The sequence below is a fragment of the Microcystis ichthyoblabe FBCC-A1114 genome, from assembly GCF_050500245.1.
GTDB lineage: Bacteria > Cyanobacteriota > Cyanobacteriia > Cyanobacteriales > Microcystaceae > Microcystis > Microcystis ichthyoblabe_A.
On record NZ_CP191408.1, the window covers coordinates 973322 to 1028454 of the forward strand.

Here is a 55133-nt window from a genome sequence, read left to right on the forward strand (position 1 = left end):
GGACAATTATCGGCCGTGGTGACAGTTTTAGGGGAGATGAATTTATTAGAACAGGTAAAAGTTGTTAGTTTAGCTAAACAGAGAGAGGAGATTTTTTTACCAGGAGAATCCTCTCCTTTAGAGACGGATAAGGAACAACCCGGAGTGCAATTATTGCGTCGAGTCAGGGATGAAGCGCACCGCTTTGCTGTTAGCTTTCACCGACAACAAAGGATGCAAAAAAGTCGCCGTTCCCGTTTGGATGAAATACCGGGGTTAGGTTTTAAGCGACAAAAAGATTTATTAGCTCATTTTCATTCTCTGGATTATATTCGCGAAGCTTCCCTAGAACAATTGCAACAGGTGACAGGAATTGGGGAACAATTAGCTAAGGAAATTTATAATTATTTTCATCCTAGGTAGGGATAAGCTGTTGAAGAATATCTAAGGGGGGTTATGATGAGAATATCTTCAATAAAACTCTATGTTCTACAAGCGATCGCACTACAACTGAAAACCTAGACTAACGCGGAGTAACTTCACTCAACGCTTCTTGCAGCACTTCATCACTTACACCATGACGCTTCAAACTAGCAACGAGAGCAGAAATTGTATCTCCCTCTAGACGCTCCAAATCCGCACGCAGCCCTTGTCCAATGTAAGCACGCATCAAAGGTTGATAACCTGAGAAACCAAGCAACGGTGCAACCCGCTTTAAATCTTCAATCACATCTTCGGGAATACGAATCGTGATTGTAGTCATAGGGCGATTTTTCTCCAGTCGTTTTTTTAATGCCTCAACTTTCATAATACTCACGTTCCTTGCGTGTGGCTTTGCGAGCCGAAATGATCCGAATGATGTCGTTTTCACGCTCAATATAGACGACGTACAGGAGATTCCACCGTCTATCTAACCCAATGATCGCATCTCGTGCCTCATCATTGCGACTTGCATCAACAACAACCAGCAGTGGATCGAAGAAGACTTCTGCTGCTTGCTGAAACGTAATACCGTCATGGTTGATCGGGTTAATCCTAGATTTCTCGTCATTCCAAACAAAAGTAATGCCACTGAGGACAAAATAGACATCCATACTTGTAGTATAGGCAGGATGTATTTACATTGTCAATACTTTATTAACACACCCTACGAGAGCAGCAATTATTATAGGTTGGGTTGACGCAAGGAAAAACACCCTACGAGGCTCTAGGCTTATTAACAGATAAAAATCAATTCAGGGTGATTTTATGCTAATCTGCAACTTACCGACTTATAATAAAAATGTTCTTGCCAAAGAAGTTGTAGCTAACTGCTTAACTGAATCTGCTAGGATGCTATTACAGAATAGAAGACTACATCTATTAATTGCTGAGGCAGAACTAAGTTTAACCGCTCCTTTTTTAACTACTTATATCGCTTTCAGGCAAAAAATTAGGCGTTTTCGGTTTACCATGGTCAAAGTGTGCTTTCTAGGCTAATGACTTTGACTAAAAACCCCGTGATCAGAAACCGTCGTTTTTCCCTACGCAATCTCTTTGAGACTTGCATGGCCCTATTGGTGTTATGCAATTATATTCTGGTTATTTTCGATTTAACCTATATTCCCCTGCGAGATTTTTGGTTACAGGGACGCTTGCAAATAACTTTATTAAGATTTAATGAACCAATACAACTCGGGCCGATTTCCTTTCAAGAATTACAAATACCTCCCGACAAACCCCTAAAAATTCCCTTTGTTAAAGGAATCGCTAATTATGATGTGGTGAAAGGAATTAAACCCTATCGCAGTACCAGTGAATATTTAGCTACGGTTGATAAACTCAATGAACTAATCAATCAAAAGGTCTTTAACCCAGAGTTTAATCTGCAAGAATATCGCCAAGAGATTGAGAAAATTTTAGCCAATTTACGCCAAAAAAGTGTCGATATGATCGATAATAATCCCTTTGCCTCGGCCGAGAAAACTGGGACTTTAGAAAAGATTAAAAATAAAATGCGCTTGCGGGTTTTTAAAACAGAAAATGTTTCCGCAAAAGCAGCCTTTCAGAAGTTTTGGACTTGGGATTATCTCAGTCAAAATGGCTGGGAAAAAGAGTTGAAATTTTTCAATCAAGAAATTCAACCTTTAATAGAAACTAATTATTTTCGTCCCCTGGGAGAAGATGGGAGACCGATAGATAACTTTGAGGCGATCGATTTTTTCTTTGGCACCATCTTTTTCTGGGAATTTATGATAAGAACTTGGTGGATTGCTCGCACTCATAAAGGCCTACGGTGGCGCGAGGCTATGTTATGGCGATGGTACGATATTTTTCTGTTTGTTCCTATCTGGAGATGGTTGCGATTTATTCCTACCGTTATTCGCCTAGATCAAGTTAAAATTATTAACTTAAGGGTGATTAAAGAACAGGCAGTTAAAGGCTTAGTTGCGCTAATTTCTAAAGATATTACTGAGATAATTGTCCTGAGAATTATTAATAAAATTCAGGAATATATTCGACAGGGACAAGTGGAGAAATTTCTCGAACGATCCCTCAATGGCGGATATAGCAATCTCAATGATACTAATGAAGTTATCGAAATTTTTCGTTTAGTAGTTAATAGCACCGTTGACAAGGTTTTACCGCAAGTTAAACCGGAGGCAGAAGCTTTAATTAAATACAATATCGAGAAAATTCTCAGTCAAACTCCCGCTTATCAAAGCTTATTGCGATTACCCGGCATGAAAGGGTTAAAAACTGACTTGAGCAATCGTCTATCTAGTCAATTGTATCAATCCTTTGTTAATATAGCTGAAAAGATTACCCAGGAAGACGAAGTTTTTGAGCGTTTATTGCAGCAATTAGTCCAGCGTTTCGGGCAATCTCTCGCCGAGGAATTACAATCCCGTCACAGTTTAGAAAGAATCGAGATGTTATTAATTATCTTCCTAGAAGAAGTGAAATTAAACTATGTACAAGAATTCTCGGATGAAGACTTAGAAACTATCCTCGAACAAACTCGCTTACTCCACTCCAAAAGTGCAGAAATTACCCCAGGAGAAACCATGAATCCTCGTCTTCTTCCCTAAAAATTAAGTAGCTGGTTATAATTAAATTAAAAATGGATTTTAGGTTCGATCCCCCCTGCCCCCCTTGATAAGGGGGGTGCCGATAGGCGGGGGGATCTCCCCTTAATAAGGGGGGCATCTGATAATTTTTAACGCCTACCTACTTAGCGATCATTGATTAGGTAATATCCCTTGATCTTTTGATCACTTTTCTAGTAAAATATCTGCTGAAACCCGCATTACTCAATTAACCTAATTATCTACTCCCATGTTAACAAAAATTATTCTCGGTTTACTTTGGTTAGGCTTCGGATTATACGCTTTTTTACTAGCACCACCCGATCAACCAGATACAATAAATTTAATTATCGATCTTTCCACTGGGAAATGGCAAAATATCAACCCGTTAATTATCGCTCTTTTTAACCTGATGGGAGTTTGGCCACTTATCTACACTAGCCTTTTAATTATCGATGGTCGTGACCAAAAAATCATCGCTTGGCCCTTTACTTTTGCCTCCTTTGCCGTGGGTGCTTTCGCTATTTTACCCTATCTAACTCTCCGTCAACCTAACAGCAATTTTACTGGTAAAAAAAATCTGGTCATTAAACTTTTAGACTCACCTTGGTTAGGAGTAATTGCCCTAATTACTGCGGCAATTTTAATCGCTTACGGATTAATTAACGGCAATTGGTCTGATTTTTGGCATCAGTGGCAAACTAGCCGTTTTATTCATGTTATGAGTTTAGATTTCTGTCTTTTAACCCTATTATGTCCAATTTTGCTGCAAGATGATCTAACCCGACGGGGATTAAAAAATCCTTTCCTGTTGCCGGTAATTTCCCTTTTGCCTCTAATCGGTCCGGCAATTTATTTAATTATTCGTCCTCGCTTAGGGGAGAATTAAGGGTAAATTGTCTTGAGCAAACTTAACTATTTCTTGACAAGAGAAGTTCATATTTAACAAAAATTATGCTGAGGTTCCCCTAAAATATGGGGAAAGAGATTAATGTCCAGATTAGAAGGAGTGTTTAACCTTGTTAGAGAGTCAAAAACCACCTCGGATTTACTGCTTTCAAGCTGATTATCTTGCCTCCCAACAATTTAACCCCCAAGAGATTCCCGCTTGGTTATCCTTAGAGGTAAACTGGCAGGGTTATAGAATTCATACCCTACCCTGGGTAGCAGACGTAGCTAGGGTATTAGGATTATTAGCGATCGAAGATACTCCCCAAGGGTGGCAAGATTATTTAGAAAGCTTGGGATTAGCCAAAATTAGGTTAATGGACAGCGAGGAGTTTTTTGAGGATAAATCTTTATCGGGATGTTAGAAATGCCCTATAATTGGCAATTTAGTGATGATTCTACCAGTCAATTTATGCCCTATAAACTACTCTTCGTCTGTTTAGGAAATATCTGTCGTTCTCCCGCTGCCGAGAATATCATGACTTATCTGATTGAACAAGAAGGATTAAGTAATAAAATCCTCTGTGATTCTGCGGGGACTGCTGGTTATCATATCGGTTCTCCTCCCGATTCTCGCATGAATACGGCGGCCAAAAAACGCGGTATTCCTCTACAAGGGACAGCCAGACAATTTACCCGCCAGGATTTCGAGAATTTTGATCTAATCCTAGCCATGGATAAAGCCAATTATCAAGATATTTTATCCCTAGATCGGACAGGAAAATATCAAGAAAAGGTCAAGTTAATGTGTGACTATGCTCGTTATCACTCAGAAAAAGAAGTTCCCGATCCCTACTACGGTGGTCGGGAAGGTTTTGACCGCGTAATCGAGCTACTTTTAGACTCCTGTGGCAGTCTTTTGCAGGAAGTAAAAAACAAAATTTAAGTTTTTTCTTTCAGCTAATCGATTAATCTATGTTCAAGGGAAAAACGAACCAGTTCGGCGCGATTGTTAGTAATTGTTTTTCTGAGTAAACTACTAACATATTTCTCGATCGTGCGAGAACTAAGATGCAGTTTTTGCCCAATTTCACTATTAGAAAGTCCCCGGGCTAAATGTTCTAACACTTCCCGCTCGCGATTAGTTAACTTAAAATCGTCCTGTAAAGAAGAAGTTAAAACATCCCTAGTTTTGGGGCTTTCTTCCGGTTTTAGTTTCTGATATTGACGTTCACTTTGCACCATTTGCGCTCGCTCTAAAAGATTGCGAATAACCGCTTTTAATTCCTCCATCTCAAAAGGTTTAGGAAGATAGATATCACAACCCACTTGATAACCGCGAATTCTTTCCTCCGTTGACCCTCTTTCGGTTAAAAAAATTACTGGTAATAACCTAAATTCTGGCTGTTGCCGCACCTTAGTCACCAAAGAATAACCGTCTAAACGCGGCATTTTGATATCCGATACCAAAAGATGGGGATGATAGGTATCCAATAAATTCAAAGCTTCCAAACCATTACTCGCCGCTACCACACTATAACCTGCTAATTCTAAATAGTCTTTGACTGCTAGGCGGATACCGGGGTCATCATCGGCAATTAGAATCAAAAGAGGCATAGAAATCAACAGGACAAGGTTTTTTCGTTATTAATAGCCTAGCACCCTCCGCTCGTCACAATTGTCCATCAAGCTACAGAGGCCGTTGTAACTGATATTATACTAGCAGTTAGCTATCAGCCTTTTCAGTAATCAGATGTGAGTTTTCAGCTTTTTTCTCCCCAACTCCGGCACTCCCCCACTCCCCCAACCCCTTTTTTACTTTTTACTTAAGATGACAGATTATTTAGTTTCCTTGACAATTTGGGCGGGTATTTACGCGATTTTTGCCCTCGGTTTAAATCTACAATGGGGATTTACTGGCTTAATTAACTTTGGTCACGTTGCTTTTGCCACTTTAGGGGCTTATGCCACGGTTTTATTGACTTTACAGGGTGTACCGATGATTTTTGCTGCCATTGTCGGGGCGCTCCTAGGGGCATTGTTGGGATTGGCGATCGGTTTTTCCACCCTGAGATTAAGAGCCGATTATCTAGCGATTGTCACCATCGGGGTGTCTGAGTTAATTCGTTTGCTGGTGCTTAACGAGGATTGGTTAACGAAAGGCAGTTTCGGACTACAACGTTATCCCCTACCTTTGGATATAAATCCCAGTTTTCCCGTCAAATTATTAATTATTGCCCTGTTTACCCTGCTTGCTATCTTTGCTCTCTGGCAATTGGGGCGCAATCTGCAACGACAATGGCGCGAAGCCGGGCAAATTAGCGGTAAAAGCTATCAACCGACGCAAAAGAGAGCTTTAATCTTTTGGGGGTTGTTAGGGGTGATAATACTGCTTTTTCTGTATATAAACGGCGTAATTGCCTTGAATGATTATAATTACAAAGCGGGGCTGATGGTGGTAGTTTTAGTCCTCCTCGCTCTCGTTTATACTGGTTTAGAATTACTTTTGCGATCGCCTTGGGGACGCATCCTCAAAGCTATCCGGGAAGATGAAGAAATTCCCCGGGCCTTGGGAAAAAATGTCTTTTGGTATAAGTTACAATCTTTGATGTTAGGCGGTGCGATCGCTGGTTTAGCTGGGGCTTTTTTAGCATGGCAATTAACCACTATTTACCCGACTAATTTTGAGCCGTTATTGACTTTTAACGCTTGGATTATTATCATTCTCGGTGGCTCTGGTAGCAATGCCGGCACCTTACTAGGAGCAGTAATTTTCTGGGCTTACGATTCCCTGACTCGCTTTATTCTACCCCAATTAGATATTTTTAATGATAGCCAATTAGGGGCTTTACGGATTATGATTATCGGTCTGCTGCTCATGGTTTTAATGATCTGGCGACCCCAGGGTATCCTCGGCAAAAAAGAGGAGTTAACTTTGGGAAAATAATTTCAGTTATCAGTTATCAGTTATCAGTTATCAGTTATCAGTTATCAGTTATCAGTTATCAGTTCATCGATTACTCTTCACTGAAAACACTTCCCACTTCATAATTCATAATTCATAATTTATATATGTTACTTTCTGCCAAAGGATTATCGAAAAGTTTTGGAGGCATTCGTGCCGTCAATAATGCTTATTTGGACGTGCCGCAGGGCAGCATCACCGGGTTAATCGGTCCCAATGGAGCCGGCAAAACCACACTTTTTAACCTTTTATCTAATTTTATTCGCCCGGATAAAGGAGAAGTTTTTCTTGATGGTCAGCCGATTCATCAGCTGCCTCCCTATCAAATTGCCCTGAAAGGATGTGTGAGAACTTTTCAAGTCGCCAGGGTATTATCCCGATTAACGGTGTTAGAAAATATGCTCTTAGCTAGTCCGGGACAAACGGGAGAAAATTTTCTCAAAGTCTGGTTTCAGGGGGCAAAAATTCGCCAACAGGAACAGGAAAATCGTGCCAAAGCTTTGGACATATTAGATTCGATCGGTCTAGGGGAAAAAGCGCACGATTATGCGGGGGCTTTATCGGGAGGACAGCGTAAATTATTAGAGATTGGCCGAGCGCTAATGACCGAGCCAAAATTAATTTTATTAGATGAACCGGCCGCCGGAGTTAATCCCACTTTAATCGGTCAAATCAGCGACCATATTATCGAATGGAATCGTCAGGGAATTACCTTTTTAATTATCGAGCATAATATGGATGTGATTATGTCCCTTTGTCACCACGTTTGGGTATTAGCAGAAGGGACAAATTTAGCCGATGGCATTCCCAGCGAAATCCAAAAAAACGAGCGGGTTTTAAAGGCTTATTTAGGAGACTAAAGCTAATTTTTGCACCTGTTCAACAAAGTTAGCCAGAATTTTTAAGCCATTAGTGGAGGATTTTTCCGGGTGAAACTGCACCGCCACCAAACGCTCACGAGCGATCGCTGCCGTCACCGTTTGACTGCCGTGGGTGACGGTGGCGGCAGTTAGATGACTATCAAGGGGATCGACATAATAGGAATGGACAAAATAGACGTGAGGGTGCGGGGGTAATCCCTGCCAAAGAGCATGATCCGGCTGGGTGAAGTCTAATTGATTCCAACCCATGTGGGGAATGGTAATGCCCGGTTCCGAGCGAAAACGCCGCACTGTCCCCGGAATAACCCCTAAACCCGCCTCTTGTCCTTCCTCTGATGAGTCAAAGAGAATTTGTAACCCGAGACAGATACCGAGAAAGGGTTTACCGTTAGCGATCGCTGCTTTGATCGGTTTTTCGAGATGACGGCTGCGAATTTGCCGGACAGCAGGATCAAAAGAACCGACTCCGGGTAAGACAATAGCGTCAGCTTTTTCGAGATCGAGGGGAGAATCGGTAATTTTCGGCACTGCACCCACGGTTTCCAGTCCTTTACAGGCAGAGTGCAGATTTCCCATGTCATAATCGATGACAGCTATTAAGGTCATTGCTATATACTGATCAGGCGATGACCTTATTTTAGAGCAATCACGCCGCTAAATTAGGTCTTGACTCAAAAAGCAATTAAGGTCATTGTTATATACTGATCATCCGAAAGTTTCTAAAGCCATAGCCTCTCCGTTTTCTTAGTTGAAGTTGCCAACGAAAGCCAAACACCAGAGCCTATTTACTAGGAGAGCGGGAAGCAGAGAGAAAAAATCCCTAACCGAGCAGTATTGACGGACCCGCCATCACCCCGGCAATTTGTCGGTCTAACTGTTCTAAATTTTCCGCCGGTTCAAGGCAGCATAACCCTTGACAAATTAACCCAAATGTGCTAGGGGGCAAACTGTCATCGACTCGATACACCGCAGTGGGCAAATAGCGACCTAACAGCGGCTCGATCGAGCTTTCCGGGGCGCGCAGACAGAAACCGTGACGATAGTGATCGAGGGCAACAAATAAACTGGGGCAAGCGGTGGGGGACTGTTCTAGGATGGTACTAAAAGATTGCAAGGCCTTTTCGGCCCGATCGAGATATTCTAGATTTTCCGTCAATCGCGACAGACGAACTAAATTAGCGATCGCAATTCCGTTGGCTGAAGGGGTGGCATTATCCGTATAACCTCGTTCCCGCACGATCAGATCGAGACTATGATCAGAAGCAGTATTAAAATATCCCCCCTCATCCTCGGACCAAAACCAGCGATCAAATTCCCCCTGTAGATCGATAGCCGCCTCTAACCAGCGAGTTTCTTGGGGTTTAGCGGTTTGCAGGTCCAGCAAAGCCTTAATAAAATAGGCAAAATCCTCCGATTGGGCTAAAACCGAGGCCTGACCCTGATAATTCAAGCGCTGAAAACGTCCATCTAACCACTGATGCTTGAGAATAAACTCGGCCGCTTGAGTAGCCATTTGCCAGTACAAAGGTTCGCTAAAGACGGCAAAGGCCCGGGCTAAACCGGAAATCATCAAACTATTCCAAGCGACGATCATTTTCGTATCCGTTACCGCCGGAATCCGTCCCGGCCAAGAGACGGTTTTCGCCTCTTGATTGTCTCTGGCCGGGGGAAAAAGAGCTAATTGGCCTTGAGAACTGCCATAACGCCGAATAAATAACTTATCGAGGATATTTTCTATCTCCTTCCCTAATTCTCCCCCTTGCCGACGTTGCAGCACATTACGACCCTCAAAATTCCCCTCGGCAGTGACGGTAAAATTAGCCTGCAGCAGCCCCAGTTCCTCAGTCGAGAGATAATCCCTTAACGACCGATCCGACCAGACATAAAAGGCCCCTTCCTCCGGTTCCCCATCCGTGGCCTTCTCAAAACTATCGGCATCTTGGGCCGCATAAAAATAACCTTCTGGGGCGGTCATTTCCCGTTTTAGCCAGTTAACCGTGCCTTTAATCCCTCTCTCAAAGGCCGCTTCTCGATCACCCGCACTCCACAAATTGGCTAAATATTCGACAATTTGCCCGTTATCGTAGAGCATTTTTTCAAAATGGGGAACTGTCCACGTCGAATCCACCGTATAACGATGGAATCCTCCCCCCACATGGTCATAGATTCCCCCTAGGGCCAGATCTTCCCCCCGTTGATAGGCTGCTTGCTGGAGGGAGTCCTCAAAATCGTCCCCAAAGCGACTGCCCTGCAAAGCCAGATGAGAATATGGAATCATCGGAAAACTGGGCCGACCGTAGTTATTGGGATTAACCCGAATCACCGCTGTATTTGTCTCGATTCCTGTGGCTAAAAGGGAAGGAGCGGCTAAATTGGTCTCTGCTCGCGGTAAAATAGCCAATTGACGCAGTGCGCCCAGCATTTCGGCCGTGAATTTGCTTAATTTCTCCTTTTCTTCGTCATAATAGCGACGTACCGATTGCAACACTTGCAGAAAACCGGGCCGGTTAAAGCGCGGTTGCACGGGAAAATAGGTGCCACCATAGAAGGGAATTAAACTATCCGGTGTTAGGAAGACATTCAAAGGCCAACCCCCTTGACCGACCATCATCTGCAATGCTTGCATATAGATACTATCGATGTCCGGTCTTTCCTCGCGATCAACTTTGATCGGCAAAAAATACTGATTGAGATAATCGGCAATGGCTCGATCGGAAAACGCTTCTCCTTCCATAACCGTACACCAATGACAGCTAGAATAACCGATCGAGAGAAAGATCGGTTTATCTTCCCTCCTGGCAATTTCTAGGGCGCTGTCACACCAATACCACCAATCGATCGGGTTTTCGGCGTGTTTTCGCAGGTAAAGACTTTCGGATGCAGCCAGATGATTAGCCATGGGAAAAGGGGATTTTTTGCTCTTGCTGCTTATTAGTTTAAGCTAATTAGAGACTAACCGGAATCAAGCTGGCTCTCCCAGGTTTGGTGGGTAAAATGTATTCTAAGATACATTCCTCCTAGCGAGGGGGTGGAACGAACCACAAAGACACAAAGGACACAAAGATCGATCATATAGTAAGTTAAACTTATCACACAGAACCTAGAAGAGCCTCAAGCTTCCTCTCATGCTGAAAACTTCGATCGCCCTAGGATTTTTTCTCACTCAATCTTTGCCCCTTAATCCGCAAGTGCAGGGGGTGGCTAATCATTTAATTGGGGTTATGGATACCAGGGAACAAGCGCAGACTAACCCCCGCATTGCTAAGGTGCAAATGACCACCTGTGCCGTGGATTTTTCCCCGAAACAGGATAGTATTTATCTTTATCAGGAACAGGCAATTATCGATCGCTTAAATCAACCCTATCGTCAAAGAATTTTAGTCATTCAACCTAGCGCTGATAATTCCACTGTGGAATCGAAAGCTTATAAGTTAAATAATGCCCCTAACTTTATTAATTTTTGTAACAAAGACTTGACAGAAAGAAAATTAAATGTATCAGATTTGGCCGAGTCGGTGTGTACTGTGTTTTTAAAACCGATAGCGGGGGGGTATCGGGGAGAAACTCCCCCCCAGGGTTGTCCCACTAATGCCAGAGGTGCGGTAAAAATAACTAATACAATTATTCTAAATTCCCAGGGCATGGATACCAGCGATCGAGGTTATGATAGCCTTGGCCGGCAGGTATGGGGAGCGCAGGATAATGTCTATCAATTTCGCTGGCAAAAACCCTAAAATCGGCTTTCTTGTTTCATTAATGCCACATCGGCAGCAAAATAGGTCAAAATCAAATCGGCCCCCGCTCGTTTCATACTGATTAAAGTTTCCAAAATCAGGCTTTTTTCGTCAATCCAGCCCTGTTTTGCCGCCGCTTTAATCATTGCGTATTCACCACTGACGTTGTAAGCGGCGACGGGAAGATGACTACTATCGCGCAGACGACGGATAATATCGAGGTAGGCCAGAGCGGGCTTAACCATAATAATATCTGCCCCTTCTGTTATGTCTAAACTGGCTTCCCGTAACGCTTCCCGACTATTAGCCCCATCCATTTGATAGGTTTTCTTATCACCAAATTTTGGGGCTGATTCTAAGGCATCTCGGAAGGGACCATAATAAGCAGAGGCATATTTAGCCGTATAAGCGAGAATTCCCACATCCAAATAGCCAGCCGCATCTAAAGCTCGACGGATCGCCCCAACCCTACCATCCATCATATCGGAAGGGGCGACGAAATTAGCCCCGGCTGCCGCTTGCGAGAGCGACATTTTCACTAAAACTTCTAGGGTTTCATCGTTGAGAATTTTACCGTCCTCCACAATACCATCATGACCATAAATCGAAAAAGGATCGAGGGCCACATCGGTAATAATAATTATTTCAGGGACTTCTTTTTTGATCGCTTTCACTGCCCTTGGCACTAAACCATCGGGATTATAACTTTCTCTACCAAAATTATCTTTTTTATCTTCGGCAATCAGGGGGAAAAGAGCGATGGCATTAATGCCTAAATTATAAGCATTAACTACTTCTTTGAGCAATAAATCGAGGGAATAACGATAACAATCGGGCATAGAAGGAATAGCCACCTTTTGATTTTCTCCCTCCATGATAAAGAGGGGATAAATCAAGTCATTAACGGTTAATTCAGTTTCACGAACAAGACGGCGAATCGCTGGAGTGTAACGAAGACGACGGGGACGAATCAGCATGATAACAGCGAGTTAAAAATAAAAAGTAAACAGTAAATAGCTGGTTTTGCTCTAGTTTTTTACCTAGGAAAAAACTGGGGATAGGACGATCAAATAATCCCGATCCCCCTGACTAATTAGTGAAAATCGGGACTATGACGAATCAAACTCATAAACTCTTGACGAGTCTTAGCAGAATCGGCAAAAATACCGCGCACGGCACTCGTAGAAGTCCAAGAACCGGGTTTTTCAACCCCGCGCATTACCATACACATATGAGTCGCTTCAATCACCACAGCTACCCCTTGAGGTTGCAGTAATCCCTGCAAAGCATCGGCAATTTGTGCGGTTAAACGTTCCTGTACTTGCAGTCGTCTGGCGTACATTTCACAGATGCGGGCAATTTTCGATAAACCGATCACTTTCCCGTTAGGAATATAGGCAACATGAGCGCGGCCGATAATTGGTAAAATATGGTGTTCACAGGAGCTAAAAATATCGATGTCTCGGATTAAAACCATCTCGTTAGCATCCTCGTGAAAAACTGCCCCATTCAGCAATTCATCCAGGGATTGCTGATAACCAGAAGTGAGAAATTTTAGGGCTTTTACTACTCGTTTAGGAGTGTCTCGTAAACCTTCGCGATCGGGATCTTCTCCTAATCCTAACAGCAGTGTTCTTACCGCTTGCATCATCTCGGCTTCTGATACCGGCGATTTAGGTTCGGTAATCACTTCGGGAAAGTGATTGTAGTCATCATTGTCAAAAATTGCTTTGGACTTAGCTAAGGTCATAGATATTTTTATGGACTCCAATAGTTAATTGATCGGCCGAGTTTTCTGATTTTACCAATGTTAATAAATACCCTTTGCTAGAGTATTTATTTTTCTGGGCATCTAGACGATAACTAATGAAAGCTATCGGGTTATTCCCTCGTCTTTGGGTTTATCTCCGGGGCGGAAATCTGGAAAAATTGATTTTCCTAGTCACCGAAAAAGTCTTGAGTATCTCCCTCGTTAATTGAGGGCAGAGTTCCACTGCACAATTAGTTTATTTTGTCAAGTAGTTCGTTTGTTTGGTATTTTAGCTTTCCTAGAATGATAATCGTTATCATTTTAACAAAAAATTTAGATTTACGAACAAAAACTTTGTCGTCAGATAAATATAGTCCTGTTAAGCTGTTTAAACTATTTTGAAGAGATAAGCATATTTTGGGATTTTATCGCTTATATTCAGCAATATTACTGATTTTTTGCTATTCTTCCTCCGAGTATAAATCCGCCGGAGAAGCAAGGCGATCGAGAAAGAGTATTCCTTCCAGATAATCCTATTCGTGTTGAAAGATAGTTAGTAAAAGTATAGTCAAATGATGAATCGGCAAAAAATGATGGCCAGTTCCGGTCTAATCCTCTTAAAACTTGTTGGGAAACTTTAGCGGGTAAAGCTTGATACTGTTCTGTCTTTTTCATCAGAGAGGCCATCTGATTATAGGTCAAATAGCCATGACCATAAATGAAGTTTTGTCGGATTAAATAATTGGCTGAGTTGTAGAGATTTTTAGACTGCCAAGATAAATTATCTATCTCAGCCCAAAATCGATGTCCTTTCTTGATAATGTGTCTTTCGGCTACTAACATTATTATCCGTTGTCTTTTAACTCAGCGTCGGGTTTTGAAGGGTTGTCATCCGTTGTGATAATTGTACCAGAAGGCAATTGATAGCCTGTTAAATTCCCTTGTTTCCACCACCTCCAAGCCGTTCGATAACTTATTCCTGTTTTTTTTGCCTAGTCCGATAGTTTTGTCTGCACATATTACCATAAATGACTATATATGACCATATTTGTATTGAAACTTTACAATACTCGGCATTTTTCATCTGATCTTGCTGGTCAACTTTGACATAAATGCCGTTAACGGCCTTACCACTTAAAGAATTATTGCCCACCAGACGAGAGGACATATTGCTCAGAGGAATAAAGACCTGATCGTCGCGATCAATCGAACCTTCGGCACCTTTTGGCTCAAATACGCCAATAATTTCGTAACTATTTTTTCTTTCAATCCAAAGCTTTTTACCGATCGCATTGGTATCATCGCCAAAGAGTTCTGTTAACAGAGTCGAGCCTAAAATCGCCACTGGTGTCGCCTGTGCCATTTCTTCCTCGGTAAAAAATCGACCTTGGCTGAGTTCTGTATTTCTCGCTTTCATCGAAAATTTGGGTCTGAAACCCCGCCGTTTTAGGTTGGCTTTGCTGTTAAATATGAGCATCGTTTACGAAATATATGCTAAAATATGAGACATGGAAAAAGCCTATTCTTACCGATTTTACCCAACACCCGAACAAGAGTCGCTATTGCGGCGCACTTTGGGATGTGTAAGATTGGTTTACAATAAAGCTCTCCACGAACGAACACAAGCTTGGTACGAAAAGCAAGAAAGAGTAGGCTACGCTCAAACTTCTTCAATGCTAACCGATTGGAAAAAACAAGAAGAATTAGACTTTTTAAACGAAGTTAGCTGTGTACCTTTACAACAAGGGTTAAGACACCTACAAACAGCTTTTACTAATTTCTTTGCTGGTCGTACTAAGTATCCCAACTTTAAGAAAAAACATCAGGGAGGAAGTGCCGAATTTACCAAATCTGCTTTTAAATTTAAAGACAAACAAATCTATTTAGCCAAATGCACAGAACCTTTACCTATTCGATGGTCAAGACAAATACCAGAAAGCTGTGACCCAAGTACAGTAACAGTCAGATTACATCCCTCAGGACGCTGGCATATTTCAATAAGATTTGATGACCCAACGATTAAGCCATTACCAGTAACAGATAAAGCCATCGGAATTGACTTAGGAATTAGTAGCCTAGTGATTACCAGCGATGGCGATAAAGTGTCTAATCCTGAGCATTTTAAAAAGCATTATCGGAGACTGCGAAGAGCATCTAAAAGTCTTTCTCGAAAACAGAAAGGGTCAAAAAATCGGGAAAAAGCAAGAATCAAAGTAGCCAAGATTCACGCTCAAATCACCGATAGCAGAAAAGACCATTTACACAAGCTAACCACTCAATTAGTTCGTGAAAACCAAACGATTGTGGTTGAGAATTTAGCCGTCAAGAATATGGTCAAAAACCCCAAGTTATCTCAGGCAATATCTGATGTAAGCTGGGGAGAAATCACTCGACAATTAGCCTATAAATGCCGTTGGTATGGGAGAAATTACATCGAAATAGATAGATGGTTTCCTAGTTCTAAAAGATGTAGTAATTGTGGGTATATTGCTGAGAAAATGCCGTTAAATGTTCGAGAATGGGACTGTCCAGACTGTGGGACTCACCATGACCGAGATATTAACGCTAGTAAAAATATTTTGGCCGCAGGGCTTGCGGTGTCAGTCTGTCGAGCGACCATAAGACCAGAACAGAGTAAATCTGTTAAGGCAGGTGCGGAACCCCGCAAGGGAAAGAAGCAGAAACCTAAATCGTGAGGTTTGGGGATCGCCGTCCGTTTTACGGCGGCGAGGATGTCAAGTAGTTAAGATCGATGCCCACCACATTAGTGGCATGATTGACCTCGCCCGCCACCATCGGTGCCGGACGCTGCAGATAGGCGGAGACCACCTGTACACCGGGAACTTGATTTTGAATAACTTTGGCATCTTCCCAGATTAAGGTACTACTGGAACCGCGGCCGAGACTAATACCGCCAGTTCTGGCTTCTCCTGGTAAAATTTGTAAAACATTAGTACCTAGAGATTGAATTTTTTGTTCGGTGGCTTTTTGTACTCCTTGGCCTACGGAGGTGAGAGCAATCACGGAGGCAATGCCAATAATCACCCCTAACATGGTTAACAAAGTCCGCAGTTTATTGCTCCAGAGGGCTTCGATCGCTATCGAGACAATTTCGCTGATCGCCACGGGATGAGGATGATTAGTCTGAAGTATTTGTTTAGGTAAATAAACAGTCATTGATTTCGATGTAATCTGGCTAAATATAGAGTTATGAGCGGATAAAACAGATATTTGGGACTTATTTGTCTTTTTTTATCTATAAATCACCTTATTTACTGTTTCTAGAAGAGATTAGGCTGTATTGACTGCGGCTTTCCCGTCCGATAGCATTGCCGATAAAAACCCTCACTTAGGGAAATCAATCGCTTCGCCATACTTTCCCAATAGGATTTTAGCGAGATTTTCCTTGACCTGTGCGTCAATTTCCGAAAAGATGGGGAGTAGGGCCTCTTCTGCCCTGTGGAATAGAGAGGGGATATCCATCAAACAATAGACTGTGATATTTGTTACTATTTATTAAGCGTCAAAGTTCCCCCTGTGTCAAATCGAGACAGATAAGACAATGATGCTCTGTCTCCTGTTGTTTCCCTTTGGGTTATTCAATGACTGTTGCGACTTCCGAAAAACTGCCCATTGACTGGGTGACTCTCATCTACATGGCTTTTATCCACTTAGTGGCTCTTTTAGCCTTCTTGCCTGGCAATTTTAGCTGGGGTGCTGTAGGAGTGACATTGATTCTTTATTGGATTACTGGGGGTTTAGGAATTACCCTCGGTTTCCATCGTTTGGTTTCCCATCGGAGTTTTAAGACTCCCAAATGGTTAGAATACTTTCTGGTTTTGTGCGGGACTCTCGCTTGTCAGGGGGGTGCGATCGCATGGATAGGTTTACATCGTCTTCATCATAAATATTCTGATACTGCTCCCGATCCCCACGATTCTAATAAAGGTTTCTGGTGGAGTCACATGGGTTGGATGTTGCACGAAATTCCTGCTGATGAAGAAATTGCTCGTTTTACCCAGGATATCGCCGACGATCCTTTCTATAAATTCTGTCAAAATTATTTTGTTCCTATCCAAATTGTTCTAGGCTTAATTCTCTATGCTATGGGTGGTTGGCCGTTTGTAATTTGGGGAATTTTTGTTCGCTTGGTCTTAGTTTTCCACTCCACTTGGTTTGTCAACAGCGCCACCCACAAATTCGGTTATGTTAGCCATGAATCCCACGATAATTCTAAAAATTGTTGGTGGGTTGCTCTCTTAACTTTCGGTGAAGGTTGGCACAATAATCACCATGCCTATCAGTATTCTGCCCGTCATGGCCTACAATGGTGGGAAGTTGATCTGACTTGGATGACCATTCGTCTGCTGCAAATTCTGGGATTAGCTACTAATATTAAGTTGCCTCCCACCACAGCAGTCACGACAGAAAGTTAGTTTTATCCAGTTGTTAAATTAAATCTAGCCGAACTTATGTTTAAGTTCGGTTATTTTTTCTGCGACTTAACCCAAATCTAACGGCTTTTCCCACGGCACAACTGAGGAATATAGGTACGGCGAATCCTCCCCCAAAAAACGAAATCATTGATAGGATAAACTTGATTATTTCCTCCTCTGTCGAACATTGACTGGGGAAAGCACAACTCATCCCAAGAGCGAAGGATAACCAACCAAAAAAGAAAAAACACAGGGGAAATAAGAGGCAAAAAACCAGACCCCCCGCTAGACAGCCTAATCCATTGGCCTTTCTATTCGATTTCTTCTCTGTCACCATCTCTATCGCTAACTTTTTCTAAGCCGTAGCATAAAAAGGTCAAACTATCAACTTTTTTAACAAATGTTTAATATTTACGCTGATGTGCCGGAAAGACCCCAGAGAACGTATATTTAAAGCTAATCCCCAAATTATATTAAGTTTCTAATGAAAAAAATCTCGATTTTAGGCTCTACTGGCTCGATCGGCACTCAAACTCTCGATATTGTCACCGATCATCCCGATAAGTTTCAAGTGGTGGGATTAGCCACGGGTAATAATATTCAACTACTATCGGAGCAAATTCGGCAATTTCGCCCGCAAATCGTGGCGATTAATAACGAAAGTCAACTAGAAGACCTGAAAAGCCTAATTTCCGACCTTGACTATACCCCGATTATCCTAGCAGGAAAGGAAGGAGTAATCGAAGTGGCCCGTTATGGCGATTCCGAAAGCGTCGTCACGGGAATTGTTGGTTGTGCGGGATTGCTGCCCACGATTGCCGCTATTACTGCCGGTAAAGATATCGCTCTTGCTAATAAAGAAACCCTGATTGCTGGCGGTCCGGTGGTGCTGCCTTTAGTGGAAAAACACGGAGTTAAATTATTACCTGCTGATTCGGAACATTCAGCTATTTTTCAATGTTTACAGGGAGTTCCCACTGGGGGATTAAAAAAGATTATTCTCACCGCTTCTGGGGGTGCTTTTCGGGATCTACCCGTGGAAAAATTGCCACAAGTAACCGTAGCTGATGCCCTGAAACATCCTAACTGGTCTATGGGCAGAAAAATCACCATCGATTCGGCTACTTTAATGAATAAAGGTCTAGAAGTTATCGAAGCTCATTATTTATTTGGCGTCGATTATAATGCGATCGATATTGTTATTCATCCCCAAAGTATTATTCACTCTTTAATTGAGTTACAGGATACCTCGGTTTTAGCCCAATTAGGCTGGCCCGATATGCGTTTACCCCTGTTATATGCCTTGTCTTGGCCCGAAAGAATTTATACCGATTGGGAACCTTTAAATTTAGTTAAAGCCGGCAGTTTAACCTTCAAAGAACCCGATCATCAAAAATATCCCTGTATGGGATTAGCTTATGCGGCCGGCCGCTCAGGTGGGGCAATGCCAGCAGTATTAAATGCAGCTAATGAACAAGCGGTAGCATTATTTTTAGAAGAAAAGATTAGCTTCTTAGATATTCCCCGGGTGATTGAAAAAGTTTGCGATCGCTTTGCGATTCATAACAGTTCTACCCCTAGCCTAGATGACATTTTAGCCGCCGATAGTTGGGCGCGTCAAGAGGTATCTAACTGTCTGATTGCCAATCTGGTCTAGATAGTCTAGATGCTGTAGGGATGTTAACTATAATGTCTCTACAGGTCTAGGATAGAAAAATCACTAATTTCGGCTATTTTTTCTATTTAACTAGATTTATGATGATCATGACAAGAGTTGATAACCTTCAATAAACCTCTTGCCTAATTAATTTTTGAGGGTTCAAAACCAGCAAAAATAAGGATTAAATTGCCTAAAATCTGTAAATAGACCATTTAATTGATTATTGTTGATTCTTAATTCTCCTGGCTACTGAATCCTAAACCTAACAACAATTTTTGATTTTTACAATGAGGTGTAATGACCCTGAAACTTGATCAAAAATAAGATAAAATAAACAAGATAGCGGTTATTACTTTTAATTTTCTATGGTTACAACTTCTCTATCCCTCCCCGAAATCGCCAGAGAAACCCGTCAAGCGAGTCGTCAACTGGCTATTCTGACTAACGAAGAAAGGAATGAAGCTTTAGAGGCTATTGCTGAGGCTTTGACTGCCAATGCTGATAAAATACTAGAAGCGAATATCGCCGATGTTCAAACAGCCAAGGCGATGGAATTATCTCCAGCTTTATGTGCGCGTTTAGAGTTAAGTCCTGGCAAATTAAAAACCGCCATTGCCGGGGTGCGAGATCTGGCTAAATTAGCAGATCCTTTAGCTACTATACAAATTAATCGGCAATTAGATCAAGGTTTAATTCTTCGGAGAATAACCTGTCCTTTAGGGGTTTTAGGGGTTATTTTTGAAGCTCGTCCCGATGCTTTAATTCAAATTACCAGTTTAGCGATAAAATCCGGCAATGGCGTTATTTTAAAAGGGGGGAAAGAGGCGCTCCGTTCTTGTCAAGCTTTAGTAACAATTATTCATCAAGCATTGAGTCAAACTAAAGTTAATTCGGCGGCGGTGCAATTGTTAACAACAAGAGAAGAAATTCAGGAACTATTAAAACTTGATCAATACATCGATTTAATAATTCCTAGAGGTTCTAACGAATTTGTGCGTTATATCCAAAATAATACCCGCATTCCTGTCCTCGGCCATGCCGATGGTATTTGTCATCTCTACATCGACAAAGAAGCCGATTTAAGCAAAGCAATTAGGATTACCGTTGATGGTAAAACCCAATATCCTGCCGCTTGTAATACCATTGAAACTTTATTGGTTCATCAAGACATCGCTAGACAATTTTTACCCGCAGTGGCCCGAGCATTAGAGGAAAAAAAGGTTAAATTATTGGGAGATGAAGCAACTCGTCAGATTATTAACGTACCATCGGCCACAGAAGAAGACTGGCAAACCGAATATAGTGATTTAATTCTGTCAATTAAAATTGTTGATAGTCTAGAATCGGCAATCGAACATATTAATTATTACGGTTCTCGACACACGGAAGCCATTGTCAGCGAAAATTTTAACACGGCCAAAACCTTTAGCGATCGAGTCGATGCCGCTGGAGTTTTTCATAATTGTTCCACGCGATTTGCCGATGGTTTCCGTTACGGTTTTGGGGCCGAAGTGGGTATCAGTACCCAAAAAATGCCCCCCCGTGGTCCGGTGGGATTAGAGGGATTAGTGACCTACAAATATCAATTAGTGGGAGATGGTCATATTGTCGCCGATTATTCTGGGGAAAATGCCCAATCTTTCACTCATAAGGATTTATAGTCGAGAAAAAAGCCGATGTTTACAGGATTAATTCAAGCCTTGGGAAAAATTCGGGTCGTGAATACTGATATACTATATTTGTCTGTATCCTCTGATACAATTCTCCAAGATTTAATGATTGGTGATAGTGTGGCTGTGGATGGAGTTTGTTTGACAGTCGAGGAAATTCTCTCAGAGGGTTTTGTGGCCACCGCTTCCCCAGAAACCCTACAGCGCACTACTTTAGGACGAAGGATTAAAACAGAAACCAACGTTAACCTAGAAACCTCTTTGCGGGTGGGTAGTAAAATCGGCGGTCATTTTGTCACCGGTCATGTGGACGGAATTGGCTGTTTAGTCGAATCGATAATCGTGGCTAATTCGTGGGAAATGACCTTTGCTGCCCCTAGTTCCCTAGAAGAGCAGTGGAATAACTACATAGCTCGTTATATCGTCGGTAAGGGCAGTATAGCTGTTAATGGCATCAGTTTAACCGTGGCCGATTGTGATGCCTCCAGCAGCTGGTTTAAAGTGGCAGTCATCCCCCACACCTACGCTGAAACCAATCTTTCCCATTTAAAATTAGGCGATTGGGTGAATCTAGAAGGGGATATTTTAGGCAAATATGTGGAAAAATTGCTAGGAATGCGCTCTTATCACCCTCCTACCGAGATTAGCCTAGAATTTCTGGCTGAACATGGTTATTAGTTTTCCAGAAAAAGCCTTTTCAACATATAAATTTATTGGCAATTTATCCATTAATTTTAGTTTTAAAATTGCCAACCTTCCCGCTCCATTAAACCCTGAACATTGGTACAATCGATAGAAAAGTGTTGACAGACTGTGGGGATTTTGGGAGCATTAGGCTTCAAGGCTTCTTCGGTAATTACGCAACCGTCTTTTATCTTGGCACAGGCAATAATAAATGGGTCTGCCACTGGTTTTCCTTGTAATCTTGCTTTTTGACTCACTAAATCCTTAAAGTTACTTATAGAAAAAGTTTCAGCAATAAATAAAGTTTCCTGAGCAGTGGGTGGTAAAAATATTTGTTTATTGAAGTCTATCCAATCTAAAACAAATTGTTTATTATTGCCATATTCTACTTCTTTAAGCACTTCGCGTACTGATTTTAGTTTACCTTCTGACACAAGCAAATCGATTTTTTGCCAAACGGTAGGAAAACTTTTGGGAAAATAGTTTCCTAAAACCTTAAAACTACTTGTGTCAAAAATGTAAACCATCAAAACAGTCCTTTGTCTAATAAATATTGTTCAAGTTTTTCCACCGTAGCAACTTTTTTAATGTTTAGATAATCAGCAACACGCTCGATATCGTATTGGCCTTGATAGTATTTATTGAACACAAGTTTTAGGTAATTTTCTCCCAAATATGTCGCCTGATTAGCATAGGGATTACCTCCAGATTTTTTATTTTTGTCCTGACTTTTTCCCACCTGCTCACTGTACCACTCGCTTACTTTAAGAGTATATTCTTTCTGGGAGATTAAGTTATTATCTAATAGTTTTCGTAAAACTACTTCTCGACTAACCTTATAATCACTGGAAATTTTCGAGATAATTTTATCGTTATCGTTAACGTTAACTATTGTTTCTCTGATTATCTCAGAAAAAACATGATTAGGAAGCAGAAACTCCGCAGCAAATTTATTACAAAATATCTCGATATATTTATTTTCTCCTTGCAAACTATTAATATATCTATCGTCAGATTTAGTAATTCCATTAGTCTGCAAAAGAATATGTGCTAATTCATGAAAAATGGTAAATATTTGTCTAGATTTTTCAGTGCTATTATTAAGATAGATGATCGGAAATTCAATATCTATAAAGCAAAATCCCGAAATTTCTCGCTGCTTAAAAGAACGCTTAAAAATAAAAATACCGGCTTCTTCCACGGCACTCCGCCATTTTTTTAAGGCAGTTTCCTGATCATTCCAGGTCAGTTGTTCTTCTAGAGTAACGTTTAAATAATTTCTGATCTGTTCGGCTAATATCCTTAAATCATCACTAGAGCTAACCGAAATATCCTGAAAGATTTTCTTGGTACTAGGATTAATACCATTATTAATTTCCTGTAGCGACAATTGCATCGCTTTTGCTTGTCGTAAAGCATAGATAGTATCGGCGGCCAAATTTTCGATTTCAAAGTCTGGCAAAGTTCTAAATTCTTGTTTTTCCTCCGCTTCTAGGGGAGGTTCTGGGAAAAAGAATAAAGCGAGAGGACGTTTATATATTTCTGCTAACTTTTCCAATTGACTATAAGTAGGAAAGTCCTCTCCTGACTCCCATTTTTCGATAACAGAAACATCTTTTTTAAACTTGACCGCCACAGACCCAAGAGAATATCTTGCCCTTTCTCTTGCCCATTGGATTATCTTGGGATTAACGCCTGTCAGTTTGTCGCCCATTAGTCGATCTTATCATCACGAGATAGAGATTTCTAGCTTAATTTAGATCATACAGTAGTTTTATTGTACTATATAATTACCCAAAATAGAGACAATATACTGAGTTCTGGATAGGTCAGTGAGGGATTGATAACTTTTTCCTATATAAAAAACCGGTGGAAAGCTTGACATTAGCCAAAATCCCCAGACAATGTTAAGTTAAATTAACCAATAGCCTAGGCTTGTATTTAAGGAAAACCCCTTATGGTAGCAACACCAGTTCAACAGAAATACGACATCAAAGATATTAGTTTAGCCCCCATCGGCAAACAGCGCATCGAATGGGCCGGTCGGGAAATGCCCGTTTTGCGTCAATTAGCCGAACGTTACGCCATCGAAAAACCCTTTGCTGGACTGCGTTTAGTCGCTTGCTGCCACGTTACCACCGAGACCGCTAATTTGGCCATCGCACTCAAAGCCGGTGGAGCTGATGCGTTACTGATTGCCAGTAATCCCCTTTCCACCCAAGATGATGTGGCCGCTTGTTTGGTCGCTGATTACGGCATCCCCGTTTATGCAATCAAAGGGGAAGATAACGACACCTATCACCGTCACGTTCAAATCGCCCTCGATCATAAACCCCAGATTATCATCGATGATGGTTGTGATGTAGTGGCCACCCTAGTTAAAGAAAGAAGTCACCAATTACCCGACATTATCGGTACTACCGAAGAAACTACCACCGGTATCGTCCGTTTGCAAGCCATGCTCAAAGCCGGGGTGTTATCCTTCCCCGCAATGAACGTTAACGACGCAGAAACCAAGCATTTCTTTGATAATCGCTACGGTACAGGTCAATCTACCCTTGATGGTATCATTCGCGCCACCAATATCCTTCTTGCCGGTAAAACCGTGGTTGTGGCTGGTTATGGTTGGTGTGGTAAAGGTGTGGCTATGCGGGCCAAAGGTTTAGGTGCTAATCTAATTGTCACCGAAATTAACGCCGTGCGGGCCATTGAAGCGGCGATGGACGGTTTCCGGGTTATGCCCATGGATGAAGCCGCTAAGGAAGGCGATATCTTTATCACTGTCACTGGTAACAAGCACGTTATCCGGGCTGAACATTTTGACCTGATGAAAGATGGGGCGATTGTTTCCAACTCCGGTCACTTTGATATTGAAATCGACCTGCAAGCTTTAGGCGCAAAAGCCGATAATGTTAAGGAAGTTCGCAACTTTACCCAACAATATAGACTAAAAAGCGGTAAATCCGTCGTTGTTATCGGTGAAGGTCGCCTAGTTAACCTGGCAGCCGCCGAAGGTCATCCTAGCGCCGTTATGGATATGAGTTTCGCTAACCAGGCGATCGGTGTAGAATACTTGGTTAAAAATAAAGGTAAATTAGCCCCCGGCATCTACTCAATTCCCTACGAATTAGACCAAGAAATCGCCCGCTTGAAACTGCAAGCCATGGGGATTGAAATCGATACCCTCACCGAAGCCCAATTAGAATATATCAACTCCTGGACTTCCGGAACCTAATATCAGTTATCAGTTATCAGTTATCAGTTATCAGTTATTAGTTATTAGTTATTAGTTATTGGTTGTCAGTTCACTGAAAATACTCTACTTTAAAACTGTTTTCTAAATCCTCAAAAATATGACTGAATGGATTACAAATACAATGACTTCTATGGGCTATTTAGGCATAGCCCTATTGATGTTTTTAGAGAATCTTTTTCCTCCCATTCCCTCGGAATTAATTATGCCTCTAGCGGGTTTTACCGTCCATGAGGGACAAATGCAATTTATTCCGGCAGTGGTAGCGGGGATTGTCGGAACCGTAGTCGGAGCGCTACCTTGGTATTATCTCGGTCGGGTTGTGGATGAGGAAAAAATCGAAAAACTAGCCGATAAATACGGCAAATGGATTACCGTTTCCGCTAAAGATATTCAAAAAGCTAATCAATGGTTTAACCGTCACGGTAGTAAAGCGGTTTTACTCTGTCGTTTGGTCCCCGGAGTACGAACTTTGATTTCCCTACCCGCCGGGATGAATCACATGGCGATGATTCCCTTTTTAGTTTACTCCACCATCGGCACGACTCTCTGGGTCGTTTTTTTAACGGCAGCAGGTTACTTTTTAGGGAAGAATTACCCCCTTGTGGAAGAATATCTGGCTCCCGTGTCAAAAATAGCCCTACTTGTCCTGGTTATCTGGTTTATCCTCTGGATTATCCGCAAACGTAACCGCCGGTATGAGTAGGTGTTGATGAGAGGTGGTGCGTTACGACGGATTGTCACCTTCCAGTCACAGCAGCAATTTTTGCCGTCTAACGCACCCTACGTTTTACTGCTTACCTTCTCGGCGAATATTTTCTAATAAAGGAGTATCTTTACATAAAAAGTCTTCTTCAGATATGGGCAAAACTGAGATGAGTTGATCGTATTTAAGGTTAATTTGATTTTTCACTTCTCCCATACGGAAAATTTCATCTCCAGGAGAAGCTGGACTTTTTAAAATTACCATGATGTCAATATCAGAGTCTTCTGTTGCATCCCCTCTTGCTTGAGAACCGTACAGAACTAAGTTTATTAATTTATCGCCATAGATTTTTTCTAGTGCTTGGCGAAATTCTGTGATGATTTTTTCAAGTTTTTTCATAATTTATCAATTTTAGACCTTCAAGCTATTTTCCCCAAACTTTAGCCCCATCTTCTTGCGGTTTGTCATTAGCTATTTTTTAACAAAGCCTCCCCTTTTGAAGTCAATTCCCAACGATCACGCGGCGATTCTTTTTCCACATAACGTTTGACTAAGCCTCGCTGGCAAAGATTTTTTAAGACTGTCATCATATCAGGTTCTCTAGGAACATCTCGGCGGGAAAGTGCGTTAGCTAATTCGTACCAACTCCATTTTCCTTTTCCTTTTTCAACTAATTGGAGAAGCACCAATTCAAGTTGGGTTAACTGTACGGTATCTTTCATGATTAATCCTCTATACTTGGGTGAAATAAAACGCCAAATCCTTCTTTTAAACCATAATCTTCAAGGGTTGCTGTGTGAGCATTATTCCACAATTTGTAAGCCAGATCGGGATCGGGTGGCTGTCCAGTGGGATAGCCTAGTTTTTTACTTCTTGATAGGATAATTTAAGAATTTTACCTCCCGCTTTAGATGGTTCAAATAGCCTGCCGCTAATAGCTTCTTTCTCTTGCATTATAGATTAATTCATCAGTCCTTTATTTTGATTTTTTAATTTCAGTAACAACCATTTTTTATGAGAACAATCTTCCCCAAAATCCTTTTTCAAGATTTTTGATCCTGTCGAGAGCCTTACGATACTCTTCCATATTGCCTTGCTGCGAGTAAAGTTGTGCTGCTTGATTGTAGTCAGCGATCGCACCTTGGTAGTCTCCTAAGTTTTTCTTGGCCGACCCGCGATTGTTGTAGGCAGCAGCATAGTCGGGTTTGATATTAGTGGCTTGATTGTAGTCAGCGATCGCACCTTGTTATCAAGGTTCTGGTATCTCCAACTGACGAAAAATTCTCACAGCAGTAAACTCTACAATTTCTCTATGTCGAGGGATGGCTGTGCGCCGACCATTGAGTGGATTTTCCCAGATGGAATGTTCACTTCCTTCTCGTACCAATTGACAACCCTGTTGACTGAGATAACGCAACAAATCTCGACGCTTCACGAGGCTATCAAAGTCGGTACAATTTGGACATGGGTTGATGCAGAAAATATTAGATAAATTGGTTCTTCTAAATCCGCTTCTGGGTCTGTTAACAACTCATTAGGCAAGGGTAAGGATTCCCCCCTAGATATATTAACTTCTGCCATGTCCACCAGCGCACTGGCTAAGGAACGGCGTACTGCTGCTAGATCATTTCCCCAGGAAATCACGCCAGGGAAATCCAAGACTTCTCCATGGACTCCCTGTTCCAGAAATTTATACATTGCTTTGTAGGTAAGCATCCAATTTATACTCCTTTCTTTCACCGAATTTTTTGATTAATAGATTAAGAACTGAACAAATTGGGAAAAAGCCTATGTTTTCGTTCTAGAAATCTCCAAAACTAAGCTTGACAAATTGCCTGAAGTTGTTATATCTTACAGGTTACAAGTCTTTGCGCGAGAGAAGAAAAAACGAGAATCGACCAAAGACCCCCTGTTCCCTTCTCAGATCCACACGCTACGGCTAGTAACATCTCGGCGGGAAAGTGCGTTAGCTAATTCGTACCAACTCCATTTTCCTTTTCCTTTTTCAACTAATTGGAGAAGCACCAATTCAAGTTGGGTTAACTGTACGGTATCTTTCATGATTAATCCTCTATACTTGGGTGAAATAAAACGCCAAATCCTTCTTTTAAACCATAATCTTCAAGGGTTGCTGTGTGAGCATTATTCCACAACTTGTAAGCCAGATCTGGATCGGGTGGCTGTCCAGTGGGATAGCCTAGTTTTTTATTTCTTGATAGGATAATTTAAGAATTTTACCTCCCGCTTTAGATGGTTCAAATAGCCTGCCGCTAATAGCTCCTGTCTCTTGCATTATAGATTAATTCATCAGTCCTTTATTTTGATTTTTTAATTTTAGTAACAACCATTTTTTATGAGAACAACCTTCCTCAAAATCATTTTTCAAGATTTTTCACCTGATTAAGGGCATCTTGGTAATCAACCATCTTGTTCTGTTGCGAGTAAAGTTGTGCCGCTTGATTGTAGTCAGCGATCGCACCTTGCTTGTCTCCTAAGTTAGACTTGGCATTCCCGCGATTGTAGTAGGCAATAGCATAGTCAGGTTTGATATTAATGGCTTGATTGTAGTCTGCGATCGCACCTTGGTAGTCTCCTAAGTCATCCTTGGCCGACCCGCGATTGTTGTAGGCAATAGCATAGTCAGGTTTGATATTAATGGCTTGATTGTAGTCTGCGATCGCACCTTGCTTGTCTCCTAAGTTAGACTTGGCATTCCCGCGATTGTAGTAGGCAATAGCATAGTCAGGTTTGATATTAATGGCTTGATTGTAGTCTGCGATCGCACCTTGCTTGTCTCCTAAGTTAGACTTGGCAATCCCGCGATTGTAGTAGGCAATAGCATAGTCAGGTTTGATATTAATGGCTTGATTGTAGTCAGCGATCGCACCTTGGTAGTCTCCTAAGTCATCCTTGGCCGACCCGCGATTGTTGTAGGCATCAGCATAGTCGGGTTTGATATTAATGGCTTGATTGTAGTCTGCGATCGCACCTTGCTTGTCTCCTAAGTCAGACTTGGCTATCCCGCGATTGTTGTAGGCATAAGCATAGTCAGGTTTGATTTTAATGGCTTGATTGTAGTCAGCGATCGCACCTTGGTAGTCTCCTAAGTTATACTTGGCATTCCCGCGATTGTTGTAGGCATCAGCATAGTCGGGTTTGATATTAATGGCTTGATTGTAGTCTGCGATCGCACCTTGCTTGTCTCCTAAGTCAGACTTGGCTAACCCGCGATTGTTGTAGGCATAAGCATAGTCAGGTTTGATTTTAATGGCTTGATTGTAGTCAGCGATCGCACCTTGCTTGTCTCCTGATTCACCTTTGTTATAGGCACTGTTAAACCACTCCTCGGCGGTCAATTGTACGGTTTTGGGGTGTAACTCTGGCTTAACTTGGGTAATGCCCCACTGTAGCCGATAAAAAGCCGTAGCATCATCAATCTGCTCAAACTTAACCCAATTAAGTTCTTGTAGGAATAGTAAATCACTAGGAATATTATTAACCCCTGGTAACAAAACAGGAATAACAGGAATTTTTTGATTAACAAATTTAGTAATAAGCGATCGCAGTTCCATGACCTGCCACGTTCCTAATCCCTTAGTACCAATAATAATAGCTGCCGATTTAATCAGGGGAATAGCTTTTTGAATTTCATCCTGAAATGACATCCCTGGTGGGATTTGTTCCTCATCTAGCCAAGGTTTTAACCCTCGTTCCCTCAGTTTTTTAGCGATCACCCTTACTTGCGGTTTATCCACACTATTATGAGCCAGGAAAACATCAAACTGCTGAGACATTTAAAGAACCTCCTCCCCTAATTTTCAACCCCAGCAATCTCTGCTAGAGCCAGTGCATACCGACTTAAATCCTGCCTGAGAGCCTCTAACTCCCTTCGCAATTCAGGTTCTTCTATCCATTGCTGCTCGTATTCCTTGGGACTGACATCAGCAGGGCGCTTCGCTTCCCAAACCTGTAAGCGAGGATGCCACTTGGCTAGAAAACGGCGCAACCCCCGATTCAGGACAGCGATCGCAATACCGCCCACTGAATTGCGAGAAGCCCCCACATCGGGACCCGCTTCCTTGAGAATCTCGCGGGTTGTCCCAAATAAACTATACAGCGAGTTCAAAGCCTCACGCAGCAGCCCTTCTTCCCCCTCTAATGGCTCTACAGCAATGCGCGTCACCAATTCCACATAAAGTGACCATGCAGCCCTTCTCTCAGTCGGATCTGCCTCCCATTCGGCTGAACCAATACCAAAAGGAAGACTGACAGACACTTTCTTCAATACAGCCGGATCGCCCTTCATCTGTTTCCCCTCGCCTCAGCCTCTAATGTTGCCATTCTCCTTTCCAATTATATGACGGGATTTAGCTTATTACTCCCAATATTGGGCTGGGTGGAGAGTGGCGATTGTCCTGAAAAAAACGGCTCCGACTAGATGCAGAAATCGTTAGAATAATCAAAGAATGACTTCTCCTGAACGATAGTCATTTCCGAAACACAACAGGCTCTTTTCTTCTCTCTGTCTCTAGTTAAATTTGTCCCCACTGGGCAAAAATTAGCCAAAATGAGCCAAATAACCTCTCGAAAAGTTCCTCTGGGAAGTTCGATTTTTCCTCATCAACATCGCCTTTCTGCTGAAGAAATAGCGAAAATTGAGGCTGAGGATAAAGCTTTAGCTCGGCGTTGTCGAGAGATTTTTGACCGCGTTTATCCACAATTAGCAGGGGAATATTATGACTGGTTTATTGTCATTGAGCCTGAGAGTGGGGACTATCGCTGGAGCAAATTCTTGATGAAGATTTTCTGCCTTTTTAAATATGATTGTTCCAAACTTACCGTACAAAATCAAAAAAAGAAGACAATTATTGCCGACCAATAAAAAACAATTTTGAGGCAGAATGATAAAGTAGCTCATGTTATCAGAGCGATCGCCGCTTGGGATCAAGGTTCTGGTCGGTAATGCGTTATCCTCAGAAAAGGGAAACTCAACTTTACTAGGCATGAGCAGATGCCCCTTGGTCATCCTGAATCATCTGCATCAGAATGTTTGCAGCTGCCGTTGCGTCCTAGGGCGACCAAATTGGGTACTCTGATGCGGAGAAGATGAATTGTAGTTCAGCGTCTGGGATTTGTGTGGCTAGGAGTTTAAAGAGTGTTGACATCCTCACCGCCGGGGCTGGGCGGTGAGGATGTCAAAATTTTTCATAATTGACAGGGTGGGCATAGCCTACCCTATTTTGTTGAAACTTTTAGCACTCTAGTTCACAATAAAGGTAAAGATCGTAAGAGCTACCTTGTAATGGCGGAATTGCTTTCAAGAATTACAGTTAATCCTCGGCAGTGCGGTGGTCGTGCCTGTATTCGAGGAATGAGAATCCGGGTGTCAGATGTGTTAGATCTATTCGCGGCAGGTTTAAGCGCGAGAGAAATTCTAGATGAAATGCCTGATCTTGAGGCAGATGATTTGAAAGCAGCGCTTTTATATGCCTCGCGGAAGCTTAATCACCCGGTTTTACTGGCATGACAATTTGGGTTGACGCACATTTGTCTCCTGCAATTGCAACCTGGATTAGCACTACACTTGAGATTGAAACTGTGGCTTTGCGTGATCTTGGACTGAGAGATGCTGAAGATACTGAAATCTTTCAGGTTGCAAAAGCTCAAAGAGCTATCCTAATGACCAAAGACAGCGATTTTGTAGATTTAGTTGAGCGACTTGGTTCGCCCCCACAAATTATTTGGCTGACTTGTGGCAATACCTCTAATGCCCGGTTGCGTGAAATCTTGAGTGAGACTTTACCCAGGGCTTTAGAACTTTTAGCTGCTGGTGAGACATTGGTAGAAATTAGCGGAGACTAGCTGTACAGGCTAATGAATCCAAGAGCTACCCAATACAAGAGGTCAAATGGCTATTTTCCAATATCAGATTCTTGTGGGGAAGAATTAACCTAATGCTGTGGTCTGGTATGTCGCTTAAGTACAATATGAAACGATGAAATCAACACAATATCAGAGTAAGAGCCTCGAAAAATCTGGCAAATTATCGCAGTTATCTCGGCCGTCGGCTTTTTTTGATCACTCCCACCTTATCCCCCAAACTAACGCCGTCTCAACAAATTTTTTATCTCTACCCAGATAGACAGTTGACCACCTAGACTAGCGGGATGAGTGAAAATTCCTTGACGGGGACTGAATAAAAAGGCCAACATAAATAGGGTAAAAGCGACAAGCACGATCGCCGGTCCAGAGGGTAAATTCCAGTAATAACTTAAATACATCCCACTGATACTAGAAATAATACCCACACCCACACCTAAACCCATGACTTGATGAAGACGGGTAACTAAAAGATAAGCAGTGGCTGCCGGGGTAATCAAAAGGGACAAAACGAGGATTACTCCCACCGCTTGGAGACTAGCAACGATTGTCAAACCAATCAGGAGCATTAAGCCTAAATCTAATAAATTTACTGGTAAACCCGCCGCTTGCGCCCCGATTTTGTCGAAAGTGTAGAATAATAGTTCTTTATACAGGAGCAAAACGGTTAATAAAACGATAACGGCAATAATTAGGGTATCGCGGATGTCGGCAGCAGTAACACCGAGAATATTGCCGAAGAGAAAGTGATTAAGGTCGATTTTGTTGTTTTTTTGGATGAGAGTGATCAGGGTGATGCCAAGGGCGAAAAAAGCCGAGAAAACGATACCCATGGCCGCATCTTCTTTGATTGGGGAACGATTACGGATTAAGTTAATCAGTAGGGTACTGACCATTGAGGCTAGTAAAGCACCCAGTAAAAGATTAAAATTACCAATAAAAGCGATCGCTAATCCGGGTAAGACCGAGTGACTGATGGCATCGCCCAAGAGGGCCAAACGTTGTACCATCAGGTAGGTTCCCACCACCGCACAGATGATCCCGACGATGATAGCTTCAATTAGGGATCTCTGCATGAAACTATACTGTAAGGGTTCGATTAATCCTGTTAATAGATTGTTGCCCATGAATCTGCCTTGGGGTTAAATTTTTCTGATTCTCGATCGAGGTTTTGCTCCTAGGATCTATCTTCTAAATCGGGGGAGAAGATAGGTTAGGATAATTAGGATTAATTGTAAGTTTTTTCGCTCCTAACTGCCGCCATGGATACCCCCGTTCTTTCCTCAACTTTTTTTCTGACTCTCCTGCTCATGGTAGGATTATTCTTTTTTATTCGCGGTTCCGTCAAAGAGCGTATCGAACAGCGTGTCTATCTTACCAGTACCAGTGACGACCAACTATTAGAACAACTGCGAGACTATTTTGACCGACGTTCCTATCAAGTCAAGGCGATCGAACCCGAACAGAATATTGTCAGATTACAGGGTTTTGTGCCGCCTAGCCCCTTCCTAGCGATATTTTTGACAATTTTGGCGGCCTTGGGTTTATTTTGCTTCTCACTGGTGTTATCGGTGTTATTTCCCGATACTAATCCCTATATTTTTGCTCTTGTGGGTTTATCTCCCCTCGCCGGTGTTTTCTATTGGCAAAAAGTCGGCCGTTTAGAAGAAGTGGCTTTTAAAGTAGAAAGCAAATCTCAGCAAACGGAATTAACTGTCAAAGCCCATCGGGACGAGTTAAGACAACTACAAGATAGTTTAACCTTTCTGGAAAGACAATAAGCTTTTTATGTCCTACGAGCGCCTAATTTATCTGGCCGATACCGATGCGGCCGGTGTGGTTTACTTTGCCCATCTTCTCTCGATCTGTCATGAAGCCTACGAGTTTTCCTTAGCACAATTTGGCATCAATATCAAGGATTTTTTGAAAGATTCTCCGGTTGCCCTACCGATTACTCAAGCGGAAATCCAGTTTTTTCGTCCTCTTTTTTGTGGCGATCAAATACAGATTAATTTCACTGTCCGATCCCTAAGCGAAAACGAGTTTGAATTGCATTATAAAATTTATTTGGCTGAAATCATGGTCGGAAAAGCGAAAACTCGCCATGTGTGCATCGCTCCCACCGATAGACAAAGAATCCCTTTCCCGGAATCTTTAAAAAATTGGTTAGGATATTTATCAACCCTAGAGGATACTGATATTTAAGAGATGATTTTGGCAGATTTAACGATGATTTTAAATAGGGATTGGTGGCATAATGCTTGGCAATTATTTAACCTCAGTACCGGGAGGATTATCTGGAATTCTTTTCTGGCTTTTATCCCCTTTATCCTCAGTTTTTGGCTATTTCGGATCACCCTCGATCGTTCCCTACTCTGGTGGTTAATTCTCTTAGTTTTTGTGCTTTTTTTACCCAATGCTCCCTACATTCTCACCGATAGCATTCATTTAATCTCTTATGTTCAGCAGGATTACGCCAAAAGTTTATTTTTTTTAGTTTTAATTCCCCAGTATAGTATCTTTATTTTTATTGGCTTTCAGCTATACGTTATCTCCTTACTTAATTTAAAAAGTTATTGTCAGCAAAGTCAGCTAAATTCAGCAGTTTTACCCCTAGAAATAACTCTCCATTTTTTAAGTGCGATCGGTATCTATTTAGGAAGGTTTCTCCGACTGAATAGTTGGTATCTAGTCACTCAACCGCAGCAACTATTCTGGAGTTTGCAGAATTTACTGACTCAAAAACCTTTGATATTCATCTCTGTCTGTTTTTTAATTATTTGGCTACTATACGAAATCAATAAAAGGCTTTACAATCGATTTTTTGGCTACAATTAACGCCTATCGGAGATTTCCACCCTCTCCTATAGCGGTAAGCGCTTGAGTGAGATACAGACCAAGCCTTGCCTAGCATGGTTTATAGCTCGTGACACTGTACCTCATACGACTGCACACCGCTATAGTCCCTTTCCGATTAATTAAAAGATAGTAGGAAGACAGAGATCAATTTGCCGCACCGATATTATGATGATGATCAATATTTTTTCTCTCTCATCGCCATGACGAGCGCAGATCAATCTCAACCCCTGCCTAGGGATGACTGTTTTCACTACCAAAATTGTTGGTATCCTGTGTTATTCGTGCAGGATTGGCAAAAAAATCCCTACTCTTTCTGTCTTTATGGGCAACCATTGCTAATATTTCGCGATCAACAGGGAAAATGGGGCTGTTTGCTTGATCGCTGTCCCCATCGCTTGGCTAAACTCTCCACAGGACAGATGATCGCTGGGCGTTTAGAATGTTTATACCATGGTTGGCAGTTCGAGACGGATGGAAAATGTTCCCATATTCCCCAACTGCCAGTTAATACCCCGATTCCCCGCAATGCCAAGGTTAAATCCTATGGGGTGGTGGAACGTCAGGGAGTCCTCTGGGTTTGGTTAGGAGAAGAGGAAACAGCGAAAGAAAGCGATATTCCTATCATCAAAGACCTAGAAGACCCCAATTGTGTCCATACCGATTATCTCATTGATTTTCCCTACGAACAGGGCTATTTACTCGAAAATCTCCTCGATCCCGCCCATGTTAATATTAGCCATGATCGCAGCGAATTCGGGGCAAAACGGGAAAATGCTCAACCTTTAGCCTTCCAAATCCTCGAAATCTCGGCGCGGGGAATTCGCAGTCAGTGGCGCAATAGCCGCAATCCGCAAGAAAGCTGGAAATATCTGGATTTTATAGCCCCTAATCTCGTTCATTATCGTTTTTCTCTGCCTAATCCCCATTGGTGTGCTGGATTGGCTTTATACGGGATTTCTCTGGGTCAAGGTCGTTCTCGCTTACTGGTGCGACGTTACCAAAATTTTGCCGTTAACTCCCGTCAATACCGTTGGCGCTGGTTGGAACATCTGCGTCAAAGTCGCATCCTCGAAGATGATCTACCTTTAATTCAAAGTCAGCAGCAAATGGTGGAAAAGTCAAGAGATAGTTTACAAAAATTATACTTGCCCTTAAAAAGTTCCGATGCCTTGGTGATTGAGTTACGTCAATGGTTCGATCGCTATGGGGACTCTTTCCCCTACTATCAAGGCTACACCAGCCAGCGGACAACGGCGATCGATTTATTCGATCCTTTACCCCTCGATCGCTATTCTCGTCACACTGTCCACTGTCGCACCTGTAGCGCTGCCCATGAAAACATGGTAAAAACTAAACAAATCGCAATTTTAATGGGGATATTATTAGCTTTACTGGCAATTTTATCCCCAAATCAGTCTATCTATCAAATTACTGCCCTTATTTTCGCAATTTTGGCTTTAGCAATAGCGATCGCTGCCAATTACACCCGCACAAAATTTGAACGCACCTATGAGAAAAAAGCCCATACCAAACTACAGTAATAATACTAAATCCGTTGAGTATAGGCTACATATCAGGACAGGTAAAAGGCAGCAGGCACTAATGCAAAAGGGTGAATAAATAATCAGTTTTTAATAAACAGATTTAGTATGACTCTTAAATGATGACAAATGTATCAGCAGCTGCCTGTAAGCATCCCACCGAAAAGCTAATGCGCGGGGGGTTTGGGGGGTTCTACCACCCAAAAGCTTGGATTGAGTGATAAAATCGGAAGTAATGCCAGATTTTATCAGAGAGTTTTCGCGTAAAAATCCCAACTTGCTAGATTTACAAAAATGAGATGCACCCGAAGTCAGGAGTTAGCGAGATGTGGAATTAATTTTACTTAGGTACTTAACTAAGATTGGCCAATTCAAGTCTGAATTGCATCACTGTCTGATCTACCTTTATAGAATACCTCATTCGGGGTACGATAGTCAAGACATTTTCGAGGACGATTGTTAATCAAGTTTACGGCTCTTTCCACCTCCTCTGGCTTAACGATTTTAAAATTCGTTCCCTTGGGGAAAAATTGTCTTAACAGTCCATTGGTATGCTCGTTTAATCCCCTCTCCCACGAATGATAAGGAGTAGCAAAATAAAAATCTGCTCCTAGTTTCTGACTCAACTCTTGATGTCCACAAAATTCTTTGCCGTTGTCACAAGTAAAGGTTTTTCTTTTGTCAGGGTGAATCTCTTGAAAAAGTTTTTCTGTGACTCTATTGATTTCCAGCAATTCTCATTTTGAAACGATTTTGCGTTGTTTCAGCGATCTAGAGATTCGTTAAGAATTATTAACCCCTCTAGGTGCAGGGGTTTTAATGTCATGAAACCTTAAAATGAGAATTGCTGACCTGATGAGCCTTTCTTTGTCAACTCTTGAGGTTGATGCGTTTCATTTTTGAATTGGCGTACTTTTTAAATCTTTAAGATCCTTGATAAAAGTAGGAAGATAGTTGATTTTCATTCTTTTTCTAATTCAATTAAAGCTTCCTCCAAAGTTAAGGGAGTTTCATCTTTAACGTCTATCATGGCCCGATAGAGTCCAGTATCTTCATAGGTTTCTATTATTTGTTGATAGTCTTCAAAATTAATGATAACTTGCTGTATCTGACCTTGATTATCCGTAATCAAGTCTTGAGCAAAGGGATAATCTTTGATGTTCATAATTAATTGTTCCTCATTTTGTGGACGGTTTGCATTATTCACACTCCTTTGTTTCCAATTCTAATAGGATGGGAATTAAGTCTTTGGCAATATCAATGACGGCATCTATTGTATCAGCTTCAGTGACAAGTCCTTGTATATCGGGACTGGTGGCGACATAGTAATCTTGTCCGTTTTCTTGAAAGCGCTCAATAGTGAGGTTAATTGGGTTTTGCATGGGGAATCCATAGAGTTTATAGAATAATTTTATTATGACAACTCTTATAAACTTGAAGCTAATTAAGACGCGACAATAGTTTCTAGGGAAAAAGCATTCAGATCCGTTAAGCTTCTGGCGTGTTCCAAGGTAATTGCACAAATGTTCCCATTTTTATCAAGATCGACTAAGGTATTTTCATTGATTTCTTGAGTCTCGACAATAGGATTGTTATTGAACTCTAAATATAGAGTATCCGTATCTTGAAAGTAGGTGATTTTCATGGCTTAAAATTCCTATCAAAAAAAGCATTGTGAACTGTGATACCATCTTCGAGTAAGACAACTCTCAACGCCTTGTTGTCTATTTCCTCAATTAATGCCCAGCGGCGAATTCGTCCATCATTTTGGTGAACTTCCAGAATAGGATTATTGATTGTGTATTCAATCCATTCCATTTTGATATTGGCTCGATCTGGTCGTTTTCTGGTGGCTAAAAAGTATTGAGTAAATTTCATTGAGGCGATTGAATTGTTTGCTTATAAGTATCAATGAAGTTAATTTTCATAGTTTTGCTTAATGGGAGTTAAGGATAATTTTATAGATTGTCTGCTACATCCCCCTGAATTTGCCCTAACAATTCCTCACAATATTTAAACAAGGGAATCCCCAATTCTTGGCATAATTCAAGCGCTTCTTGGCAATAGCTGAGGGCAAGTTCAGGGCGATTAGTTTTGTGGAAGATTTCGGCGAGTAATTTTAAACTATCGGCGATTAAAGACTTATACTTAATATCTTGAGAAATAACTAAGGATTCTTGAATTTTGCTTTCTGCCTCGCTGCAGTTTTCTAGTTTTCTCAACGCTTCTCCTATGTTGTGTAGAGAAATTGCTACCCCTTGCCGATAGCCGATTTCTTTACTGATGTCGTGATGTTGCTGGTGATAGGCGATCGCTTCTTCATACTGTCCCAAGGAATCATAATAATTGCCTAAATTCCCGAGAGAAATTGCCACCCCTTGCCGAAAGCAGATTTCTTCACTGATGTCGTGATGTCGCTGGTGATAGGCGATCGCTTTTTTATACTGCCCCAAGGAACCATAACAAATGCCTAAATTACCGAGAGAAATTGCCACCCCTTGCCGATAGCCGATTTCTTTACTGATGTCGTGATGTTGCTGGTGATAGGCGATCGCTTTTTCATACTGTCCCAAGGAATAATAACAAAGTCCTGAATTCCCTAGAGACATTGCTACCCCTTGCTGATCGCCGATTTCTTCACTGATTTCGAGAGATTGCTGATGATAGGCGATCGCTTTTTCATACTGTCCCAAGGAATAATAACAAAGTCCTGAATTCCCTAGAGACATTGCTACCCCTTGCTGATCGCCGATTTCTTCACTGATTTCGAGAGATTGCTGGTGATAGGCGATCGCTTTTTCATACTGCCCCAAGGAATAATAACAATTGCCTAAATTCCCGAGAGAAATTGCCACCCCTTGCCGATCGCCGATTTCTTCACTGATGTCGTGATGTTGCTGGTGCTTGGCGATCGCTTGTTCATACTGTCCCAAGTAATCATAACAATTGCCGAGAAGGATTAACGAGTTACAATAACAATCTTGTTCCCGTTGACTCTCTGCAATAATTTCCTCATACAAATCTGCTCGCTTACGATAAAATCCTTGTAAATCCAAAAAACTATCAACCGATTTATTTTTCCCTTCTCCGCCTGTTTCCTCATTCAAAATATCGTAAGCTAACTGCCATTCTCCCAATGCTCCTGCATGGTAAAACGCCTCTAAATATTCCTTCAAATCTTCCAAGGATTCCCAGGGAGGGACAGGTAAATGAGCTAAATAATAATCTAAGGCTAATTGATGGGCAGATCGCAATATTTCAGGATTTGCTTGATCTTGCACCACCATGGAAATTAAAGGCAAAAACTGAAACTGTCGCGGTTTTACATTGTATTCGGGGGGAAATTCTTGTAATAAGGATAAACGAGCTAAATAGCGTAAATCTTCCTCAGTTATTTCTGGAATTAACCCCTGGGCTAACCTGTCATCAAAATTCTCCCGCAATACCGATAACCGCGTTAAACTCTCCCTAAATTCTTTCGATAATCGCGCTAAACTGGCGGTAATCACTTCTCTAACACAGGTTTCCGTGTCGCGGTGATACCCTTCCACATCAAACAGATTTAAGCCCAAATTTTGCGACTCGGTGACAGAAACCCCTTTCCCAAACTTATCTTTCATCAAACTACAAACCAGTTCCATTAAGAGGGGATGACCTCCCATTTTATCGACAAATTGGGCTAATTCTTCATCGCTTCCCGTTAAGCCGTGATCTTCGGTGACATAACGCATCGCATCCGCTTCTTTTAACCCTTTTAAAGGCCAAGAATAATAATAATCTTGCAAATTGACGGGGAATTTTAGCTGTTCTCGACTGGTGACTAATAGCTTACTGCTGCTTTCTGTGTTTAACCATTTTTGCAAGAATTGCTGATAAACCAAATTTACTGGGGCAGTTAGTACCGTTTCCAAATTATTCAACACTAATAAACAGGGTTTAGCGGTTAACCCTTTGCTGATTGCGTCTATTAATTGCCCATCATTCCATTTTTCATCATAATTTTGTTTTAACTCCTCTAATAACCACCGTCCGAACTGTGCCAAAGGGTAAGGCTGGTTAAAATTAACCCATAATACTGGCCAATCAGCAGTTAATTGATCTGTAAACTTTCTCGCCAGGGCAGTTTTACCATAACCTCCGGCGGCGGTAATCTCGATTAACCTTAGATGGTCATTCCCTAACGCTGTTTGGAGTTCTTGCAATTCTTCCCGTCGTCCTTGCCATCTACGCACGGGTGGGAGTTGCGTATCCACTAACCCAGAGGTGGTCAGGGGTTGGACCGCTTTTTTAGAGGGTTCAGACTGTTTTTTTTTAGATTCTTCAATCAGCGATCGCAATTTATCCTCAACGGATACGAAAACTTTTTCATATTCTGATTTCTTTAGATCACAGAGAGGATTGCTGGGAGAATTATTGCTAGGAGACTGAAATTGATGTAAGTAAAATCTTTGTTCTATTCCCTCTTCATTAGTGTATTTAAAAGAAACACTTTTCACAGTAGAATGTCTAAGAAATATAGGAATTATAACGACTCCTTCTTCTTCACGTCTTTTCAAAATACGGGGTAATTCTTCATTCTTCACATAACGAGAATTAAGCAGATCTTGGCTAACCAAGACCATCGCAATTGTTACTTGTGATAAACTGTCTTTAATTTTTTCATCCCAAATATCCCCCGGTTGTATGTCGAGATCTGACCAGACTATTTTTTCCTCATCATTCAGAGGTTCGAGAAATTTTAACAGTCTGTCTCTCCATCCTTTGTCTTGGTGGGAATAACAAATAAAAATTGATGGCATATCTCTTTCCTCTGACATAACCACTTTTCTGTTATACCACATCTAACCCAGAAAACGGGTTTCTCTAAGAAACCCGTTTTCTAACTTAAGATTGGTCGATTTCAATCCCCGCTACTTCTTTCAAACATTTTGTAAATGGCACTGTTTGAAGCCTATCACGTTCCGCTCTATTTAAAAGCAGAACAGATCCTGATCATCGATAATTATACTTGTCTCCATTCTCGCCAATCTTACATTGACCCCAATCGCTGTCTTGAAAGGGTAATGTTCGATGTTCCCTAACGGGAAATCGGGGTTAACTACCGGCTTTATCAGTAATGGCGGGAAGCGGATTTGAACCACTGACCTTCGGGTTATGAGCCCGACGAGCTACCAGACTGCTCTATCCCGCGTTGCTTTATTTAGTATAGAACTAAATCTCGGTAAATGCCAAGGAGTTTGTAATATTCCTTTACATTTACCGTCCGACCAGAGGTTAATACTTACGTTCCACGGGGGTGAAATCCTGAATCACCACGGGCATATAGTCGATATCGATGCCCGAGGGGGAATAATAGGCGAGGGTATGCTGAAGGAAATTTTGGTCATCCCGTTGGGGAAAATCCTCGCGGGAGTGGGCCCCTCGGCTTTCTTGACGATTGAGGGCAGAGGTGAGGATAATTTCCCCCACCACCATGAGACTTTGTAATTCCCAGGCCTCGATTAGTTCCGTATTCCAGCAATCCCCCCTATCATCCAGGTAAATCTGCTCGTATTGGCGCTTTAATTCGCCGATTTGTTTAATTCCCTCGCGCATGGTCGCTTCGGTGCGAAAAACGCCGCAATGTTGGGTCATACAGTCTTGGAATTGCTGACGTAGTTGACCGATGCGAATCGTGCCTTTTTTGGTCAATAAAGCGGTGATTTCCTCTTTAGCATCCTGAAGGTAAATATCGGGATTAAATACGGGAAAAGCGCGTTTTTCGACGTATTTAGCGATCGATTTGCCGGTTCTTCTCCCATAGACCACACATTCTAACAGGGAATTACTGCCCAAACGATTGGCCCCGTGGACAGAGACACAGGAACATTCCCCGGCGGAGAAAAAGCCTTCGCTGAGGGTATCGGCACTTAAGCGAACGCGACCATCGGTATTAACGGGAATGCCGCCCATACAATAGTGAACTGTAGGACGGACGGGCATCGGTTCCTCTACCGCATCGACACCGACGAGACGGTGGGCCTCCTCCCAACAGAAGGGAATGCGACTCATAATTTTTTCCCGGCCTAAATGGCGTAAATCCAGATAGACAAAGGGACCCCCGGCGCTACCGTCCAGATTTACCCCCCGGCCGGCGCGAATTTCTAGGGTAATGGCCCGGGAAGTGATGTCCCGGGGTGCCAATTCCATGCGCGAGGGGGCGTAGTCTTCCATAAAACGACGACCTTCGCTATTGATTAAATAAGCGCCTTCACCCCGGACCGCTTCTGAGATTAAAACACCGACGGGATAGAGTCCCGTGGGGTGAAATTGGACAAATTCCATGTCTTCTAGGGGAATACCCGCTTTGGCCGATAAAGCTAAACCGTCTCCCGTACAGGCGAAATCGTTGGAGGTGGTGTTATAAACGCGACCATAGCCCCCCGTCCCGAACATAATTGCTTTTGCCCGGAGGATTTCTAACTGTCCGGTGGCGATTTGGTACATTACTACCCCTTTGGCCGTACTTTCTTCGAGGATAAGACGCAAAACGTACCATTCATCGTAGATTTTTACCTGATTACGGCCTAAATTGCTGACTAATTCGTGCAGCATGGCGTGACCGGTTTTATCGGCGGCGTAACAGGCCCGGTTATGGCTGTGACCGCCAAAGGCTCTTTGGGCAATGCGTCCATCTTCGAGACGGGAGAATAACACGCCTAGATGTTCCAATTCGATGATAACTTCGGGGGCTTCTCGGGTGAGGATATCCACCGCATCCTGGTCAGCCAGAAAATCGGAACCTTTGACAGTATCGTAGGCGTGGGCCCTGGGATTATCTTTGGGGTCAACGTTTTGCAGGGCGGCGGCGATACCTCCCTGGGCGGCGACGGAGTGGGAACGAATTGGGTGGGTTTTGGCAACGACAGCAACATCGATGGTCGGGTTGAGGCGTTTGATTTCTAAGGCGGCGCGGCATCCTGCTAACCCACCACCCACTATAACGACATCGTGTTCTTTCATGGCTGATTTTCCTACGGGCTTCTGTTTCTATGGTGGGGTGAGAATTGCTCAGAAGTCAGTTTTGTAACCGAGACTTTATATTTCAGGAGACAGCCCTTTCAGTTATCAGTTATCAGTTATCAGTTATCAGATGCGAGTTTTCAGTTCACTGATTACTGTTTACTGATTACTGAACTTGGTATGGTTCGCTCGGGGGGCATAAATCGACTAAATCCTTATCTGGCAAAAAACTTAATTGATGAGTTCGTTCTAGTTCAAAAACAATTGACAAAAATCGCCAAATGTCTTTCTCTATAAGAGTTTCATTCCTTATAACCCTGTCCGTTGCATAAGACAAACTGAAGAACCTCACTGATTACTGATTACTGTTTACTGATAACTGAAAAGTCTTCATAATTCCCAAAAAAACAACCCGCGGCAGTTAACCGCGAGTTATTTTTGGTTAAAATCGGACAATTACTCAACGGTAATCGTTCCGACCATACCGGCGCCGCGATGGGGTTCGCAGTAGTAGGTGTAAGTACCCGGTTCGCTGAAAGTGCTTTCAAAGGACTCACCGGCGGAAAAAGCCAGACCTTTATGGGATAATTTAGCAGCCTGGGCTTCGGGAACCTTGGTGCTATCGAAAACTATGTTATGGGGAGAAAGTTTGTTATTGACCCATTTCACCGTATCTCCTGCTTTAATAGTGAGGGCGGGGGGATCAAATTGTAGTGTACCTGCATCACCGCCCATCTTAACCGTGAAGGTTTCCGCAGCAGCGGAGGCAGTGTTAAAGAAGAAGCTAGAGACGACTAGCACCACGGTAGCGACCAATAAACCTAATTTTTTCATGCTTGTTAATCCTTTACACGAGGGAAGATGACAAGTTTGACAGCCTGTCTTTTGACAAAAAAGTAAAAGTTTGCTTTTAACTGTCCCATTGATTCATTCTACACGAAGTTTGACAGCTTGTCTTTTGACAAGAAAACCGGTTTTTTCTGACGATGGTTGGGGAATTTCTTAAGAAATAGAGGAGAACCAATCGTGAAAAGACTATTAATTTCCCTGTGCTTGCTCTTGGCTGTGGTTACATTCGGTATGGCTCGTCCCGCTTTAGCTGATGGGGCTTCGATTTTCAGTGCTAACTGTGCTTCCTGCCATATGGGCGGTAAAAACGTGGTTAATGCCGCTAAAACCCTGAAAAAAGAAGATTTAGTTAAATACGGCAAAGATTCCGTTGAAGCTATCGTTACCCAAGTTACCAAAGGTATGGGGGCGATGCCCGCTTTCGGTGGTCGTCTCAGCGCCGAAGATATCGAAGCTGTAGCTAATTATGTCCTCGCTCAAGCGGAAAAAGGCTGGTAAAAGTTAGTTATCGGTGGCGAGTTATCGGTTGTCAGTCTGGTAAGAATTGTAGCGATCGAAATTCTTGGGTCAATTGCTGGCTTAAAATAGCTAATGGTTCATCTCGGGACAAGGTTGTGAAATTGCGATCGTTTTTCTATATTTTAGGTGCGACGGTAATCATTCTCCTAGGAGTCGCTACAGCCAGTTTTGCTTGGATTCTCGCCGATAGTCCTCTGTCTTTGCTCAAAGGTGGGGTGCTGCGGGAACCAGCGGCGGCGATTTTTGTGCCGAAACAGGCCCCGGTTATGGTATCCTTGCTGGTCAATCCCGAACGTTTAGAGTCTTTTGGTCAATTAATCGCTACACCGGCTAATCGACGACGTTCCCACCAAGAAATTAAGGATTTAGAAAAAAGTCTCCTCGGCAAAACGGGATTAAATTATCAAAAGGAAATCAAACCCTGGTTAGGGGAGGAAATTACTCTCGCTGTTACTTCCCTAGATTTCGATCGCGATACCGATAATGGTATCCAACCGGGTTATCTTTTGGCAATTCAAAGTAAAGATGGCGAACGCGCTAAGGAATTTCTGCAAGCTTCCTACTCAAAACAGGCGGTTTCGGGCAAATTTGACCTCGTTTTTGAACTCTACAAGGGAGTTAACCTGATTTATCAACGTCCCTTGACCGCAGGAGATAATAATCGTTTTCTCGCTAGTGCCGTCGTCGGTGATACGGTGCTTTTTGCCAATAATATCAAGGTTTTGCGCGAGTCCCTTAATAACGTGCAAGTACCGGATTTAAACCTAAAAAATAGCCCTGATTACCGAGAAGCTCTCAAAAATATCACCGAACCGCGTATAGCTATAGTTTACGGCAATTTACCCCCGTTATCAGCTTGGATCGCTAATCAACCCGTCCCGGAGAGTCCCGAAGCAAAACAACGATTAGCCACGGCTTTTTCCCTCAAATCCGGGGGAATAGTCGCTCAAACCGCCTTAATTGGAGTCTTAGGACAGGATGACCAAGCACCAATTTTATCTAGTCCCGTGGGAGCATTATCTTTTATCGGCGAAAATAGCCTTTTAGTTGCCGCTAGTCGCGATTTAAATCGTTTTTGGACTCAGGTAGAGGAGGGGTTAGAAGCAGATAGTCCCCTACAGGAATTAATAACACAGGTCTTAAACCGCTTCCAGTCGCCTTTAGGTTTAAATTTGCCTGAAGACGTTTTTAGCTGGGTTAGAGGCGAATATAGTCTCGCTCTCGTGCCTAGTTCAAAGGGGATGGAACCCGATAGTGTTTTTCTAGGGGAACGGGTGATGGGGGTAGAGGTGGACAGTGCGATCGAGCATTTGGATGAGTTGGCCCGCAGTCGCGGCTATAATGTGGTTAATCTGCCTTTACTCGATCGAACGGTGACAGCTTGGACAAAGTTAACCACGGCGGTCCCAGGGGGAAAAGCGCAACTAGAAACGATCGTGACGGGAGTGCATACTAGGGTCGATAATTATGAAATTATCGCTAGTTCTGTGGAAGCGATGGGTTTAGCTTTATCTGCACAGAAAAACCCCATCTTAAGTAGTGGTAAGTTTCGACAGGCAATTACTGCTTTACCCGCAGAAAATGATGGTTATTTTTACGTCGATTGGCGACAATTGCAACCGGTAATCGAGGCAAAATTCCCGATCATGCGGGTGTTAGAATTGTCGATTAAGCCTTTATTTAATAATCTGCGTTCTCTTACTATTAGCAGCCAAGGTAGTGAAAATTCTGTGCGTCGGGGAACGATTTTCTTTAACTTGGGAGTGAAGTCTTAATCAGTTATCAGTTATCAGTTATCAGATAGAAGCTTGTAGGTTTGGTTGAGCGATTTAATACTTAGGAGAAAACTGCTCGATTCAATGGTTTGAGGTAAACCCAACATTCTTGACGACATTGGTGTGGTTGGGTTTCCCTCAAGCGTCGCTAATAACCGTTCTGGATCCGTTATCAAGTAGCCAGTGGTATTGATTCTGTGGAAGGACTCTCTTGGGGTAGTATAAATGTAGAGGGAGAAACATTACCTCTCCAGACGCGAATCGCTGAGGGTCATCAATTCCCAGATTAGATTACAAGGTAGCAAGCCCTAGCTTGAAAAATTCGCTAAGATATATATAATCAACTTAAAAGGAGCAATTTATCAAACTATGAATATTACTGACGTTCAAGTAAATCTCTCGACCTCAGAAGATTTTTTAGATTCTGAAACATTAGCACAGATTGATTTAATGCAGCAAAAAATTCAACAATATCTCCAAACCTTGTCATTAGAAAATTTAAAGACTATTCTAGAATTTGCTGCTTATTTATCAGATAAAGAGAGTGAGCAAGCAACCCAAGAAATTAGAGAAATTCCCAATATCATAGAAAAATTAAAAGAAGCTGAGATGGATTTACAATCAGGTCGTCTCATTGATTGGAAAAACTCAGATGATTTATAAAGTCTGTTTAACAGCTAAAGCTAATAAAGTTTATTCTGAAGCTGATTCAGTCTTGAGAAAGAAGATTGCTAAGTGTTTAAAGATTCTTCAAGAAACGCCCAAAAATCACCCTCAAATTAAAGCATTAAAGGGAGAATTTGCTGGGAAGTATCGCTTCCGAGTCGGGGACTATCGGGTTATTTATATCGTTGATGATAGTCAATCTCAAGTTATTGTCTTACTCATTGAACATCGCAGTCAAGCTTACCGCTAATAAAACGCGATGAATGCAACAGCGGTCTAGTCCTTTTTCTTGGGTTGAGCGAATCAATAGGTTAAAGAAAACCTCTCAATTCTAAGGGAAAACGAAACCCAACAGCCAACACCTCAATCCGTCTGAATGAGCGATCGCTATTCTCCTCCTCCCATGGCTTTTTGTGGGGTTTCCTTGGGTCAATCCAACCGACGGTAATTGCTATGATTACTATAGGATTTGAAAAGGGTGCGCGTTCGGCCTTAATTGGGGTCTTAGGACAGGATGACCAAGCACCAATTTTATCTAGTCCCGTGGGAGCATTATCTTTTATCGGCGAAAATAGCCTTTTAGTCGCCGCTAGTCGCGATTTAAATCGTTTTTGGACTCAGGTAGAGGAGGGGTTAGAAGCAGATAGTCCCCTACAGGAATTAATAACACAGGTCTTAAATCGCTTCCAGTCGCCTTTAGGTTTAAAGTCAAAACTTTAGTATTCTTAGTCCATAGTAATACCAAATTTCTAAATCCATGACAGACATCCACGCTCGAATGCTTGCCAAGCTTGCATTCGTTGTGACGCAAATAAAGAAAAATGGTATAAGCTGTCAGTGTATCTAAGTTACTCGTCAAGACTGTCTATGAGAAGAGAGCGTGGAGAGGGATCCAGAACATTTATACTAAAAAGCTTAGTACATCTGGCTTGCTGAATAAATCTGAAATATCGACGAATTAAGGGTTTTAGGGTCTTGTTTCGCGAAACAGGTGCGAGATTTTGAGTCCTGTAGGGGCAGCGATAACCGATAATCAGCGCGGAGACAGAAGAAGGCTCCGATTCCCGCTTAATATTCATTGACGAACAGTCTCTAACGGTGTTACCGGTAACAGCAGCTACCCAATTTTTCTTGATATTTGCTATGCTGATTCTTAACAATTTGTAATCTTTGGGAAAGTTCCTCAATACTGCATGGTCGTTTCTGCTACAATCCCACCCCTAGCTCAAGATACCCTCGCCCTGAAAGCGGTGTGGGCAAATATTGGCTATGATAGTTGTCCCCACCATTACAATTTCCATCTTCATACCCATTGTTCCGATGGTCAAATGAGTCCCCAAGGCTTGATGAGACAAGCGTTAGATATCGGACTAAAAGGATTAGCAATTACCGATCATCACTCGATCGAAGGTTATCGACAAGCCCAAATTTGGCTAGAAAATCAGCATTTAAAGAGTTCTCTACCCCATCTCTGGACAGGGGTAGAAATTACGGCGAATCTCTTAGAGACAGAAGTGCATATTCTTGGCTATGGTTTCGATCCCGCTCATGCTGTCTTGACTCCCTATCTGCAAAGAACCAAACCGGAAGGAGATCTGGCTTTAGCCTCTAGAGTCATTAAAAGTTTACAGCAAGCGGGGGCTTTAGTAGTTCTCGCCCATCCCTTTCGTTACCATCGCCCCGCAGCCGATTTAGTGGCGGCGGCAGTAGAATTGGGTATTGATGGTATTGAGGCTTTTTATGCCTATGGCAATCCCAAACCTTGGCTACCCAGTCAACCGGAAACCGAACAAGCGCTCGCTCTGAGTCGTCAATATCAATTATTTGCCACCTGTAGCACCGATTCCCACGGTAAATCTTTATTACAGCGCATTTAGCCTGATCGCAGGATTAAAGGTAAAATACCTAAATTGACTAAACTCGATCGAGAAAGGATCGAGTGTTGGTTTTTTATGGCCGTTGATCAGTGATCAGTAATCAGTAACCAGTAACCGGTGAAAGAGCCTAAATTTGTTGAAAATTGAAAACCTAAACCTGATAACTTAAAACTTAAACCTGATCACTGATAACTGATAACTGATAACTGATAACTGAATAACCCCCTGAATGAAAGATTTATTCCTATACACTTGCTGGTTAATTCCCATTTATGGCTTAATTGGTTCGATTTTAACCTTGCCTTGGTCTTTAGGCATTATTAGTCGCACCGGTCCGCGGCCGGCCGCTTATATTAACCTATTGATGACCGTCTTAGGATTAATACACGGATCGATCGCCTTTAACCAAATTTGGCATCGAGAGACGATTAAACTGGCTTTTGAATGGGTAAAAGTGGCCGATCTTAGTTTATCTCTTTCGATCGAACTTTCTCCCGTCAGTTTGGGGACGCTGGAACTAATTACCCTCATCAGTCTCTTGGCCCAAATCTATGCCCTTGGCTACATGGAAAAGGATTGGTCTTTGGCGAGATTTTATGGCTTAATGGGCTTTTTTGAGGCAGCTTTGGGGGGAATTGCCCTCAGTGACTCCCTACTATTCAGTTACGCTTTCCTAGAGATGTTAACGGTCTCTACCTATCTCCTCGTCGGTTTTTGGTATGCTCAACCTTTGGTCGTAACCGCGGCCCGAGATGCCTTTTTAACCAAGCGCGTCGGCGATATTATTTTATTGATGGGTTTGGTGGCTCTGTCCAGTTACGGAGAGGGATTAAGTTTTTCTCAGTTAGAAAATTGGGCAGTAAATAACCCTGTACCACCTCTGACGGCGACTTTGTTAGGATTAGCCCTTATTGCTGGTCCAACGGGTAAATGCGCCCAATTTCCCCTGAATTTGTGGCTAGATGAGGCGATGGAGGGACCAAATCCAGCCGGAATCATGCGGAATTCGATCGTGGTTTCAGCCGGGGCCTATGTTTTAATTAAGCTGCAGCCAGTATTTACCCTATCTCCGATCGCGGCCAATGTTTTAATAGTGTTGGGGACAATGACGGCAATTGGTACTTCTCTGATGGCCTTATCCCAAATTGATATTAAACGGGTTTTATGTCACTCTACCAGTGCCTATCTCGGTTTGGTCTTTATTGCGGTGGGATTAGGTCATGTGGATATCGCCTTACTAATTTTATTCTCCCATGCGGTGGCAAAAGCTTTATTGTTTATGAGCGCAGGAGCCTTAATTCTCACCACCAGTAACCAAAATATCACGGAAATGGGCGGAATTTGGGCAAGAATGCCCGCCACGACCACGGCTTTTTTAGGAGGTTCCGCGGGGATGACGGTTTTAATGCCCCTGGGGATGTTTTGGACGTTAAAACGGTGGTTAGGTGGCGAATGGGCGATTCCTTGGTGGTTATTAGCGGTTTTAATCTTTGTTAATTGTCTTAGCATTATCAATCTTACTCGGGTCTTTCGTTTAGTCTTTTTGGGACAAACCCAAAGTAAAACCCATCGCACCCCGGAAGTGGCTTGGCCGATGGCTTTGCCCATGGTAGCATTGATTTTAATCGTTTTATTGGCCCCGATTATTCCCCTACGTTGGGATTTTTGGCTATCTTTCACCAATCCTCTCGTTAATAACCAGAGTTTCACTATTGTCTGGGGTTTTCCCTTATTGATGGCCTCTGGAGTAATTGGCCTAGTCATCGGGTTAATGGTAGAGTTAAGACGAGCTTGGGCGAGACCAACCGGGTTAATCCTGCGATTCCTGCAAGATTTGTTCGCTTATGACTTCTATCTCGATCGCATCTATCAGTTTACCGTGGTTTTAGCGGTGGGGAGCTTGTCCAAAATTACCGCTTGGCTCGATCGTTATATTATTGATGGTCTGGTTAATTTAGTCAGTTTAGCGACGATTTTTAGCGGCAGTGCCTTAAAATATAATGTTTCCGGTCAATCGCAATTTTATGTCTTGACTATTCTTTTCGGAATAGGGGGATTAATCTGGCTCTTATTAAACGGTCAATGGTCACTGATAACTAATTATTGGTCATCCCTTTTGACTCATTGAACCTCTGTGTATTGGTCCCTAGTCTCCCGGCAGCTGACTAGGGAAGGAAAGCAGGGTGATGAACTTGACATCCTCGCCGCCCTAAAAGTGCGGCGATTCCTAAACCTCACGATTTAAGTTTCTGCTTCCACCACCGTCGCATACCACAGTTAAAAAACCATGTACTGTCTTACACAGAGTCCACAGACTTTCGCCCCATTTCAGAAGCCCGATTCCGTTTGTCCCACGGTACGTTGACCGCCTATAGCTTCTTGTACTTGTTGCGCGCGACTTTTTACCCGGCCAAGCTTTTCTGGTCGGAACCCCCTAAGCCGAGTTTTCAAGGTGCTGCGCCGTCCACTTGGTTTTCGAGACTGGCCTTTTAATTCTAACGTAAAGCCAACCTAGAACGGCGGGGTTTCAGACCCAAAATTTCCGATGATCGACGAGGAAAAAATCTCCACTTGGTCTATTTGTGTTATAATGGGTTGGTTAAAAATGCTGGTGTAGCTCAGTGGTAGAGCAGCTGATTTGTAATCAGCCGGTCGCGGGTTCAAATCCCATCACCAGCTTCTGGGAAAACCAAATGTTTTCAGTCCCGACAAAGCTTTGGTGGCTTGTTTCGCAGCAAGGTTTACTGATTCTGTCGGTCTTTTTTGGTCATTGTTGGGTCAGTTGGTAATGATTCGGTAGTAGTGGCGTAGCCCTCTTGCCTACCTGGTATGAATTGTGTAAAATATTTATTAATAAAAATAATTGGAACCCGATCAGTCTTTAAACCTCTAGCTTGATCATGACTTTTCTGATAAATATCTTTTTCTGGCTCCTGTCTAGCTTACTCAAATATCAGTCTAGCACCGAAAAAATACCCCCCTAGTTCACCTCTATTCCCCTGTTCTAATTGTGGTTCTCACCATACTATCAAGAATGGTTCTATTCATAATGGAAAACCCAAACGTCAATGTAAAGAATGTGGTCGTCAGTTTGTGATCAATCCCACTAATAAAACTGTCTCTGACGAAACCAAACAATTAATTGATAAACTCTTACTCGAACGAATTTCCTTACGAGTAATTGCTAGAGTAACAGGGGTAAGTTGGTCATTTTTACAAAATTATGTCAACAGTAGTGCGATCGCACTATCCATAACTTGTCCCCTCATCGCTGAAAACCCATGCTATCCTTGAGGTATCCCCCCAAAATCCTCAAATCAAATCGTTATGAACGATGCTGACCTAGATACCAATTCTCCTTTATTGCAAACCCTTCAGACATTACCTGTCCAACAACAACAAGAAATTCTCGATTTTTTGGAATCTATAGTCAATCAACACCATCAAACCCAAATAACCCAAACAGGTAGAATTGCAGGATTATATCAAGGTCAAGGCTGGATCAGCGATGACTTTAACGAACCCCTAACCGATGAACTCTTGCCGCCAACTTAACCCATGCAACTTTTATTAGATACCCATAGCTTTATTTGGTGGTCAATTAACTCATAAAAACTATCACTAACCGGGCAAGATTTGTTATTTGATCGAAATAATCGCTTGTTTTTAATCGTTGCTAGTGTCTGGGAAATGCAAATAAAACTGCAACTGGGAAAATTACAACTTAACCCATCTTTACAGGAATTAATTAAAAATCAAATAACCATTAATAATCTAGAAATACTTTCTATTGATCTAGCTCATATCTGGACACTAGCAACCCTTATCCACTATCATAAAGACCCCTTTGATCGACTTTTAATATCCCAATCAATAACCGAAATTATGCCTATTCTGAGCATTGATGAGATATTTGACCTTTACCCCGTTCAAAGAATTTGGTAAATTTCCCAAAATGTTAGGCGATCGCTCACCTCGCAGCTAGGTCAAGCAACACCCCCACCCAACGTCAAAGGCAGACAACAGAAGGATACACATCCCAAAAAAACAACTGTGTCAAAAGCTACAATTTAATAAATCTTTACATTCCTCTCCCTAGCTTAGCGATTCACAGAGCAAGGATTCTCAGGTGTTTTCCCCTGTTTTACTGCTTCTCAGACGAACTATTTTTTTTCCGTGAGGGATTGTGGCGCAGTGTGTCGGATTCGCCTTTGCCTTCTCTCTTGACTGATCCTCAACTCGATCGCAAACTAAATTAAACAGGATTACCTCGCACCAGCCAGATGATAGAAATAATTGAATATGGCTAAATTACCAGAGGAAACCCTAACTAGCATTTTTGATCTACTGCGTCAACTGGCAGAGCAGATAGAATCAGAAGAATTAAGCCTAAACAGTAGCTCTCTTTCATTGTAGGCAAAAGGGGAAAGGTTTAAGAAAAAATTATCATCTTCCCCTTGCCAGACTTCTGCAAGCAGTCTATTAATTACGGGCTGCTGAAAAAGTTTTTCGTGGGGTGTGGGGTGTGGGGTGTAGGGTTTTACCGATTTTGAGGGGGTCAATTACCTAATTTTCAGGGAAAAAGTCCAGGAATTTTACCCCCGATCACTCCCAGATATGGTACTTTTTGATTGACAAAAAGTCTAAAAGTCTTACCCAACAAGGTTTTTAGATTTATTCAGCAAACCCTAATTACTATTTTCTTCAGGAGGAGAAGGTGATAAAACAGGAGGAGCAATAGGTTCAATTTTATCCTCATTAACCGGGGGATTAATCACCTCTGGAACAGGAGAAGGAGAAGGCGAAGGCGAAGGCGAAGGCGAAGGCGAAGGCGAAGGAAGGGGAGAAACTTGAGGACTCGGATCTGTTTCAGGAAGAGGAACAGGAATAGGAATTACTTCTTCTGGGGTGGGACTAGGAGTTAATTCTGGAGTCACTTCTGGACTAGGAATCACCTCTGGGGTAGGAGTCGGGGATGGGGTAGGAGTTGGGGAATAAATGGGAGTCCGTCGGCGAGAAGGTCGTCGGATAGGGGGAAAATCTTGGGAGGGAGGAGGAATGATTTCAGGACTAGGAGAAGGTTCGAGGGTTGGTGATGGTTTGATTTCCTCATTTTTGGGTAAAAGAGCCATAAATCCCCGATATCCCAGGGCAAAAGCTCCAATTGTCACCGCAAAAATCAGCAAAATCCGCAGCCAAGGATTCTTTTTTTCCCCGGAATTGGGTTGAATAACCACAGTGGGGGAGACGGTTGGTTTTTGGGGTGTAGAGGACTTTAATCGGGGACTATGGGGAGAAACCGCGATAGTTGGTTGGGTGGACAAATCCGGGGATATTTCTGCCAAAGCTGCCAACATTTCCCTAGCAGTAGCAAATCGATCCCGGGGATGAAAACGGATCGCTTGATCGATTACCATAGCTAAATTAGGATTAACATTTTCTGCCTCCTGTCGCCAGAGAATTTCCCCCGTGCGCGAGTCAGTTTCTAGATATTGGGGAGTTTTTCCCGTTAATAAAAAAATCGCCGTTAAGCCTAGGCTGTAAAGGTCACTAGAAAAGACCGGTCTCCCGGCAGCCTGTTCCGAAGCCATATAACCGGGGGTGCCAAGGGCGATCGAATAGGCACTTTTTCCCGTAGGATCGAGTAAGGTGGCGACTGCTTCTTTCATTACCCCAAAATCGATTAAAACGGGCAAATTATCACTATTTCTTAAGATAATATTATCGGGTTTCACATCCCGGTGAATAATGCGGCGACTGTGAATAAAATCAAGAACAGGCAGTAAATTCTCCAAAATCGTCCGCACTGCTGAGGAAGATAAATTTCCCTGTCGTTGCTGTTTTTGGGTTAGCGTCTCCCCTTCAATCCACTCCTGCACCAGATAGAAGTGATTATCTTGGGCAAAATAACCGTATAAACGGGGTATTTGGCGATTTTGTTCCCCCAATTCCTCTAAAACGCTTGCTTCTTTCTGAAAACGTTCTTTTAACCATTCTGGCATCTCCTCACTTTGAATAGCCGGCTGCAATTTTTTAATCACACAGCGCCGTTGAGAAGGCATATTCGTATCGATAGCGATATAAGTTTCCCCAAATCCCCCCCTAGCAAGGGTGCTAACAATTTGGTAGCGATTGTTTAAAAGCACTAGATTCATTACCCTGAGAGTGCAAGCGTGGTCATAAATTGTTCCTAGACTAACATTCTTTCGTTAAGGAAAAAGTCAAGGGAAAAACTAGAGTCAAGTCTAAGGAATCCAGCGACGGATTTTCGTCCACAAAGGTGCATTATCTTGACTACTCATCTCCTGAAAACCTTGATAACAATCGTAGGCGCGATTAAGATGGGCAGTGATTTCTGTCGCATTGGGATGGGAATTGCGATCGGGATGCCAATAACACAAGAGAGTTTTATAATTGTTCTCAATCCGGCTAGTCGTGGTAAAAGGAGTAATCCCCAAAACTCGCCACCAAACGGGATTAGCCGACTCTAT

The 55133-nt window shown here is 42.4% G+C and carries 60 protein-coding genes, 2 tRNA genes and 6 pseudogenes (2 of these 68 running past the window's edge); 34 read left to right on the top strand and 34 right to left on the bottom strand.

The annotated features are described in order from the left end of the window. A protein-coding gene (gene uvrC / locus ACQY1Y_RS04655; RefSeq protein WP_430014077.1) for an excinuclease ABC subunit UvrC crosses the window boundary here: on the top strand, window positions 1–402 show its 3' end. 1476 nt of this gene lie to the left of the window's left edge; only the last 402 of its 1878 coding nucleotides appear in the window; its start codon lies off the left edge, out of view; its stop codon occupies window positions 400–402. Window positions 403–502: 100 nt separating this feature from the next. On the opposite strand, the gene ACQY1Y_RS04660 is transcribed toward uvrC, so the two are convergent. Beyond that, window positions 503–787: a hypothetical protein gene (locus ACQY1Y_RS04660; RefSeq protein ID WP_043995575.1), complete on the bottom strand. Its 285-nt coding sequence runs from the start codon at window positions 785–787 to the stop codon at window positions 503–505. Next, a complete protein-coding gene (locus tag ACQY1Y_RS04665) occupies window positions 777–1073 on the bottom strand; it encodes a BrnT family toxin (RefSeq protein ID WP_002784536.1) in 297 nt (98 codons plus the stop codon). The genes ACQY1Y_RS04660 and ACQY1Y_RS04665 overlap by 11 nt, the downstream gene beginning before the upstream one ends. Window positions 1074–1457: 384 nt before the next feature. Between ACQY1Y_RS04665 and ACQY1Y_RS04670 the strand changes: the two genes are divergently transcribed. The 4 genes from ACQY1Y_RS04670 to ACQY1Y_RS04685 all read left to right on the top strand — a co-directional run bounded on the left by ACQY1Y_RS04670 (window position 1458) and on the right by ACQY1Y_RS04685 (window position 4881). Further along, complete coding sequence (locus ACQY1Y_RS04670; protein ID WP_430014078.1) at window positions 1458–3050, top strand: hypothetical protein; 1593 nt, start codon at window positions 1458–1460, stop codon at window positions 3048–3050. 247 nt (window positions 3051–3297) lie between these two features. After that, window positions 3298–3936, top strand: coding sequence for a DUF2834 domain-containing protein (locus ACQY1Y_RS04675; RefSeq protein WP_103111894.1), 639 nt, complete (start codon window positions 3298–3300; stop codon window positions 3934–3936). Between the two features lie 130 nt (window positions 3937–4066). Then, entirely contained in the window at window positions 4067–4360 is a 294-nt protein-coding gene (locus ACQY1Y_RS04680; RefSeq protein ID WP_002733401.1) for a hypothetical protein, read from the top strand. Between the two features lie 2 nt (window positions 4361–4362). Beyond that, window positions 4363–4881, top strand: a complete 519-nt coding sequence (locus ACQY1Y_RS04685) for a low molecular weight protein-tyrosine-phosphatase (RefSeq protein ID WP_430014643.1) — start codon at window positions 4363–4365, stop codon at window positions 4879–4881. Between the two features lie 14 nt (window positions 4882–4895). On the opposite strand, the gene ACQY1Y_RS04690 is transcribed toward ACQY1Y_RS04685, so the two are convergent. After that, window positions 4896–5552 (bottom strand): response regulator transcription factor, encoded by a 657-nt coding sequence (locus tag ACQY1Y_RS04690; RefSeq protein ID WP_130756602.1) that lies wholly within the window; start codon window positions 5550–5552, stop codon window positions 4896–4898. Between the two features lie 214 nt (window positions 5553–5766). Here ACQY1Y_RS04690 and ACQY1Y_RS04695 point away from each other — a divergent pair, with 214 nt between their 5' ends. Beyond that, complete coding sequence (locus ACQY1Y_RS04695) at window positions 5767–6882, top strand: branched-chain amino acid ABC transporter permease (protein WP_002732580.1); 1116 nt, start codon at window positions 5767–5769, stop codon at window positions 6880–6882. A gap of 125 nt (window positions 6883–7007) precedes the next feature. After that, the gene (locus ACQY1Y_RS04700) at window positions 7008–7760 is read left to right on the top strand and encodes an ABC transporter ATP-binding protein (RefSeq protein ID WP_002731723.1); all 753 of its coding nucleotides are present in this window, start codon (window positions 7008–7010) and stop codon (window positions 7758–7760) included. On the opposite strand, the gene hisH is transcribed toward ACQY1Y_RS04700, so the two are convergent. Next, entirely contained in the window at window positions 7749–8387 is a 639-nt protein-coding gene (gene hisH, locus ACQY1Y_RS04705) for an imidazole glycerol phosphate synthase subunit HisH (RefSeq protein WP_002752387.1), read from the bottom strand. The two genes, ACQY1Y_RS04700 and hisH, sit on opposite strands and share 12 nt — an antisense overlap. A 214-nt stretch (window positions 8388–8601) precedes the next feature. Further along, complete coding sequence (locus ACQY1Y_RS04710) at window positions 8602–10680, bottom strand: thioredoxin domain-containing protein (RefSeq protein WP_430014079.1); 2079 nt, start codon at window positions 10678–10680, stop codon at window positions 8602–8604. 226 nt (window positions 10681–10906) lie between these two features. On the opposite strand from ACQY1Y_RS04710, the gene ACQY1Y_RS04715 reads away from it, so the two are divergent. Further along, window positions 10907–11515: a chromophore lyase CpcT/CpeT gene (locus ACQY1Y_RS04715; RefSeq protein ID WP_002734040.1), complete on the top strand. Its 609-nt coding sequence runs from the start codon at window positions 10907–10909 to the stop codon at window positions 11513–11515. Here the strand turns inward: ACQY1Y_RS04715 and hemB are convergent. The 5 genes and pseudogenes from hemB to ACQY1Y_RS04740 all read right to left on the bottom strand — a co-directional run bounded on the left by hemB (window position 11512) and on the right by ACQY1Y_RS04740 (window position 14682). Then, window positions 11512–12492 carry a porphobilinogen synthase gene (gene hemB, locus ACQY1Y_RS04720; protein ID WP_002733412.1) on the bottom strand — a complete coding sequence of 327 codons (981 nt, stop codon included), beginning with the start codon at window positions 12490–12492 and terminating at the stop codon, window positions 11512–11514. The two genes, ACQY1Y_RS04715 and hemB, sit on opposite strands and share 4 nt — an antisense overlap. Before the next feature lie 116 nt (window positions 12493–12608). Next, on the bottom strand, window positions 12609–13265 hold the full coding sequence (folE, locus tag ACQY1Y_RS04725) for a GTP cyclohydrolase I FolE (RefSeq protein WP_002752393.1): 657 nt from the start codon (window positions 13263–13265) through the stop codon (window positions 12609–12611). Between the two features lie 461 nt (window positions 13266–13726). Further along, a pseudogene (locus ACQY1Y_RS04730) lies at window positions 13727–13816 on the bottom strand (peptide deformylase); the annotation flags it as partial. A gap of 22 nt (window positions 13817–13838) precedes the next feature. After that, window positions 13839–14108 (bottom strand): annotated as a pseudogene (locus tag ACQY1Y_RS04735) (transposase); the annotation flags it as partial. Between the two features lie 130 nt (window positions 14109–14238). Beyond that, the gene (locus ACQY1Y_RS04740) at window positions 14239–14682 is read right to left on the bottom strand and encodes an ABC transporter permease (protein ID WP_430014080.1); all 444 of its coding nucleotides are present in this window, start codon (window positions 14680–14682) and stop codon (window positions 14239–14241) included. 91 nt (window positions 14683–14773) lie between these two features. Here ACQY1Y_RS04740 and ACQY1Y_RS04745 point away from each other — a divergent pair, with 91 nt between their 5' ends. Continuing rightward, entirely contained in the window at window positions 14774–15961 is a 1188-nt protein-coding gene (locus ACQY1Y_RS04745) for an RNA-guided endonuclease InsQ/TnpB family protein (RefSeq protein WP_430014081.1), read from the top strand. 22 nt (window positions 15962–15983) lie between these two features. Here ACQY1Y_RS04745 and ACQY1Y_RS04750 read toward each other — a convergent pair whose 3' ends face one another. Both ACQY1Y_RS04750 and ACQY1Y_RS04755 read right to left on the bottom strand, forming a co-directional pair. Next, window positions 15984–16442 (bottom strand): ABC transporter permease, encoded by a 459-nt coding sequence (locus tag ACQY1Y_RS04750; protein WP_430014082.1) that lies wholly within the window; start codon window positions 16440–16442, stop codon window positions 15984–15986. A gap of 207 nt (window positions 16443–16649) precedes the next feature. Further along, window positions 16650–16748 (bottom strand): annotated as a pseudogene (locus ACQY1Y_RS04755) (aluminum resistance protein); the annotation flags it as partial. A gap of 119 nt (window positions 16749–16867) precedes the next feature. Between ACQY1Y_RS04755 and ACQY1Y_RS04760 the strand changes: the two are divergent. From ACQY1Y_RS04760 to ACQY1Y_RS04775, 4 genes are all read left to right on the top strand, one after another. Beyond that, window positions 16868–17701 carry an acyl-CoA desaturase gene (locus ACQY1Y_RS04760; protein WP_002733282.1) on the top strand — a complete coding sequence of 278 codons (834 nt, stop codon included), beginning with the start codon at window positions 16868–16870 and terminating at the stop codon, window positions 17699–17701. 484 nt (window positions 17702–18185) lie between these two features. Further along, window positions 18186–19358 (top strand): 1-deoxy-D-xylulose-5-phosphate reductoisomerase, encoded by a 1173-nt coding sequence (gene dxr / locus ACQY1Y_RS04765; protein WP_430014083.1) that lies wholly within the window; start codon window positions 18186–18188, stop codon window positions 19356–19358. Between the two features lie 368 nt (window positions 19359–19726). Then, window positions 19727–21022, top strand: a complete 1296-nt coding sequence (gene proA, locus ACQY1Y_RS04770) for a glutamate-5-semialdehyde dehydrogenase (RefSeq protein ID WP_016516126.1) — start codon at window positions 19727–19729, stop codon at window positions 21020–21022. A 15-nt stretch (window positions 21023–21037) separates the two neighbouring features. Next, window positions 21038–21709: a riboflavin synthase gene (locus ACQY1Y_RS04775; RefSeq protein WP_430014084.1), complete on the top strand. Its 672-nt coding sequence runs from the start codon at window positions 21038–21040 to the stop codon at window positions 21707–21709. 62 nt (window positions 21710–21771) lie between these two features. Here ACQY1Y_RS04775 and ACQY1Y_RS04780 read toward each other — a convergent pair whose 3' ends face one another. Both ACQY1Y_RS04780 and ACQY1Y_RS04785 read right to left on the bottom strand, forming a co-directional pair. Further along, window positions 21772–22242, bottom strand: a complete 471-nt coding sequence (locus ACQY1Y_RS04780; RefSeq protein WP_130757257.1) for a PIN domain-containing protein — start codon at window positions 22240–22242, stop codon at window positions 21772–21774. Further along, entirely contained in the window at window positions 22242–23429 is a 1188-nt protein-coding gene (locus ACQY1Y_RS04785; protein WP_430014085.1) for an ImmA/IrrE family metallo-endopeptidase, read from the bottom strand. Before ACQY1Y_RS04785 ends, ACQY1Y_RS04780 begins: the two co-directional genes overlap by 1 nt. Before the next feature lie 243 nt (window positions 23430–23672). Here ACQY1Y_RS04785 and ahcY point away from each other — a divergent pair, with 243 nt between their 5' ends. Both ahcY and ACQY1Y_RS04795 read left to right on the top strand, forming a co-directional pair. Then, entirely contained in the window at window positions 23673–24950 is a 1278-nt protein-coding gene (gene ahcY / locus ACQY1Y_RS04790) for an adenosylhomocysteinase (protein WP_002755549.1), read from the top strand. A 118-nt stretch (window positions 24951–25068) separates the two neighbouring features. After that, window positions 25069–25674, top strand: coding sequence for a DedA family protein (locus ACQY1Y_RS04795; RefSeq protein ID WP_002769621.1), 606 nt, complete (start codon window positions 25069–25071; stop codon window positions 25672–25674). Window positions 25675–25758: 84 nt separating this feature from the next. Here the strand turns inward: ACQY1Y_RS04795 and ACQY1Y_RS04800 are convergent, their stop codons facing one another. From ACQY1Y_RS04800 to ACQY1Y_RS04835, 8 genes are all read right to left on the bottom strand, one after another. Beyond that, a complete protein-coding gene (locus ACQY1Y_RS04800) occupies window positions 25759–26073 on the bottom strand; it encodes a nucleotidyltransferase domain-containing protein (protein WP_002733723.1) in 315 nt (104 codons plus the stop codon). Between the two features lie 68 nt (window positions 26074–26141). After that, entirely contained in the window at window positions 26142–26396 is a 255-nt protein-coding gene (locus ACQY1Y_RS04805) for a hypothetical protein (protein ID WP_002732184.1), read from the bottom strand. Between the two features lie 290 nt (window positions 26397–26686). Then, window positions 26687–26911: a tetratricopeptide repeat protein gene (locus ACQY1Y_RS04810; RefSeq protein WP_430014644.1), complete on the bottom strand. Its 225-nt coding sequence runs from the start codon at window positions 26909–26911 to the stop codon at window positions 26687–26689. Window positions 26912–26923: 12 nt separating this feature from the next. Further along, complete coding sequence (locus ACQY1Y_RS04815; protein WP_002734683.1) at window positions 26924–27109, bottom strand: type II toxin-antitoxin system HicA family toxin; 186 nt, start codon at window positions 27107–27109, stop codon at window positions 26924–26926. Further along, on the bottom strand, window positions 27106–27390 hold the full coding sequence (locus ACQY1Y_RS04820; RefSeq protein WP_002734253.1) for a type II toxin-antitoxin system HicB family antitoxin: 285 nt from the start codon (window positions 27388–27390) through the stop codon (window positions 27106–27108). The genes ACQY1Y_RS04815 and ACQY1Y_RS04820 overlap by 4 nt, the downstream gene beginning before the upstream one ends. Window positions 27391–27594: 204 nt before the next feature. Next, entirely contained in the window at window positions 27595–27735 is a 141-nt protein-coding gene (locus ACQY1Y_RS04825; protein WP_002735012.1) for a hypothetical protein, read from the bottom strand. A 314-nt stretch (window positions 27736–28049) separates the two neighbouring features. Then, on the bottom strand, window positions 28050–29468 hold the full coding sequence (locus ACQY1Y_RS04830) for a tetratricopeptide repeat protein (protein WP_430014086.1): 1419 nt from the start codon (window positions 29466–29468) through the stop codon (window positions 28050–28052). Window positions 29469–29485: 17 nt separating this feature from the next. Then, the gene (locus ACQY1Y_RS04835; protein WP_150975493.1) at window positions 29486–29980 is read right to left on the bottom strand and encodes a hypothetical protein; all 495 of its coding nucleotides are present in this window, start codon (window positions 29978–29980) and stop codon (window positions 29486–29488) included. Window positions 29981–30241: 261 nt separating this feature from the next. Here ACQY1Y_RS04835 and ACQY1Y_RS04840 point away from each other — a divergent pair, with 261 nt between their 5' ends. From ACQY1Y_RS04840 to ACQY1Y_RS04850, 3 genes are all read left to right on the top strand, one after another. After that, on the top strand, window positions 30242–30556 hold the full coding sequence (locus tag ACQY1Y_RS04840; protein ID WP_002755562.1) for a hypothetical protein: 315 nt from the start codon (window positions 30242–30244) through the stop codon (window positions 30554–30556). Window positions 30557–30976: 420 nt separating this feature from the next. After that, a complete protein-coding gene (locus ACQY1Y_RS04845) occupies window positions 30977–31201 on the top strand; it encodes a DUF433 domain-containing protein (RefSeq protein WP_002740734.1) in 225 nt (74 codons plus the stop codon). Beyond that, window positions 31198–31536 carry a DUF5615 family PIN-like protein gene (locus ACQY1Y_RS04850; RefSeq protein WP_430014087.1) on the top strand — a complete coding sequence of 113 codons (339 nt, stop codon included), beginning with the start codon at window positions 31198–31200 and terminating at the stop codon, window positions 31534–31536. Before ACQY1Y_RS04845 ends, ACQY1Y_RS04850 begins: the two co-directional genes overlap by 4 nt. A gap of 239 nt (window positions 31537–31775) precedes the next feature. Here ACQY1Y_RS04850 and ACQY1Y_RS04855 read toward each other — a convergent pair whose 3' ends face one another. Next, window positions 31776–32681 (bottom strand): metal ABC transporter permease, encoded by a 906-nt coding sequence (locus ACQY1Y_RS04855; RefSeq protein ID WP_069474524.1) that lies wholly within the window; start codon window positions 32679–32681, stop codon window positions 31776–31778. A 135-nt stretch (window positions 32682–32816) separates the two neighbouring features. Here ACQY1Y_RS04855 and ACQY1Y_RS04860 point away from each other — a divergent pair, with 135 nt between their 5' ends. From ACQY1Y_RS04860 to ACQY1Y_RS04875, 4 genes are all read left to right on the top strand, one after another. Beyond that, complete coding sequence (locus ACQY1Y_RS04860) at window positions 32817–33335, top strand: cofactor assembly of complex C subunit B (RefSeq protein ID WP_002734244.1); 519 nt, start codon at window positions 32817–32819, stop codon at window positions 33333–33335. A 7-nt stretch (window positions 33336–33342) separates the two neighbouring features. Next, complete coding sequence (locus ACQY1Y_RS04865) at window positions 33343–33759, top strand: acyl-CoA thioesterase (protein WP_430014088.1); 417 nt, start codon at window positions 33343–33345, stop codon at window positions 33757–33759. Between the two features lie 3 nt (window positions 33760–33762). After that, window positions 33763–34392 carry a DUF1361 domain-containing protein gene (locus ACQY1Y_RS04870; RefSeq protein WP_430014089.1) on the top strand — a complete coding sequence of 210 codons (630 nt, stop codon included), beginning with the start codon at window positions 33763–33765 and terminating at the stop codon, window positions 34390–34392. A 221-nt stretch (window positions 34393–34613) separates the two neighbouring features. Further along, window positions 34614–35954 carry a Rieske 2Fe-2S domain-containing protein gene (locus tag ACQY1Y_RS04875; RefSeq protein ID WP_430014645.1) on the top strand — a complete coding sequence of 447 codons (1341 nt, stop codon included), beginning with the start codon at window positions 34614–34616 and terminating at the stop codon, window positions 35952–35954. A gap of 371 nt (window positions 35955–36325) precedes the next feature. Here the strand turns inward: ACQY1Y_RS04875 and ACQY1Y_RS04880 are convergent. From ACQY1Y_RS04880 to ACQY1Y_RS04905, 6 genes and pseudogenes are all read right to left on the bottom strand, one after another. Continuing rightward, window positions 36326–36682 (bottom strand): annotated as a pseudogene (locus ACQY1Y_RS04880) (IS30 family transposase); the annotation flags it as partial. Window positions 36683–36915: 233 nt separating this feature from the next. Further along, window positions 36916–37119: a hypothetical protein gene (locus ACQY1Y_RS04885; RefSeq protein ID WP_002732229.1), complete on the bottom strand. Its 204-nt coding sequence runs from the start codon at window positions 37117–37119 to the stop codon at window positions 36916–36918. Window positions 37120–37153: 34 nt separating this feature from the next. Further along, the gene (locus ACQY1Y_RS04890; protein ID WP_002733867.1) at window positions 37154–37336 is read right to left on the bottom strand and encodes a DUF1902 domain-containing protein; all 183 of its coding nucleotides are present in this window, start codon (window positions 37334–37336) and stop codon (window positions 37154–37156) included. Between the two features lie 62 nt (window positions 37337–37398). Further along, window positions 37399–37599, bottom strand: coding sequence for a DUF2283 domain-containing protein (locus ACQY1Y_RS04895; RefSeq protein ID WP_069474523.1), 201 nt, complete (start codon window positions 37597–37599; stop codon window positions 37399–37401). Then, entirely contained in the window at window positions 37596–37832 is a 237-nt protein-coding gene (locus ACQY1Y_RS04900) for a DUF4258 domain-containing protein (protein WP_002762131.1), read from the bottom strand. The genes ACQY1Y_RS04895 and ACQY1Y_RS04900 overlap by 4 nt, the downstream gene beginning before the upstream one ends. 80 nt (window positions 37833–37912) lie before the next feature. Next, the gene (locus tag ACQY1Y_RS04905; RefSeq protein ID WP_430014090.1) at window positions 37913–40795 is read right to left on the bottom strand and encodes a tetratricopeptide repeat protein; all 2883 of its coding nucleotides are present in this window, start codon (window positions 40793–40795) and stop codon (window positions 37913–37915) included. A gap of 93 nt (window positions 40796–40888) precedes the next feature. Here ACQY1Y_RS04905 and ACQY1Y_RS04910 point away from each other — a divergent pair, with 93 nt between their 5' ends. Beyond that, a complete protein-coding gene (locus ACQY1Y_RS04910) occupies window positions 40889–41035 on the top strand; it encodes a TauD/TfdA family dioxygenase (RefSeq protein ID WP_271992670.1) in 147 nt (48 codons plus the stop codon). A gap of 36 nt (window positions 41036–41071) precedes the next feature. Here the strand turns inward: ACQY1Y_RS04910 and ACQY1Y_RS04915 are convergent. From ACQY1Y_RS04915 to petE, 3 genes are all read right to left on the bottom strand, one after another. Beyond that, window positions 41072–41145 (bottom strand) — tRNA-Met (locus tag ACQY1Y_RS04915). Window positions 41146–41228: 83 nt separating this feature from the next. Continuing rightward, window positions 41229–42956: a succinate dehydrogenase/fumarate reductase flavoprotein subunit gene (locus ACQY1Y_RS04920; protein WP_430014091.1), complete on the bottom strand. Its 1728-nt coding sequence runs from the start codon at window positions 42954–42956 to the stop codon at window positions 41229–41231. Window positions 42957–43412: 456 nt separating this feature from the next. Then, complete coding sequence (petE, locus tag ACQY1Y_RS04925) at window positions 43413–43790, bottom strand: plastocyanin (RefSeq protein ID WP_002731857.1); 378 nt, start codon at window positions 43788–43790, stop codon at window positions 43413–43415. A gap of 192 nt (window positions 43791–43982) precedes the next feature. Here petE and petJ point away from each other — a divergent pair, with 192 nt between their 5' ends. The 11 genes and pseudogenes from petJ (at window position 43983) to ACQY1Y_RS04980 (ending at window position 52587) form a co-directional block, all read left to right on the top strand. Then, window positions 43983–44303 carry a cytochrome c6 PetJ gene (gene petJ, locus ACQY1Y_RS04930; protein ID WP_002732729.1) on the top strand — a complete coding sequence of 107 codons (321 nt, stop codon included), beginning with the start codon at window positions 43983–43985 and terminating at the stop codon, window positions 44301–44303. Window positions 44304–44419: 116 nt separating this feature from the next. Then, window positions 44420–46099 carry a DUF3352 domain-containing protein gene (locus tag ACQY1Y_RS04935; protein ID WP_430014092.1) on the top strand — a complete coding sequence of 560 codons (1680 nt, stop codon included), beginning with the start codon at window positions 44420–44422 and terminating at the stop codon, window positions 46097–46099. Between the two features lie 369 nt (window positions 46100–46468). Next, the gene (locus tag ACQY1Y_RS04940; RefSeq protein ID WP_002795247.1) at window positions 46469–46762 is read left to right on the top strand and encodes a hypothetical protein; all 294 of its coding nucleotides are present in this window, start codon (window positions 46469–46471) and stop codon (window positions 46760–46762) included. Beyond that, window positions 46752–47015 (top strand): type II toxin-antitoxin system RelE family toxin, encoded by a 264-nt coding sequence (locus tag ACQY1Y_RS04945; RefSeq protein ID WP_002733470.1) that lies wholly within the window; start codon window positions 46752–46754, stop codon window positions 47013–47015. The genes ACQY1Y_RS04940 and ACQY1Y_RS04945 overlap by 11 nt, the downstream gene beginning before the upstream one ends. Before the next feature lie 230 nt (window positions 47016–47245). After that, window positions 47246–47470 (top strand): annotated as a pseudogene (locus ACQY1Y_RS04950) (DUF3352 domain-containing protein); the annotation flags it as partial. A 488-nt stretch (window positions 47471–47958) separates the two neighbouring features. Further along, entirely contained in the window at window positions 47959–48642 is a 684-nt protein-coding gene (locus tag ACQY1Y_RS04955; RefSeq protein ID WP_002734587.1) for a PHP domain-containing protein, read from the top strand. 229 nt (window positions 48643–48871) lie between these two features. Continuing rightward, window positions 48872–50770 carry an NAD(P)H-quinone oxidoreductase subunit F gene (locus tag ACQY1Y_RS04960; RefSeq protein WP_002734668.1) on the top strand — a complete coding sequence of 633 codons (1899 nt, stop codon included), beginning with the start codon at window positions 48872–48874 and terminating at the stop codon, window positions 50768–50770. A 479-nt stretch (window positions 50771–51249) separates the two neighbouring features. After that, window positions 51250–51321, top strand: a tRNA-Thr gene (locus tag ACQY1Y_RS04965). Between the two features lie 273 nt (window positions 51322–51594). Then, window positions 51595–51873, top strand: a pseudogene (locus tag ACQY1Y_RS04970) (IS1/IS1595 family N-terminal zinc-binding domain-containing protein); the annotation flags it as partial. A 96-nt stretch (window positions 51874–51969) separates the two neighbouring features. After that, complete coding sequence (locus tag ACQY1Y_RS04975; RefSeq protein ID WP_002731731.1) at window positions 51970–52197, top strand: DUF2281 domain-containing protein; 228 nt, start codon at window positions 51970–51972, stop codon at window positions 52195–52197. A gap of 81 nt (window positions 52198–52278) precedes the next feature. After that, window positions 52279–52587, top strand: a complete 309-nt coding sequence (locus tag ACQY1Y_RS04980) for a type II toxin-antitoxin system VapC family toxin (protein ID WP_002734782.1) — start codon at window positions 52279–52281, stop codon at window positions 52585–52587. 743 nt (window positions 52588–53330) lie between these two features. Here the strand turns inward: ACQY1Y_RS04980 and ACQY1Y_RS04985 are convergent. Next, on the bottom strand, window positions 53331–54797 hold the full coding sequence (locus ACQY1Y_RS04985) for a protein kinase domain-containing protein (RefSeq protein ID WP_430014093.1): 1467 nt from the start codon (window positions 54795–54797) through the stop codon (window positions 53331–53333). A 90-nt stretch (window positions 54798–54887) separates the two neighbouring features. Beyond that, a protein-coding gene (locus ACQY1Y_RS04990) for a J domain-containing protein (RefSeq protein ID WP_430014094.1) crosses the window boundary here: on the bottom strand, window positions 54888–55133 show its 3' portion. It continues 654 nt past the right edge of the window; the window shows 246 of its 900 coding nt (coding positions 655–900); the start codon falls outside the window, past its right edge — the gene reads right to left on this strand; it ends in the stop codon at window positions 54888–54890.

Bases quoted from the DNA above. Each gene is read 5' to 3' on its own strand.
- ACQY1Y_RS04660 (WP_043995575.1), bottom strand. From the start codon at position 787: ATGAAAGTTGAGGCATTAAAAAAACGACTGGAGAAAAATCGCCCTATG.
- ACQY1Y_RS04665 (WP_002784536.1), bottom strand. From the start codon at position 1,073: ATGGATGTCTATTTTGTCCTCAGTGGCATTACTTTTGTTTGGAATGAC.
- ACQY1Y_RS04670 (WP_430014078.1), top strand. From the start codon at position 1,458: ATGACTTTGACTAAAAACCCCGTGATCAGAAACCGTCGTTTTTCCCTA.
- ACQY1Y_RS04675 (WP_103111894.1), top strand. From the start codon at position 3,298: ATGTTAACAAAAATTATTCTCGGTTTACTTTGGTTAGGCTTCGGATTA.
- ACQY1Y_RS04685 (WP_430014643.1), top strand. From the start codon at position 4,363: ATGCCCTATAATTGGCAATTTAGTGATGATTCTACCAGTCAATTTATG.
- ACQY1Y_RS04690 (WP_130756602.1), bottom strand. From the start codon at position 5,552: ATGCCTCTTTTGATTCTAATTGCCGATGATGACCCCGGTATCCGCCTA.
- ACQY1Y_RS04695 (WP_002732580.1), top strand. From the start codon at position 5,767: ATGACAGATTATTTAGTTTCCTTGACAATTTGGGCGGGTATTTACGCG.
- ACQY1Y_RS04700 (WP_002731723.1), top strand. From the start codon at position 7,008: ATGTTACTTTCTGCCAAAGGATTATCGAAAAGTTTTGGAGGCATTCGT.
- hisH (WP_002752387.1), bottom strand. From the start codon at position 8,387: ATGACCTTAATAGCTGTCATCGATTATGACATGGGAAATCTGCACTCT.
- ACQY1Y_RS04710 (WP_430014079.1), bottom strand. From the start codon at position 10,680: ATGGCTAATCATCTGGCTGCATCCGAAAGTCTTTACCTGCGAAAACAC.
- ACQY1Y_RS04715 (WP_002734040.1), top strand. From the start codon at position 10,907: ATGCTGAAAACTTCGATCGCCCTAGGATTTTTTCTCACTCAATCTTTG.
- hemB (WP_002733412.1), bottom strand. From the start codon at position 12,492: ATGCTGATTCGTCCCCGTCGTCTTCGTTACACTCCAGCGATTCGCCGT.
- folE (WP_002752393.1), bottom strand. From the start codon at position 13,265: ATGACCTTAGCTAAGTCCAAAGCAATTTTTGACAATGATGACTACAAT.
- ACQY1Y_RS04740 (WP_430014080.1), bottom strand. From the start codon at position 14,682: ATGAAAGCGAGAAATACAGAACTCAGCCAAGGTCGATTTTTTACCGAG.
- ACQY1Y_RS04745 (WP_430014081.1), top strand. From the start codon at position 14,774: ATGGAAAAAGCCTATTCTTACCGATTTTACCCAACACCCGAACAAGAG.
- ACQY1Y_RS04750 (WP_430014082.1), bottom strand. From the start codon at position 16,442: ATGACTGTTTATTTACCTAAACAAATACTTCAGACTAATCATCCTCAT.
- ACQY1Y_RS04760 (WP_002733282.1), top strand. From the start codon at position 16,868: ATGACTGTTGCGACTTCCGAAAAACTGCCCATTGACTGGGTGACTCTC.
- dxr (WP_430014083.1), top strand. From the start codon at position 18,186: ATGAAAAAAATCTCGATTTTAGGCTCTACTGGCTCGATCGGCACTCAA.
- proA (WP_016516126.1), top strand. From the start codon at position 19,727: ATGGTTACAACTTCTCTATCCCTCCCCGAAATCGCCAGAGAAACCCGT.
- ACQY1Y_RS04775 (WP_430014084.1), top strand. From the start codon at position 21,038: ATGTTTACAGGATTAATTCAAGCCTTGGGAAAAATTCGGGTCGTGAAT.
- ACQY1Y_RS04780 (WP_130757257.1), bottom strand. From the start codon at position 22,242: ATGGTTTACATTTTTGACACAAGTAGTTTTAAGGTTTTAGGAAACTAT.
- ACQY1Y_RS04785 (WP_430014085.1), bottom strand. From the start codon at position 23,429: ATGGGCGACAAACTGACAGGCGTTAATCCCAAGATAATCCAATGGGCA.
- ahcY (WP_002755549.1), top strand. From the start codon at position 23,673: ATGGTAGCAACACCAGTTCAACAGAAATACGACATCAAAGATATTAGT.
- ACQY1Y_RS04795 (WP_002769621.1), top strand. From the start codon at position 25,069: ATGACTGAATGGATTACAAATACAATGACTTCTATGGGCTATTTAGGC.
- ACQY1Y_RS04800 (WP_002733723.1), bottom strand. From the start codon at position 26,073: ATGAAAAAACTTGAAAAAATCATCACAGAATTTCGCCAAGCACTAGAA.
- ACQY1Y_RS04805 (WP_002732184.1), bottom strand. From the start codon at position 26,396: ATGAAAGATACCGTACAGTTAACCCAACTTGAATTGGTGCTTCTCCAA.
- ACQY1Y_RS04820 (WP_002734253.1), bottom strand. From the start codon at position 27,390: ATGCTTACCTACAAAGCAATGTATAAATTTCTGGAACAGGGAGTCCAT.
- ACQY1Y_RS04825 (WP_002735012.1), bottom strand. From the start codon at position 27,735: ATGAAAGATACCGTACAGTTAACCCAACTTGAATTGGTGCTTCTCCAA.
- ACQY1Y_RS04830 (WP_430014086.1), bottom strand. From the start codon at position 29,468: ATGTCTCAGCAGTTTGATGTTTTCCTGGCTCATAATAGTGTGGATAAA.
- ACQY1Y_RS04835 (WP_150975493.1), bottom strand. From the start codon at position 29,980: ATGAAGGGCGATCCGGCTGTATTGAAGAAAGTGTCTGTCAGTCTTCCT.
- ACQY1Y_RS04840 (WP_002755562.1), top strand. From the start codon at position 30,242: ATGAGCCAAATAACCTCTCGAAAAGTTCCTCTGGGAAGTTCGATTTTT.
- ACQY1Y_RS04845 (WP_002740734.1), top strand. From the start codon at position 30,977: ATGGCGGAATTGCTTTCAAGAATTACAGTTAATCCTCGGCAGTGCGGT.
- ACQY1Y_RS04850 (WP_430014087.1), top strand. From the start codon at position 31,198: ATGACAATTTGGGTTGACGCACATTTGTCTCCTGCAATTGCAACCTGG.
- ACQY1Y_RS04855 (WP_069474524.1), bottom strand. From the start codon at position 32,681: ATGGGCAACAATCTATTAACAGGATTAATCGAACCCTTACAGTATAGT.
- ACQY1Y_RS04860 (WP_002734244.1), top strand. From the start codon at position 32,817: ATGGATACCCCCGTTCTTTCCTCAACTTTTTTTCTGACTCTCCTGCTC.
- ACQY1Y_RS04865 (WP_430014088.1), top strand. From the start codon at position 33,343: ATGTCCTACGAGCGCCTAATTTATCTGGCCGATACCGATGCGGCCGGT.
- ACQY1Y_RS04870 (WP_430014089.1), top strand. From the start codon at position 33,763: ATGATTTTGGCAGATTTAACGATGATTTTAAATAGGGATTGGTGGCAT.
- ACQY1Y_RS04875 (WP_430014645.1), top strand. From the start codon at position 34,614: ATGACGAGCGCAGATCAATCTCAACCCCTGCCTAGGGATGACTGTTTT.
- ACQY1Y_RS04885 (WP_002732229.1), bottom strand. From the start codon at position 37,119: ATGAACATCAAAGATTATCCCTTTGCTCAAGACTTGATTACGGATAAT.
- ACQY1Y_RS04890 (WP_002733867.1), bottom strand. From the start codon at position 37,336: ATGCAAAACCCAATTAACCTCACTATTGAGCGCTTTCAAGAAAACGGA.
- ACQY1Y_RS04895 (WP_069474523.1), bottom strand. From the start codon at position 37,599: ATGAAAATCACCTACTTTCAAGATACGGATACTCTATATTTAGAGTTC.
- ACQY1Y_RS04900 (WP_002762131.1), bottom strand. From the start codon at position 37,832: ATGAAATTTACTCAATACTTTTTAGCCACCAGAAAACGACCAGATCGA.
- ACQY1Y_RS04905 (WP_430014090.1), bottom strand. From the start codon at position 40,795: ATGTGGTATAACAGAAAAGTGGTTATGTCAGAGGAAAGAGATATGCCA.
- ACQY1Y_RS04910 (WP_271992670.1), top strand. From the start codon at position 40,889: ATGGCACTGTTTGAAGCCTATCACGTTCCGCTCTATTTAAAAGCAGAA.
- ACQY1Y_RS04920 (WP_430014091.1), bottom strand. From the start codon at position 42,956: ATGAAAGAACACGATGTCGTTATAGTGGGTGGTGGGTTAGCAGGATGC.
- petE (WP_002731857.1), bottom strand. From the start codon at position 43,790: ATGAAAAAATTAGGTTTATTGGTCGCTACCGTGGTGCTAGTCGTCTCT.
- ACQY1Y_RS04940 (WP_002795247.1), top strand. From the start codon at position 46,469: ATGAATATTACTGACGTTCAAGTAAATCTCTCGACCTCAGAAGATTTT.
- ACQY1Y_RS04945 (WP_002733470.1), top strand. From the start codon at position 46,752: ATGATTTATAAAGTCTGTTTAACAGCTAAAGCTAATAAAGTTTATTCT.
- ACQY1Y_RS04955 (WP_002734587.1), top strand. From the start codon at position 47,959: ATGGTCGTTTCTGCTACAATCCCACCCCTAGCTCAAGATACCCTCGCC.
- ACQY1Y_RS04960 (WP_002734668.1), top strand. From the start codon at position 48,872: ATGAAAGATTTATTCCTATACACTTGCTGGTTAATTCCCATTTATGGC.
- ACQY1Y_RS04975 (WP_002731731.1), top strand. From the start codon at position 51,970: ATGAACGATGCTGACCTAGATACCAATTCTCCTTTATTGCAAACCCTT.
- ACQY1Y_RS04985 (WP_430014093.1), bottom strand. From the start codon at position 54,797: ATGAATCTAGTGCTTTTAAACAATCGCTACCAAATTGTTAGCACCCTT.